A 57671-nucleotide genomic window follows, 5' to 3' on the forward strand; every position below is an offset into this window, starting at 1 on the left:
TCCGCGGCCGCGGCCCGCACCTCGTCCACCCCGTTCGCGTCGACGGCGATATCGGTGAGCTCTTCGGCGAACAGGGTGTGCACGATCCCGAAGAGCAGATAGGTATCGGCGCCCGGCCGGATGAAGAGATGTTCGTCGGCGACGGCGGCCGTCCGGGTGCGCCGCGGATCGACCACGACCAGCCGGCCGCCACGTTTCCGCAGCGCGCGCAGCCGGCCGGGGAAATCCGGGGCGGTGCAGACCGAACCGTTGGATTCGAGCGGATTGGCGCCGAGCATCAGCAGATAGCCGGTGCGATCGAGGTCGGGCACCGGCACGGCCAGCGGGTCGCCGAAGAGCAGACCGCAGGCCAGCTGTTTGGGCATCTGATCGGCGGTGCTGGCGGAGAACAGGTTCTTCGTGCCGAGCGCGCGGATCAGCGCCGGCGCGTACAGGGTGCCCGCGACGGTGTGGGCGTTCGGGTTGCCCAGGTACAGCGCGACCGCCTGGCTGCCGTGCGCGGACTTGATCGCGGGAATACGTTCGGCGATCAGATCGAAGGCATCGTCCCAGCTCGCGGTGCGCCAGGCGCCGCTCGCGCGGTCCCGGATCATCGGCTCGGTGAGCCGATCGGGGTCGCTGTCGAGGCGGCCGAAACTCGCCCCTTTCGGACAGAGGAAACCGGCGCTGAACGGATCGTGCCGATCGCCGCGGACCGCGGTCACCCGGTCGTCGGCGTCCAGGGTGAGTTCCAGACCGCATACCGCCTCGCACAGCGGGCAGGTGCGCAGCAGATTCCGGGAGCCGGTCGCCGAATCGATAGGAGACGTAGGTCGGGCCATGACTCCATCATGGCCCGGTAAGCCGACGCTCGAGTAGTGTTCGGCCGATTCCGCGGATACAACTGCGGCACCGTGCCCTCAGTCAACTCCGCCAGCTTGTCCAGGATGCACCACACTGCCCGAACCCGCCGACTCCCGGGCGGCCTCGAGGATTTGCAGACCGGCCAGAGCATCGCGCGGGTCGACCGGGACCGGCGCACCGTCGAGTATCGCATCGGCCAGGGCGCGGTAGAAGGCGAGATAATCGCCGGGCAAACTCGGATACACCGACTCCTCCGGATCCGCGCCGAGGATTCCGTACCGTTCGGGTTCCACGATTCCCCAGGGCTTTCCGTCATCGGGACGCCGGCCGCTGCGCAGTGCCGCTTCCTGCGGATCCATCCCGTAGACCTCGTAGCCGGCCTTCTCGCCGAGTACCCGGAAGCGCGGGCCGAGGCGCGGCGCCACCGCACTGGCCCACAGATGGGAGCGGACGCCGCCGGTGTGGGTCAACGCCAGGAAGACATCGTCGTCGGTGCTCACCCCGGGGCGCCGGGAGTCGAGCTCGCAGTAGACGGCGCCGACCGGACCGAAGAGGGTCAGTGCTTGATCGACGAGGTGGCTACCCAGGTCGAAGAGGGTACCGGCGGCATCGGCGGCACTACCGGTCTCCCGCCAGCCGCTCTTGGGCACCGGCCGCCAGCGTTCGAACCGGGATTCGAACCGGCGCACCCGGCCCAACCGGCCCGACCCGGCCAGTTCCCCGACCGTCCGGAAATCCCCGTCCCACCGCCGATTCTGGAACACCGTGAGCACGCGGCCGGTGTCCGCGGCGTACCGGACCACCTCGGCCGCCGCGGCGGCGGATACCGCGAACGGCTTGTCCACCACCACCGCGACACCTGCCGCGAGCGCTCGCAATGCCAGGTCGGCATGGGTGCGGTTGGGTGCGGCGACGACCACCACATCGATCCCGGACAGATCGGCGAACAGGGCATCGGCATCCGGCACAACCCGGACACCCGGATGCTCACGCCGGGCCTGCCGGCCCCGTTCCGGTGATCCCGTCACCACCGTGGCCACCCGCAACCGTGGTTCGGCGGCGATCAGCGGTGCGTGGAATACCGCACCGGCCAGGCCGTACCCGATGATCGCGACGCCGAGACTGCTCATACCCGCGACGTTACCCGGCGCTCCCGCTCACCCCGCGGAGGTCAGGAACGACAGCCGCACCTGCCGGTCGGGATTGTCGACGTTCACATCGACCAGGGCGATGGATTGCCAGGTGCCCAGGGCGAGTTCGCCGTCGAGCACCGGGACCGTCGCGTAGGGCGCGATAAGCGCCGGGAGGACATGGGAGCGACCGTGCCCGCGCGAACCGTGCGCATGCCGCCAGCGGTCATCGGCCGGCAACAGATCCCGCAAAGCGGCCAGCAGATCGTCGTCGCTGCGGGCGCCCAGTTCGATGATGGCGACGCCCGCGGTGGCGTGTGGAACGAAAACATGCAACAGCCCGTCACCGCCGGCCTGCCGGACGAATTCCGAGCATTCACCGGTGATATCCCGGACCGTCTCGGTGTTCCCCGTGTGTACCGCGATCAGTGTGCTCCGCATACCCGCAGGGTACGCGGCCCGGATTCAGCTCCGATCAGCGTGCACGCCGGCGACCGCCCGATCATCGGTTGCCGTATGGTGCGGCAGGGCGACGGTCGGCGAAGCGACCGGCCAGCCGGGCCAGGATCGGCGAGCAGCCGGCATCCACCGTGCGCGCGGCCACGCTGTCACCGCGGGTGGCGCCGCGGTTGACGATGAGTACGGTGCCGCCGCGGCGGGCGACGCGATGAACGAAACGCCGGCCGGACCATACCGTCAAACTCGAGCCCGCGACGAGGATCACCTCGGCCGCATCCACCAGTTCATTGGCTGCTGCCACCCGCTCCGGCGGCACATTCTCGCCGAAATAGACGATATCCGGCTTCAACAGTCCGCCGCAGCGGGCGCAATCGACCATGCGGAAACCGGCGATATCCTCGACCACCGCGTCCGCGTCGGGCGCGACCTCCAGACCGGTCACCGAGGAGACGCCGAAACCGGGATTGACGCGTTCCAGCCGGTCGGCGAGCGTCATCCGGGAGATCCGCTCACCGCAGGCCAGGCAGCGGACCTGTGCGTAACTACCGTGGAGGTCGATCACCCGCCTGCTGCCCGCTTTGGTGTGCAGCAGGTCGACATTCTGGGTGATCACTCCGGCCACCACATCGCGACGCTCGAGGGTGACCAGCGCACGGTGCCCGTCGTTCGGCCGGGCGGCGTCCATATACCGCCAGCCGACGTGATTACGGGCCCAGTACCGCCGGCGGAATTCCGGATCGCCCACGAACTGCTGGTAGGTCATCGGATTTCGCGGCGGCGAATCGGGCCCCCGGTAATCGGGGATACCGCTGTCGGTCGAGATCCCGGCACCGGTGAGCACGACCACGCGCCGGTCTCCGATCAGCGCGATGAGATCGTCGACTGCGTCCTCGTGGGGTACCGGGCGATCGTCATCGAGCAGCGCCGTATCGGACATGCTCCCGAGAGTACGGGGTTGCGCCATCACCGGCTCAACCCTGCGCCAGGAGAGTGCTGCGTCCCGGCGATGCGCCGATATTCCGGCCGGATCGGCCGGGATCAGGTCTGCAGACCGGCGAGTTTACCCGCCTCCGCATCGAGACCCAGCATCGCGAGCAGGTTGCGACAGTCCGCGGCGTCGGTGGAGTGTCCCGCGACGATCCGGGCGGCGATGGCGCTGCGGCGGGCGACCTCGGCCCGCTCGGCGCTGCGGATCTCGGCGAACTCGGCCAGTTCGGCCTCGGGTAGCTCGTGATCGACAGGGGTGGGACGGCTGGATGTGCCAGGCATGGGTCTCCTTCGAGGTTGCCCGCAGCCTACGCTGCCCGCCGGTGCGCCACAGCGCAACCGGAAAACATCCGGCCCGGCCCGATAGGCAATAATGGCCGCCGCGTGCGGGTCCGGGTTTCGCGACAGCGCTTCGGCGCCACCGGCGCCGCCCCCGACACCCGATTGTCTCCGATACGCCTGATGTCCCTTCTGCGGCCCTTGTTTTTTACGATATACCTCCTTTAAATTCTCTCCCTGCACGTTCACCGTTCCGGAAATGCCCGCATTCCGCCGTCGTGCGGTAGGGATTCCGTCCAGCGAGGAGGTCCCGGTGGAGATCGACCACTTCAGTCACGGCTGGCTCACCCCCGTGGTCGCTTACGTCATGTCGTTCACCGGGTCGTTGCTAGGACTACGGTGCATGAGCCGGGTACGCGGCAATTCGATTCTGGACGGCTGGCTCATCGCCGCCGCGGTCGCCATCGGCGGCACCGGAATCTGGGTTATGCATTTCATCGCGATGCTCGGATTCCGGATCGACGGTGGCGCCATCAAATACAACGTCCCCGTTACGCTGGCCAGCGCCCTGATCGCGATGGTCGTCGTCTGGCTCGGGCTGTGCCTGGCCCAGCAGCGCCGGCTGGGCACCCGAGGCTTGCTGATCGGCGGCGTGGTGACCGGACTCGGCGTGGGCGCCATGCACTACGCCGGCATGTACGCGATGAAAACCGATGTGGAGATCGGTTACGACGGACCGACCGTCATCCTGTCGCTGATCATCGCGGTACTCGCCGCGACCGCCGCACTGTGGTTCACGCTCAATGTGCGGGGCACGCCGGCCACTCTCGGCGCCGCTCTGGCTATGGGGGTGGCCGTGGCCGGTATGCACTACACCGGGATGTTCGCTATGCATATCGGCGATCAGCAGCACCAAATGCCGCCGGCGGGGGCGGGTGCCGCGCAACTGCTCACACCGCTCATCGTGAGTGTCAGCCTGGTTACCGTCGGCATGCTGTTCCATCTGGGCCTCACCGAGGTCGGCGATTCGGCACCGCTCCCCCGGCGGCCCGCGACCGAGAACTACTGGCCCACGCGGGACTGAACTTCTGTCGCCCACGCCCACATGGCCGAAATGCGTCACGTGACGTGACCGCGTCATGTTCTGCGAGCTGGTGGCACGTACGACCGGAGCCCGCGACGTGGAGGTCGCCACCCAGGGCCGGGCGGGCGACAAAGAGTTCTCACCCCGCCACACGGGCCCGGTAGCCAGGTTGCGGCCAGTCTGAATCGACCTGCACAGGGGCCGGCAAGGCCATCGCGCCACGTGCCGGCCGGGGCGCGGACTCGTACACCTGTCGACGCCCACTAGGCTCGGGGAGTGCGGCAGCGGATCATCATGGATGTGGATACCGGCGTGGACGATTCCCTCGCCCTGCTGTATCTGCTCGCCAGCCCGGATGCCGAGATCGCCGGAATCGCCGCCACCGCCGGGAATGTGCCCGCCGGGCAGGTCGCGATCAACAGCCTGGCCTGGCTGGACCTGGTCGGCGCACCCGACATCGAGGTAGCACTGGGCGCGGCCGACCCGCTGGAGGTACCGCTGCGCACCACCGAGGACACCCACGGTCCGCAGGGCGTCGGATATGCCGAACTCCCTGCCCCCGCCCGGCGGATCTCCGACCGCAGCGCGGCGCAGATGTGGGCCGACCTGGCGCGAGCGCACCCCGGTGAACTACTCGGCCTGTGCACCGGGCCGCTCACCAACCTCGCCCTCGCGCTGCGAATCGAACCCGAGCTCCCGCAGCTACTGCGCCGGCTGGTGATCATGGGCGGGGCGTTCAACCACCCGGGTAACACCACTCCCACCAACGAGTGGAACGTCCACGTCGACCCCGAAGCCGCGAAACTCGTTTTCGATGCCTTCTCCGCTGCGCCCGCGCACCGGCGTCCCGTGGTGTGCGCACTCGATATCACCGAAACCATCGAGATGCGGCCCGCACATCTCACCCGGTTGGCGAGCCGGGCCGCCAGCTTCCCGATCGAAACAGTATCGCCGGCGGACCCGCCGACGACGCGGTCGGCCGCGAGCAATCCGATCATCCGCCATGTCACCGACGCCGTCCGCTTCTATTTCGATTTCCACCACGGCTACGACCTCGGGTATCTGGCCCATATGCACGATCCGTTCGCGGCGGCCGTGGCCCTGGATCCCACCCTCGCCCGGACCCGGCCGGCGACGGTGGATGTGGAACTCGCCGGAACCCTCACCCGGGCCACCACCGTCGCCGACTGGGCGGGTATGTGGGGACGCCCACCCAACGCCGATATCGTCGTCGCCGCCGACCCCGACCGGTTCTTCGACCGGCTGATCACCCGGATCGGCGACTACGCCCGCGCGCGGTTCCCCGCGACCGCCGGCGAACAACGGCTCATCACCGAATCGAGCTGACCCGAGACCTGAGGAGAGCAAGCCAGTGACCACCCCCGGTGTCTCCGAGATCCCGGCCGACGAGGCGTACCTGACGCAGTTCCGGCAGGGTCTCGGCCTGCCCGGCCTGATCGACGTGCACACCCATTTCATGCCGCACCGGGTGCTGCGCAAGGTCTGGGCATACTTCGATTCGGCGGGGCCGCTCACCGGCCGTCCGTGGCCGATCACGTACCGGGACGAGGAACCGGTCCGGCTCGCGACCCTACGGCGGTTCGGGGTCCACGCGTTCACGGCGCTGGCGTACCCGCACCGCCCGGAGATGGCTGCCTGGCTCAACGACTGGACGGCGAAGTTCGCCGCCGACGTCCCGGAATGCCTGCATACGGCGACGTTCTATCCCGAACCGGCCGCGGCCGGATACGTACCGGACGCACTGGAGCGGGGTGCACAGGTCTTCAAGGCCCATATCCAGGTGGGTGCCTACGATCCCCGCGATCCCCTATTGGAACCCGTCTGGGGTGCGCTCACCGACGCACAGGTCCCGACGGTGATCCACTGCGGTTCCGGCCCGGCCCCCGGTGCGTTCACCGGCCCCGAACCGATCACCGAGGTACTTCGCCGATTCCCGCGGCTACGCCTGATCGTGGCGCATATGGGTATGCCCGAGTATCGCGAATTCCTCGATCTCGCCGACCGCTATCCCGGTGTCCACCTCGATACCACCATGGCCTTCACCGATTTCGCCGAGGACGGTAGCCCGTTCCCGCCCGACGCCCGGAAGCGACTGGCCGATTACGGTGACCGGATCATGTTCGGCAGCGATTTCCCGAATATCCCCTATCCCTATCGCCACGCCGTCCAGGCACTGGAACGCCTGGACCTCGGCGACGACTGGCTGCGCGCGGTCTGTTACCGAACAGCTGCAACGCTTTTTGCTCTCGATTGACCTCCGAGCCGAACTGCCCGCACCACCCCGTCAGAACGGTGCGGCACCGCCCGAGTACATATATTAGTGCGCATATCTACAGATCATCATTTATCGAAGGACGGGAGTCTCCGACAACGCGTGCACCGCCGGAGACCTCGATCAGCTGTCGAAGGCGTCCAGTAACCGTTCCGCGGCGAGCGCCGCAGTGAGCGCACCCGCCCGCACCTGCGACTCCACTTCCCCGCGAATCGATTTCACCTTCGGATTGTCGGCCAGCCGGCGCAGCAGTTGATCGTGCACCATGGTCCACGTCCAGTCGACCTGCTGGCGGCGCCGCTTCTCGGCGAACTCCCCCGCCTCGGTGAGCACCCGGCGGTGGTCCAGTACGGTCTGCCAGAACTTGTCCAGCCCGGTACCCTCGAGGCCGCTCATGGTGAGCACGGGCGGTTTCCACAGCGCATCGTGCGGATGGATGAGCCGTAGCGCGCCGGACAGTTCCCGGGCCGCGCCCTTGGCCTCGATCTCATGTTTACCGTCGGCCTTGTTGACCGCGACCAGATCGGCCAGTTCCAGCACGCCCTTCTTGATGCCCTGCAGCTGATCGCCGGTGCGAGCCAAGGTGAGAAAGCAGAACACGTCGACCATATTCGCCACCGTCACCTCGGACTGGCCGACGCCGACGGTTTCCACCAGGATCACGTCGTAACCGGCCGCTTCGAGCAGCGCGATGGTCTCACGGGTGGCCTTGGCGACACCGCCGAGCGTCCCGGCGGTCGGCGAGGGCCGGATGAAGGCGTTCGCCTCCACCGACAGCCGCGCCATCCGGGTCTTGTCACCGAGGATCGACCCGCCGGTCCGGGTGGACGAGGGATCCACCGCCAGTACCGCGACCCGATGCCCCTGCTGGATCAGGCTCATACCCAGCGCGTCGATGAAGGTGGACTTGCCCACCCCGGGTACGCCGGTGATCCCGACCCGGTTCGACAGGGACGCACCGGGTTCCGGGGTCAGTTTCAGCAGCAGCTGCTGGGCCTGCTCCCGATGGTCGGTCCGGGTGGATTCGACCAGGGTGATCGCCCGGGCAAGGGCGGCCCGCTCACCGGAGCGGACCGCCTGCGCGAGCGCGTCGACGTCGATGGCGCGCGCGTTCATTTCTGCGTATTCGCCTCGCCACCGGTTGCGCCGGAACCGAGCACGTGACCGAGCGCGGCGCCGAGCTTACGCAGCAGGTCGATCGCGGCGTCCGCGATCACCGTGCCCGGCGGGAAGATCGCCGCGGCGCCCGCCTCGTAGAGCTCGTCGAAGTCACCGGGCGGAATGACGCCGCCGACGATGACCATGATGTCGGGCCGGCCGACATCGGCCAATGCCTGCCGCAGGGCGGGCACCAGCGTGAGGTGACCGGCCGCCAGCGAGGACACACCGACGACGTGCACGTCGTTGTCCGCGGCCTGGCGGGCCACCTCTTCGGGGGTCTGGAACAGCGGGCCCACATCGACGTCGAAACCGAGGTCGGCGAAGGCCGTGGCGATCACCTTCTGGCCGCGGTCGTGGCCGTCTTGGCCCATCTTCGCGACCAGGATGCGCGGACGCCGCCCCTCGGCCTCGGCGAACTCCTCCACCAGATCCCCGGCGGTGGTGATATTGGTGACCTTGCCGGCCTCGTCGCGATACACACCGGACAGGGTACGGATCTCGGCCTGATGCCGGCCGTAGACCTTCTCCAGCGCGTCGGAGATCTCACCGACGGTCGCCTTCGCGCGCGCGGCGTCGATGGCCAGCGCCAGCAGGTTGTTCGCCATCCCGCCTTCGGAAGAGCCGGCGGCCCTCGTCAATTCGGCCAATGCCCGTTCCACCGCGTCCGGGTCGCGATCGGCGCGCAACTGTCGCAGCTTCTCGAGCTGTTCGGCACGCACCCGCGAATTCTCGACCTTGAGGACCTCGACCTCGTGATCCTCGGCGACCTGGTACTTGTTCACGCCGATCACCGGCTGCTGGCCGGTGTCGATGCGGGCCTGGGTCCGGGCCGCGGCTTCCTCGATCCGCAGCTTCGGGATGCCCTCACCGATGGCCTGCGCCATCCCGCCGTGCGCCTCCACCTCGGCGATATGCGCGCGAGCGCGTTCGGCGAGCTGATGGGTCAGCCATTCGACGTAGTAGGAACCGCCCCACGGGTCGATCGGGCGGGTCGTGTTGGACTCCTGCTGGATGAGCAACTGGGTGTTACGCGCGATCCGGGCCGAAAAATCGGTAGGCAGCGCGAGCGCCTCGTCGAGGGCGTTGGTGTGCAGCGACTGGGTGTGGCCCTGGGTCGCCGCCATCGCCTCGATACAGGTCCGCGCCACGTTGTTGTAGGCGTCCTGCGCGGTCAGCGACCAGCCCGAGGTCTGCGAATGGGTCCGCAGCGACAGCGATTTCGGATTCTTCGGATCGAACTTCGCGACCAGTTCGCTCCACAGCAACCGGCCCGCGCGCAGCTTGGCGACCTCCATGAAGAAATTCATGCCGATGGCCCAGAAGAACGACAGCCGGGGCGCGAACTTGTCGATCTCCATTCCGGCGTCGATTCCGGCGCGCAGGTATTCCACGCCGTCGGCGAGGGTGTAGGCAAGCTCGAGATCGGCGGTCGCACCGGCTTCCTGGATGTGGTAGCCGGAAATGGAGATGGAATTGAACTTCGGCATCTTCGCGCTGGTGTAGGCGAAGATATCGGAGATGATCCGCATCGACGGTTTCGGCGGATAGATATAGGTGTTGCGGACCATGAACTCTTTCAGAATATCGTTCTGAATCGTTCCGGCCAGCTGTTCCGGCGCCACACCTTGTTCTTCGGCCGCCACCACGTACAGCGCCAGGATCGGCAGCACCGCGCCGTTCATCGTCATCGAGACGCTGACCTGGTCGAGCGGGATCTGGTCGAAGAGCTGGCGCATATCGAGAATGGAATCGATGGCGACACCCGCCATTCCCACATCGCCCTGGACGCGCGGATGGTCGGAGTCGTATCCGCGGTGGGTGGCCAGGTCGAACGCCACCGACAGGCCCTTCTGACCGGCCTGCAGGTTACGGCGGTAGAAGGCGTTGGAATCGGCCGCGGTGGAGAAACCCGCGTACTGGCGGATCGTCCACGGCTGGTTCACGTACATGGTCGGATACGGTCCGCGCACGAACGGCGCGACACCGGGAACGCTGTCCAGCGGGAAACCCGCCGCGGCAACCGCGTCCCGGTCGGCCTTCGTGAACACCGGCGGTACATCGATCCCCTCGGGGGTCGACCACACCAGCTGTTCGGGGGCGTAGTTGTTGGCCGTGGCCGATTTCCGGACGAAGGCGTCACGTGCGCTCTCGTCGGATGCGGCGGGAGTGAAACCCGGTTCCGTGAGCGGCACCTCGGCGAAACTGCCGACCACCTGCTCGATTCGCTGTGTCGTCATCAGGCTCCCACCTTCTCCAGCAGGGCGGTCAGGGCGGCGACCGCGTCGATCCGGGCCGCCAGGAACCCGTCCGGACGGCGGGCCTCCTCGATACCGTTCACGACTTTTTCGGGCCCGGCCAGCAGTACCGTCTCGACACCGGCGCTGCGCAGTTGTTCCACCGCCGCCGCGGCATCGGTGCCGTACCGGGCGTCGGTGCCGCAGAGCACCGCGATCGTCGCGCCGGTTTCCTTTGCCGCCGCGGCGATCTCACCGTCGGCCAGGGGGCCCGGATTCACCGATTCGATACCGCCGGACGCCAGCAGGTTGGCAGTGAAGGTGACTCGCACATTGTGCTCGGCCACCGTGCCCAGCGGCACCAGCAGCGCCTGCGGCCGGGTGCCGTGCGCCGCCAGATAGGTATCCGAACGATCGCGCAGCGCTTCGAACGCGGCGCCGTACCGCTGTCCCGGCCCGGCCGTACGAGCGGCCTCCGACAAGGGGGCCTCCGCCAGGTTCGGGAATTCGTTGACACCGGTGACGGCGGTGCGGCGGTGCGCGATATCGCTGTCCCGCCGCGTTTTCGTCGCAGCTATCCGCGTGCCGAGCACGCCGGAGTCCAGCGCCGCGCGATAGCCACCGGCGGCCTCGAGGTCCTGCATGAACTGCCAGGCGGCACCGGCCAGGTCGGCGGTGTACTGCTCGACGTACCACGAACCCGCACCGGGGTCGTGCACATGCCCGAGGTGGGATTCCTCGAGCAGCAGCAGCTGGGTGTTACGGGCCATCCGTTCCGAGAACGATGCCGAGACGCCGAGTTCACCGGCGGGCAGCGCGGAATCGAACGGCAGAACGGTGACGGTATCCGCGCCGCCGACGCCGGCGCCGAAGGCGGCCAGGGTGGTACGCAACAGGTTCACCCAGGGGTCGCGCCGGCTCATCATCGCGGCAGAGGTCACCGCGTGCTGGGGAGCCGCGCCTTGCGACGGTGCGCCGAGGGCATGGGCGACCCGCGCCCACAGGCGGCGCGCGGCCCGGAACTTGGCGATGGTGGCGAACTGATCGTCGGTGGCGGCGAACCGGAACTCCACCTGGCGCAGCGCCTCGGCGACCGGCATCTCCCCGGAGAGCGCGCGCAGATATTCGAGTCCGGCGGCGACCGCGGCACCCAGCTCCTGGGCGTCGGATGCACCGGCATCGTGGAAGACGGTGCCGTCCACGGTGATCGCGCGGACGGTTTCGGGGCGCCGACCGGCGGCGACCGCCAGGGCTGTCGTCTCGGCGAGGCCGAGGTCATCGGTTCCGGCGAACGCGGCGGTGAGCGGAGCCGCGCCGAGGGAAATCCGGATCGCGGCACGGTCGGGCGTCGAATACCCGTCGACCACCTCGTAGACGGCCGCGGCAGCCTCGGCTGACTCGATACCCGCGCGCAGGGTCAGCGGTGCCAGTTCGAACAGCAGGCCGTCGAGCGCGGCAGCCAGATCCCCCACCGGCACCCCGTGCGTACCTACGGTGAGTTCCACGGCGCTCGCGCCGTTCTCCAGACCGGCGGTCAGCTCCCGGTTCGCGGTCACCGCCTCGGCGGCGTCGATACGGACATTGACGAACCAGCCACGATGGACATCGCGAGTGGCATCGCCGCCGCGGACGAACGGGTAGGCACCGGGCAGCGGCTGCTCGGGCAGTTCGTTCCGGCGCGTGTACAGCGGTGCGATATCCAGCCCGTCGTAGGTGGTCTGGTTCAGCAGCTTTTCGGGTTCCGCACCGAGTTCGGCCGCATCGACCTTGCGGGCCTTGGCCAGCACACCCGCCACACCCTTGCGCCAGGCGGGATATTCGGGCACCGCGGACGAGGACGGATCAGCCCCGGCCGCGGGCTCTGCAGCAATCGGCATACCCTGTTCCCTCTTGTCGTTCCAGTACAAGCGCACCAACTGCGTGCGCGGGTACCTTGGCATCCGCCCAGCTCAGCGAATACTTTGGTTAACGGGCATTCAGCCCGCCCCTTCGATGCTAGCGGGGGCGCCGCCGGCGAGCGTCCGTGGCCACCGCTACCAACGAGTAACCGGAACCGGCAGCGACGGCCCCCGCGCCGATCCGCTATTGTTCTCGCCCGCATCGGCCGAGGGCACAATCGCCGCGCGCCGTTACCGTGCCCGGCCACAGCGTCGGCACCGATTGCCGCAACGCAGACACCACTCGGTAATCTCGCCCGGTGCCCCGCATCCTCCGCGACCGCCGGCTGGTCCTCGTGCTGTGCCTCGCCGCGGTCGTCTGCACGGCGGCGCTGATCACCCCGCTCCCCGACCCCCGCCAGATCCAGGAATGGGCCCGAGACGCCGGGCCTTGGTTCCCGATAGCGTTCTTCGCGGCACATACCCTGATCATCATCGCGCCCGTCCCCCGCACCGTATTCACGGTGGCATCAGGACTGCTCTTCGGCCCGGTCCTCGGTCTCGGTGTGGCGGTCACCGCCTCGCTGCTGAGCGCCGCGGTGGCCTTCCTTCTCGTCCGCGCATTCGGCCGGGCCCGGGTCGCGCCCTATCTGAACCACCCCACGGTGCAGATCATCGACGATCGCCTCCATCGCCGCGGCTGGCTCGCGGTCGGCGCACTGCGGCTTATCGCCTTCGCGCCGTTCTCCGTCGTCAACTACTCCTGCGCGCTGTCCTCGATCCGGTTCTGGCCCTATCTCGGCGCCACTATCGTGGGCATCCTGCCCGGCACCGCGGCCACCGTGGTACTCGCCGATGCACTGACCGGCGGCACGCATCCGGTGATGATCGGTGTATCGATCGCCTGTATCGCCGCCGGCTGCCTCGGCCTGCTGATCGATCAGCGCTGGAAACCGGTCGCGAGCGATCCGGCCACGCTGCCCGGCGAAACCGGTGCCACAGCGCCGGACGAGAGCAGGGCCGTCCGGTAGCCATGCCGCCCGGTCACCGACGGGGATACGCCTACCCGCCGTCCGATTCCGGGCCGACTCCGCCGGTTTCGCCGCCGGCCCGCAGCGGGCGGCGGTCGACCCGTGGCAGCGGCCCGCCCGTCCGCCGCGCCGCGGCTTCGCCCAGCCAGTCCTGTGCGTTACGCGAGATATCACGGGCTGCCGGTAGCGGGTCGTCACCGAGCACCACGTCGGCGTGCTCGGGCACGACGAGCACCGCCGAACCGATATGGTGCAGGCACCTCGCGATACCACGATCATCGGCCAGATCCTCGTACAGGGTGAGCGCTCGCTGCCAATGCCGCAGCGCGCTGCGGGGCTCACCGCGCGCCCAGCACACCGCGCCGTCCAATTCGTGAACGAGCGCCCGGCCATCGTCGTCCTCTTCGCCGGCGGCGCGCACCGCGGCCAGCTCGAGCCGGTCCGCCGCCGCATCCAGCCGGCCCTGTTCGATATGCGCGACCGCCAGGTTCGCGAGCACACGCACCTGGTTGGTCGCATCCTCGCGCGGCAACCGCCACCATGCCGCCCGCAGAAGCTGGACGGCGGCCTCGAGCTCGCGTGCCGTTCCGGCTGTACTCAGTTGCTCCAGCGCCGCGCGGTGCTGCCACCGGGCAGCGAGACCGGTTGCCTGTCGTCGTACCCCGCAGGGTGGCCCGGCGGGGTGTTCCTGCGAGTCCCCCCGCCGGGGCGGCTCCGGATGGGCCGCCGGGTCGCCGGCGGTCTGCAGCCGATGCTCCTGTGCCCCGGCACCGGCTCCCGCAGGTCGCTGCCCGGGTCCGCGGGTTTGCGGCTGCCGTAACTCCATCGACCGCGTGTACCAGCTCATCGCCGACCGTTCGGTGAGCCGGCCGAGGGTCGCCGCAACCGCGGCGCTCTGGTCGTCCGACCTCCGGACCTGATGCGAGTACCAGATATCCAGTGCATCGGCGATCCGCACCAACTGTACGACCGTGGCCGGGGGAATCGACCGGACACCATCGGGGTGACCGGCCGACCGGCCGCCGGTTCCGGGCGGCGCGCACACCCGTTCCACGAGCGCCACCAGATATGCCTGCTCCACCGTGAACCAGCGCCGGGCGCCGGGCGCGAACGGGATCCTGGTCAAAGCGACTGCCCAGCTCGCCGCCTGCCCCGCACAGTGCGACAGCAAGGCGTACAGCGCCGCCGGCCAGATCGAACCGGCCCGCACCTGCGGCGCCCCCGGCGCTTCCGGCACCTTCACCAGCACATAGTGGTCAGCTCTGTGGTCCAGGACCCCGCAATGTTCCAACCGCTGCCGCAGGCCCGGCGCGGTGCACGGTAGGGCGAGCGGACCCGGTTCCGCGGATTCCGATGACGCGGATTCTGCGGGCCGGGGCAGCGGACCGGGCAGATCATCGTGCACAGCCGCCACCGCGGCCAGCACCGCGTGCAGGGTCGCGGTGTCGTAGCTGCGCACCGGCAGTTCTCGCAGCGCGGCGACCACGTCACTGCGCCAGCCGGGGATATGCGGGGAATCCGTCGGCGCGGCGATATCTCGGGTAACGGGCGGCCCCGCCGGACGTGTCCCGTCCAGCACCGCGAGCGTGTCCCGGCGAGCAACGAGCCGCAGACGCGCTCGCCGCTCCATCGCGAACCGGTAACCGGCGTACAGCACGGCCAGCACCACGATCAGCACGGCCAGCCACCGCAATCCGGACGAAAGCAGCCGGACCCCGTCGCTTTCGCCGAAGGAGTTCATCACCAGCGTGCGACCCAGTTCCAGCAGCAGAGTGGTGGCGAGAACAGACAGGCCGCCGAGTACTCCCGGTACCACCGCGGAACGCGGCAGCGGTTCGGTCATCGCAGTACCCCTCCGGTCAGGCCGGGGACGATCCAGCGCCGCCAGGTCGCCAGCACCAGCGCAACCGGCAGCACAGCCGAAATCAACGATCCGGCCGCGAGTTGGGCGGCGTTCTCCCCGAACTGACGCGCCTCGCCCCACAACAGCAGCGACCACGGCGACGCACCCGCACCGCTGATCAGCAGACCGACCACGAAATCGTTCCAGACCTGGACGAATTCGAGAACCGCCACCGCGACCAGAGCCGGTCCGGCCGCGGTGACCAGCCGGCGCGCGACAGTGCCCGGGGCGGCCATCCCGCGTAGCGCGTCCGCGGCCGGGCTGCCCCGCGGCGCGGCGATCGCACCGCGCAGGATCAGCACCGCGATCGGCAGACCGGCGGCCACATGGACGAGTACCAGCGGAATCCGGGTACCGGACAGGCCGTGCTCGTCGATGAACGTGTCGAGCGGACCCAGATACGCCTGCACAGGCAGCACGGCGAGCACCGCCAGCGCGGTGACCGTACCGCGTGCCAACCGGCCGTCCGGGGCGATGGCGAGCCGGTACGCCAGGGGCGCCGCGGCGGCCACCACGACGACCGTCGCGAGGAAGGCCACCCACAGTGTCGCCTGGATGGATTTGCGCAATGCCGGATCCGTCCACATATCGGTGAACGCGCGCAACGACCAACCGCCGGGACCCTGCAAAGCCACCACCAGCAGTGCGATCAGCGGCAGCAGCGCCACAGCCGCCACCAGTCCGAAGCCGGCCGTTCGGGCGTATCCGGCGAGGCCGCCACCGGATACGGCGGGCCCCGTATAGGCCACCGCCGGCACCGGGGACAGACCGGCCGGGCGATCACGGAGGTCGCTCTGCAATGTCCACGCCGCCACCGCGACCAGAACGGTGAGCGGTAGGGCGTACGCGGCGGCTTCGCCCGCGGTGGCCGGGTCGGCGGCCAGCCGCCACCAGTGCACCGTGGCGCTGTCGAGCCGGTACTGCACTGATCCGGGGACACCGATCAGCACCACATCGAAAACCCGGGCGGCGGCCACTCCGACGACGAGTCCGGCCACCAGCACCACCGGCCGCTGCAGTGCGAACAGCCGCCGATACAGCGCGAGACCGGAGAGATTGCTGATCCTGGTCCACTGGACCGGATCGGCGGTGAGCGCGCGGATACTCGCCCGGAACAGCGCAGTGAGGAAACCCAGCCACGTCCACAGGAATGCCGAACCGAGCATCACCACGAACCACGCGCGGTATCCGGGAAACCCGTCGAAGCCGACGTATGCGCCCGAGTACTGGAAGATGAGCCGGAACGCCACACCGGCGACGAACGCGGAGATCCCGAACGGCACGATCAGCGGCAGCAGCCACAATCCGCGGGTATCGCGGCTCCACCAGGCGAGCAGCATCGCCGTGACCAGCAGGACCGCCGCAAAACCCATCCAGTACAGACTGCGGGCATACGGCTGACCGATCAGGTACAGGGCGATTGCGGACACCACCAGGATCGACACCGCAAACCACCGGAACAACCGACGATCGGCGCCGGCCGGTGTGGCGTACCCATCCCGGCCGCCGGCATGACCCGAACGGGCGCGCATCACCACCGCCACGAACGCTGCGGCCAGGATCGCACAGCCCGCCACCGGCCACAATCGGGTCCGCACCGCCAGTACCACGGTCACAGCCGTCGGGATCAGCAACATCACCAGCAACAGCACCGCGGGTGTACAGGCGATTCTGGTGATTCCCCGGGGCGGTGGGCTGCCCGGTACGAGCGGGCCGCGCAGCCGGACGAGCGGCAGTTCCAGGTCCACCCCGTGCGCTCGATGGATTCGCGACAACCGGTCCCCGGGATGCCGCATCGCCGGCGCCCGGGTCATCGGCGATCCCGTCGGGCCCACAGTAGAGGCCCCGGGGCCGCCGCCGGCCGTTTCCTGCGCCGCCGGCCCGGCGATGTCCGGTGCCACTGCGTCCGCCGGCGAGTCCGTCCCGGCGGTATCCCTGCGATCGGATTCGGTCTCCTGAAATCCCGGCGCCGGCCACATCTCCACGGCCGCCGTGCGCCCCACAGATTCGGTGCCCGACACCGTCGGCCCCGGGGGATCGGTGTTCAGCCGCGTCTGTTCCGAACCCCCTGCTCCCGTAGCCGTGGGCCGCTCGGCTGCCGTTCGCGGCTCCGTCATCTCTGCCGCCGGCCCCGTCACCCCTACCGTCTCCGGGTGCGCCGCCGGTACCGACGGGTCCCGCCCACCGGGCTGCGCCGATGTCATCGCCACCCCCTTTCGAACCGGGTCAGCGTCGCCACCGCGGTATCGGTGGCGGCACGCACATCACCACCGGCGTCACCTACGGTGATCAGGAATTCGGTGAGCACCCGCCAGAGCCCCTCGCGGCCACCTACGGCACCGATCCGGTCGGACAGGTCGAAGGCGGACCGGTCCGAGAGCGCGGCGGCCGGAGCTGCCGTCCACGGCGAATACCGTGCCTGCGTCCGCAGGTTCGGGCCCAGGAATCCGCCGGCGCCCTCGATCCACGGCAACGGTGCGCGCGCGTCGGCCAGTGCGCGGACCACCGCATCGGCGCGGTCTCCCGCGGCGCGGGTGAGCACCATGACATCGCCGCCGACGATATTCGGTCCGTCCCGCCCCGCGGCCACGGCCGGAAACGGCACAACACCCACCGCGGATTCGGGGCGCCCCGCCGTGCGGAGTGCGTCACGCACCACCGTCTCGGCGAAATCGGGGGCGGCCACCGCCAGCGCCCGCCGGTGCTCGAAGACATCACGCACCGCGTCGGCGAACTGCCGGACCAATGCCGTGGCGACCCCGCCGGCCAAACCCTCCCGCACTCCCCACAGGTCCCCGAGCCGCGCGAATGTATCGCGGACCGCCGATGTGTCCCAGGACCGTTCCCCGGCCCCGAGGGATTCGTACACCTGCGGTGATTCGGCCAGCAGCACATTCTCGAACAGGTCCGTCAGGACCCAGCCGTCGGCCGCGCCGAGGGACAAGAACCGCCGTGCGGTACCCGCGAATCGCCGCACCCCGGCCGACCAGTCGCGCAAGGTCCATTCCGCCGGCTCACCGGCCCGGAGTTCGGCGACGGCTTCCCGGTCGTACCAGACCAGCGATTTGGCGGTCGCCTTGAAGGGCATGCCATAGAAGCGGTCGTTGTGCCGGCACAGCCGGCGCCAGTGCTCGGCGTACCGCGATCCCTGGGCATCGGACCAGAGATCCTGCGGCACCGGGCGTAACCGGCCGTCGGTGACCAGATCGCGTACCAGACCGGCCTGCGGGAGCATGACGATATCCGGTGCGGACCGCCCGCGTGCGGTGAGCGCGGTGTAGATCTCGTCGCCGAGTGGTACGACCTCCACCGGTTCCGGTAGCCGCGCGCCCGCGAGCACCGACCGGAAGGAGGACAGCTCCTGACCGCTCCACGACACCGCGATCCGCACCGCGCCCGGCGTCCCGAGCAGAACATCCGGCGAGCAGGCCGCCAGTAGCGGCAGCGCCACCGCGGCCCGGAGCACGGTACGACGTGTACTCACACTTCCCCCGATACCCGTGTCCAGCAGAGGGTTTCGATTATCACCCAACCGGAGGTACCGTGGCGCGCTTTCGCCGGATGGCCGATCGGCTATCCGCTCGACCGGAGCGGGCAGGCTACTGCTGCTGCGGCGGCCGCGGCTGCTGGTGGTGGTATTGCTGCGGGGGCATACCGGGCTGCTGCGGTTGCATCCCGTACGCGGGGCCGGGCTGCGGCGGCAGCACCGCCTGCGGCGGTTGCTGCCGCGGCGGAGACTGTGGTTCCGGTTTCCCGGGGTTCACGGGCGCCGCGGTATCCACCGGCGTGCGGGCCACGGATTCGGCGGCGCGAACCGCGCGCTCGACAGCGGGGTCGGTACTGGTATCGAACCAATCCGCGACCTCGTCGGCATCGTCGTCCGGCTTTCCCGCGACCTCGTCTCCGGCCGGGGGTTCGTACCGGAACACACCGTCCTCGCCCTTGGTCGCGAAATTCTTCGCGAAACCCTCCAGCGCCTTCCCGAAATCGCTCGGCACCAGCCATACCTTGTTCGCATCACCCCGGGCAACCATGGGCAGGGTCTGCATGTACTGGTAGGCCAGCAGCTCAGGGGTCGGCTTCCCCGATTTGATCGCGGCGAAAACCTTCTCGATCGCCTTGGCTTGCCCCTGCGCCTGCAGGTAGGAGGCGGCGCGCTCACCCTGGGCCCGCAGAATTCGGCTCTGCCGCTCGCCCTCGGCGGACAGGATCGCCGATTGTTTGGCGCCCTCGGCGGAGAGGATCTGTGCCTGTTTGGCGCCCTCGGCGGTCTTGATCTGCGATTCCCGAGTGCCCTCGGCAGTGAGGATCATGGCGCGTTTCTCGCGGTCCGCTTTCATCTGTTTTTCCATCGATTCCTGGATCGACGGCGGCGGATCGATGGCCTTGAGTTCCACCCGGGCCACCCGCAGGCCCCAGCGCCCGGTGGCTTCGTCGAGGACCCCGCGGAGTTGGTTGTTGATCTGATCGCGGGAGGTCAGCGTCTCCTCTAGGGTCATCCCGCCGACCACATTGCGCAGTGTGGTCACGGTGAGCTGTTCGACCGCGGCGATATAGTTCGAAATCTCGTAGACCGCCGCCTGCGGCTGCATGACCTGGAAGTACACCACCGAGTCGATCTGCAGGGTGAGGTTGTCCTGGGTGATCACCGGTTGCGGCGGGAAGGACACCACCCGTTCCCGCAGGTCGACCTTGGCGCGGATCCGGTCGACGAACGGCACCAGGAACGTCAGCTGTCCCGAAACCGTCCGCGAATACCGGCCCAGCCGCTCGATCACCGCGGCCTCGGCCTGTGGGACCAGCGCGATCGACTTGAAAACCACCACAGCCGCCAAGACCACCAGGGCGGCGACGAGTATCAATGCAGCCATTACGGGCCCTTCCAGACGACCGCGGTCGCCCCGTCGATCTTCATCACGTACACGGTCGCGCCCTCCGGGTACTCCTCCCCGGGGTCCAGGGACCGGGCGCTCCACACCTCGCCGCTCAGTTTCACCCGGCCGCCGTGTTCACCGACCGGCTCCAGCACCAGCGCTGTCTTACCGGTCAGGGCGTCCACATTGGTCGGTGTCGGCGGCGGAGTTCCGAAGCGCCGCAACAGGGCCGGCCGGACACCGAGCAGCAGCACCACCGCCGAGACCGCGAAGACCACCGCGTCCACGACGACGGGGGCGTCGGTCAGGAAGCTCACCCCCGCGGTCAGCAGCGCGGCGGAACCGAGCATCAGCAGCGTCAGTTCACCGACGAACATCTCGGCAGCCGCCAGCAGTACACCGGCGACCAGCCAGACAATAGCGGCCACGTCGACCAGCCTAGTGGGATATCCGCCCGCACGGGGCCGGACGGCAACACCCCGCCCCGGCAGCCGCCGCGGAATCCGCCGATGCGCTACTTTCGGCCCGGTGAGCGATCGATACGGCGATATCTTTTCCGGCCATCCGCGCACCGCGAAACGCACCGTTGCACAGGTCGTGGCCGAACCCGAACTCGTGGTGGAGGACGCGGCCAGTGGCTTCTGTGGCGCGGTGGTGGGTTTCGACCGCAGCTACGACGGCGATTTCGTGAAATTGGCCGATGCCCGCGGCGCCGTACGTCTTTTCGCGCTCCGGGAAGCCGCCTTCCTCATCGACGGCAAACCCGTGACACTGCTGCGGCCCGCGAAATCCGCACCCGCACGGCCGGTCCGTTCGGCCTCCGGCTCGACCCGCGTCGAGGGGCTACGCGCGAAAGTCGCTGCCCCCAGCCGAATCTGGGTGGAGGGCGTACACGATGCCGCGCTGGTGGAACGGGTCTGGGGCCACGATCTGCGGGTCGAGGGCGTCGTGGTGGAGCATCTGGAGGGGCTGGACAATCTCGCTGCCCGCCTGACCGAATTCGGTCCCGGACCGGATAGACGTGTCGGCGTGCTCGTGGACCATCTGGTGACCGGATCCAAGGAAACACATCTCACCACCGGGCTCGGCGAATTCGTCCTGGTCACCGGGCATCCCTTCGTGGATATCTGGCAGGCCGTGAAACCGGCGGCCGTCGGAATACCGGAATGGCCGCGGGTCCCGCGTGGCGAGGACTGGAAAACCGGTGTCTGCCGCCGACTGGGCTGGGGCACACCACAGGACGGCTGGCGACGGGTGTATTCGGCGGTGACTTCGTTCCGGGATCTGGAGGCGCCGCTATTGGGGGCGGTGGAGCGGCTGATCGATTTCGTCACCGAACCGGGGCAACAATTCTAACGCGTGCCGACAGCCTGCGCAGACGCCGCCCGCGGGCTGCCGGCACCCTTTATGCTCGATGATTATGTGCTCTCCCAGTGCCACCCTCACGCTGTGGGCCGGTTCGTGGCTCGCGGGTCGCAGCGCGCCCGACGACGTCCTGGAGGCCCTGCACGCCTGGGCTCCGCGGCATACGCTCGCCGCCGGTGATCCGGTGACCGGTGGGCGCACGGACTTGCCGTGGACCGCACTCGGGGAGAACGCCGGGACGGCGGTTATGCCGTTGCTCAAGATGATTCGGCAGGCGCTGGCCGCGCCCGGTGCGGAACTGCGGCTGGTGCTGCCGGTACCCGGCGATGTCCGCGGACTCCCGGTCGGCACCGCGTTCGCCGCCGATGCGATCGAGGCGGGCGAGGGAATTCTCATCGGGGTCCCGGGCGCGGAGGGCACCGGGCTCATTCCGTACCACGAGGACGAAACGACCCTGCAGTGGACGGTCTACGCCGTCCCGATGCCGGGGGCCGCGGGTCCCGATATGTCGCTGGGTGAGGCCGAGTACGCCATGCGTGAAGCCGTCCGCGACGCCGCCGATGCGCTCATGCGGCTCCACACCACCGGCCTCGGCGCCGGTGACGCCGATCCGCGCGAACTCATCGAGGCCGAACTGGCCGACTACTCCCGCCACACCTACCCCGAGTATGTACCGTTGCGGGCCAAACGCATACTCGACACCGCCGATCATGTGGCGGCGATCCTCACCGTCGCCCAGCGCGAACCCGCCTCCGCGCCCACCTCGGCCACCGCGGCCACGGCGCACGAATCCCTGCTCCGTCCCCTGTGGGACGCCATCCGCGCCGCTCGTCTCGTGGCCGTGCACACCGCGGCCCCGCAGTCTCGCTGAGCGGGCTCACGGCAACCGCAGCGTCTGCGCGCTCGCTTTCGCCCGGCACCGGCATCCCGGCATACCCGAACCGGGTCGCCACTCATCGCCGCCGCTCGAGGCGGAGGGCCCGCAGGCCACCGTGCGGCCCGGACCGCGCGGACGTTCGCCGGACGCGTAACCTCGCTAACGCCCGGAGGGACGCCGTACCGGTTCGCAGCAGCCGGCGGCGCAGAGCGCACCGTCGACCGTGCAACCGTAACCGGGTACGTCACCGAGGCGCCGCGCCGGTGTTCCGCGCAACTGCTCGGCGATCAACTCGACCACCATCTCGGCGAATCGGTTATCGGTACCCGGTGTCGCGGCACGGGCGAAGGCGATACCGAGTTCGGCGGCTTTTTCGGCGGCTTCGTTGTCGAGATCCCAGATCACCTCGAGGTGATCGGAGACAAAACCCACCGGGCAGACGATGACGGCGTCGAAACCCTTGCCGGGCAAGGTTTCCAGATGGTCGACGATATCCGGCTCCAGCCACGGCACTTGCGGTGGCCCCGACCGGGATTGCCACACCACGTCATAGTCGTCGAAACCTGCTTCCGCAGCGCACAAGCCGGCCGCCTCGGCGACCTGCCGGCTGTAGAGGCGGCCGCCGTCAGCGGGCGGCCCGGCCGCGTTGTCGGCAGCCACCGGCACCGAATGCGCTGTGAACACGAGCCGCGGGCGCCCGGCCCGGCCGGTCGGCAGCGACGCCGCGGCCTCGTTTATCGCCGCGGCGAAAGCGGCGATGAGCAACGGGTGATCGAAATAGTGCCGCAGTTTGGTGAGCTCCGGCGCTGCGGCTCCCACCGCCGTCCGGGCGCGGGCAATATCCTCGTCGTACTGCCGGCATCCCGAATAGCCACCCCAGGCCGAGGTGGGGAACACCAGGGCCGAACGCACCCCGTCGGCGGCCATCCGGGCCAGTGTGTCCTCCACCATGGGGTGCCAGTTGCGGTTGCCGAAGTAGACGGGCAAATCCAGCCCGGACCGCGCCAGCTCGTTCTCCACCGCGGTGATGATCGCGCGGTTACACGCGTTGATCGGTGAAATCCCGCCGAAGTGCAGATAATGCTCGGCGACCTCGGCGAGACGTTCTGGGGGGACACCGCGACCGCGGGTGACGTTCTCCAGAAACGGCAGCACATCCTCGGGACCCTCGGGTCCGCCGAAGGACAACAGCAGCAATGCGTCGGCCGCCCGGGCCACGGCGCCTCCTCCTCGGTCGGGGGTGATCAGTCCTGCGGCATGTTCTCGGGGAACCAGGTGTTGTGGCTGGCTCCGCCGTCGACGTAGATGATCGATCCGGTGGTTGCCGGCAGCCAATCCGACAGCAGCGCGACGATCGATTTGCCGACCACTTCGGCCCCCCCGTCCCAGCCGATCGGGGACGCGCCGTCCCAGTATGTATCCAGCTGTTTGAGCTGCTTCGCGTCATCGGTCGCCGTCCCGGCGATCGCCTTGGCCGCCAGGGTTTTCACCGGTCCGGCCGCGATGAGGTTGGACCGGATCTGCTTGGCGTATCCGACTTCCCGCGCCACGTACCGGTTCACCGATTCCAGTGCGGCCTTGGCCACGCCCATCCAGTTGTAGTACGGCATGGCGGTGCGGGGATCGAAATCCATTCCGACGATCGACCCGCGCTCGTTCATCACCGGCAGTACCGCCCGCGCGAGTGCCGCATAGCTCCACGCCGAGATCTCGAAGGATTTCGCGGCATCCGCGCTCGGCCCCTCGAGGAACGGCACCGCATCCGGACCCATCAGGGTCTTCGGGGCGAAGGCGATCGAATGCAGTACGCCGTCGATTCCCTCGGGCGCGAGGCGACGCAGCTCGTCGGGCAGTTTGTCCAGATCCTCCTGGTTGGTGACGTCGAGCCCGATGGCCGGCGGCACCTCCTCGGGCAGCCGCTTGGCGATCCGGTCGATCAGCCGCAGGCGCTCGGTGAGGCCGGTGATGATCACCCGGGCGCCCTCCTTCTGCGCGATCGCCGCCGCGTGGAACGCGATCGAGGCATCGGTGATGATGCCGGTGACGAGGATCGTCTTGCCTTCGAGCAATCCGCCCATGAGTTCTCGGTTCTCCCTGATGTGTGGTGTTGTATATCGCGCTCGACTGCCGGCGCCGACCGCGCTCACCGTACCGCCGGCGCGGCTGTCGAGATGTGCTCGGTGGCCTACGGAGTCAGTGCCCCATGCCCATACCACCGTCGACCGGGATCACCGCGCCGGAGACATACGCCGAATCCGGCGATGCAAGGAAGCTGACCACGGCCGCGACATCCTCGGGCTTGCCGACTCGTTGCAGCGGAATGAATTTCTCGGCCATATCCCGCATCTCCTGCGGCAGGTCCTTGGTCATATCCGTTTCGATGAAACCGGGCGCGACGACATTTGCGGTGATCGACCGCGAGCCGAGCTCACGGGTGATCGAGCGCGCGAGACCGACGACACCGGCCTTCGAGGCGGCGTAGTTGATCTGCCCGGCCTGACCCGCGAGCCCCACCACGGAACCGAGGAAGATCATCCGGCCCCAGCGGGCGCGCAGCATGGCCCGGTTGGCCCGTTTGGCGCAGCGGAAGGCGCCGGCCAGGTTGGCATCGACCACCTTGGTGAACTGGTCCTCGCTCATCCGCATGAGCAGCGTGTCGTCGGTGATCCCCGCGTTGGCGACCAGTACCTCCACCGGCCCCTGCTGCGCCTCGACCTCGGAAAACGCCCGATCCACCGATTCGCTGTCGGTGACATCGCATTTCACTGCGAGCAGTCCCTCGGGTGCGCCCGAACCGCGGTGGGTGACGGCGACCTTGTGGCCGTCGGCGTGCAGGCGCTGTGCCACCGCGAGCCCGATCCCGCGGTTGCCGCCGGTCACCAGAACCGAGCGTGCTGTGAAGTTCGACATGGGGACAAACCTACCTGGCGGCGTCGGCACTATTCGCATGGGACGTCCACCCATATTTCGCCGGTGGACTTGTGCGACTCGCACAAAACCGGGGAGACGCCGACGGGCCGGGTTCGGTAACGAACCCGGCCCGTCGGCCACGTACGCAGCGGCCCGCAGGAGGCCGGTGGTGTCCGGTTACGGCAGCCGCTGCCGCAGCAGCAAGGCCACCACCACACCGGCGAGGGTGGCCAGCAAACCGAGCAGCCACCACGGCCGGCTCGCGTCGCCGCGGGTGATCTCGTAGCCGATCTGTTCCTCGAGGGTGTCGTAGACGCTGGAGAGCTCCTCCAGACTGGAGGCCGTATAGAACTCACCGCCGGACAGTCGCGCGATTTCCTGCATCGCCTCGTCATCCACCGGAACCTCGACCTGATCGGCGCCGCCGTCGTCGCGCGGGATCTCGACAACGCCCCACTGCGTCCCGAACGAGATGGTCGAAACCGGGATGTTCTTGGTCTTGGCGAGCCGGGCGGCCACGAATTCATGGCGCGGATTGTCGAAATCCTCGAAATCCGGGACTGTCTGCTTACCGTCGGTCATCAGCACGATCCGCGCGGGCGGCGGGGTCTGCGAACCGCCCAGTACCGAGGCCAGGGTTTCGATCGACTGCAGGGCGGTGAAGATCCCCTCACCGGTGGCCGTCCGTTCGGCGAGCCGGATGTTGTCGATGGCGGCCTTCACCGATCCGCGGTCGGTGGTGGGCGAGACGAGTACCGAGGCGGTCCCCGCGAAGGTCACCAGACCCAGGTTGATCCCCGGGGTGAGACCTTCGGCGAAATCCTTGGCCGCCTCCTGGGCGACCTCGAGCCGGCTCGGTTCGACGTCGGTGGCTTCCATCGACAACGAGACGTCCATGACGAGGACGACGGTGGCCCGGTTCCGGGGGACCTTCTGCTCGGCCGTCGGCCCGGCCGCTCCGATAGTGGAGAACACCATGCCCACGATCACCAGGATGATCGGGATATGCCGCCAGAACGCCGGGCGGTTCGGGGCCACCTTCTCCAGCTGCTCCATATTGCTGAAGCGCAGCATATGGCGGTGCCTACTGCGCTGTACCAGCAGATATGCCAGCGCGAGCAGCAGGATGACGGCAAGGAACCCGAGCCAGATCGGGGCGGCGAAATTCGAAATACTCACTGGCGTGGCACCCGCGAAGTCGAGGCACCGAGACTGTGGCGCCGAGTGGACACGAACCGGACCACGTCGGCGATCCAGTCCCGGTCGGTCTGCAAGGTCATGACGGGTGCGCCGCAGCTGCGCAAGGTCTGTTCGACCTCCACCCGGTGCCGTTGCGCGGCCGCCGCGTAGTCGGCGCGCAACTGAGGCGTGACGCTGAACTCGCGGGTGCGCCCGGTTTCCGGGTCGTGCAATACGACATCACCGATATCGGGCAGGGCGATATCGCGCGGATCGAGTACCTCCACGGCAAGTAACTCGTGCCGCGCGGATATGGCCCGCAGCGACCGCTGCCAGGTGATATCCCCGAGGAAATCGCTGATCACCACCGCGAGACCCCGTTTACGCTGCGGCCGGCGCAACGATTCGATGGCGCCCTGAAGATCACCGCGGACCCCGTCACGCGGGTGCGGGGTGGTGGCGATGCTGCGCAGCAGCGATTGCGCGTGCACCCGGCCGCTGCGCGCCGGAATCCGCCGTAGCTGCTCACCGGTGGCCACCACGGCGCCGACCCGGTTCCCGCCGCCCATCGTCAGATGGGTGATCGCGGCCGCGGCGGCGACCACGAGATCGCGTTTCTGGCAGGCGCCGGTGCCGAAGTCCAGGCTGGCGGACAGATCCACCACCATCCAGGTTTCCAGTTCCCGATCGGCGATCATCTGCCGGACATGAGGGTGGGTGGTGCGGGCGGTCACCGACCAGTCCATCTGCCGGACATCGTCACCGGGCTGGTAGGCACGGGCCTCACCCGGTTCCGAGCCGGGGCCCGGGATCAGGCCGAGATGATCGCCGTGCAGTACGCCGTCCAACCGGCGGCGCACTGTGAGCTCCAGGGTTTTCAGGGCGGCCGCCAGATGCGGGTCGGTCAGTTCACCGGACCGGAACGAGGGGGGCGCGTGATCTGCCATGGGGACGCGGGCACGGGGGTCCGGCCGGGTCACTGGGACTGGTTCGTGCCGGCGGTCTGCGGCACCTGGGGCGCCTGCTGCGGCGGCGCGGGCGGCCGGCCGTTACCGTTCTCGGCGGCGGGTGGCGCACCGGGTCCAACCGCCTGCGGCGCCACCTGCGGCAGGCCGACGGTCTGCAGCACCCGTTGGATCACATCCTCGGGGCTGATCTCATCGGCGAGCGCATCGTAGGAGAGCACCAGGCGGTGCCGGAGCACATCCGGGATGACCTCGAGGACGTCCTGCGGAACGACATAATCGCGACCGCGGATCAGCGCGACCGCGCGGGCGGCGGCGATGATGCCGAGGCTGGCACGCGGCGAGGCGCCGTAGGAAATCCAGTTCGCCACATCATGCATACCGAATTCGGCCGGGACACGGGTGGCCGAGATCACCCGGACCACATAGTCCACCAGCGCATGGTGCACGAAGGTGTTCGCGGCCAGTTTCTGCAACCGCAGCAGTTCCGCCGGCTCCAGGATCTGTCCGGGTTCGGGCGGTGTGACCCCCATCCGGTAGATGATCTCGCGTTCCTCCTCGACGGAGGGGTAGTCCACGACCACTTTGAACAGGAAACGGTCGCGCTGCGCTTCCGGCAGCGGGTACACGCCTTCGCTCTCGATCGGGTTCTGGGTGGCCATCACCAGGAACGGGTCGGGCATGGGATAGGTTTTGCCGCCGATCGACACATGCCGTTCGGCCATCACCTCGAGCAGCGCCGACTGCACCTTCGCCGGGGCCCGGTTGATCTCGTCGGCCAGTACGAAGTTGGCCACGACGGGGCCGAGTTCGGTATCGAACTCTTCCCGGCCCTGGCGGTAGATGCGGGTACCGACGAGGTCGGTGGGCACCAGGTCGGGGGTGAACTGGACCCGGGAGAACGACCCGCCGACCACCTTGGCGAAGGTTTCCACCGCAAGCGTCTTGGCGATACCGGGGACACCTTCCAACAGCACGTGACCGCGGGCGAGCACCCCGACCAGCAACCGCTCGACCAGCCGGTCCTGCCCGACGATTACCCGCTTGACCTCGTAGATCGCTTTTTCCAGGGTCTGGACGTCACGTTCGAGGGTGCTCGAAGCAGGCGCCGGCGGTTCTTTCGCCAAATCCGCCCCTTTGACACCGTCCGTCGAAGTCACCAACATCCCCGCTTTCGCCTCGGTCCTGTGCGTGCTGTCACAACTATTCCAGGTGATGACCGTACCCGCCGCAACCGGCTTCCACTGTCACGGTTTTCGCCGCCTTCACCTGCGGTAGCCGGTCTCCGGATCGGTATCCGCCCGGCGGTCGGTCCGCCGGTATCGCCCGTCGCCCTCGACCATACGTACCGATAAGGCATGATGCCCGCCGTGACGCCCACCGAAACCTTGGTGACGCCGGTGGCCGGGCCGTGCTCCAAAGCCGTTTTCGCACACGAATGCGGCCCGTCATCAACTGGTTCTCCGACCACATCTCCGGCGTTCCGGTAGATCGCGCACGGACTGCTCCGGTGGGCCACCACGCGGACCCACGATCCCTGGCCGGACGATTCGCCCCATCGACGCCGACGAACGACCTACCGGTATTCCCGGCGGCTCGCGCGCACGGCGGCGCAGGCGGGTCGCGTGCCGGCCCGAACGGTCCTACCTGCGACCGGTTTCTATCGTGCGGCCGGTTCCCGCACGGGTTCTTCGGTGAGCGCGGACGGAATCTGGGTGCCCTCCGGGGGCGGCGCGGTATCCGGGGCCGCCGGATCCTCGCGGCGGCGGGCCTTGACCCAGTACAGCCCGCCGACCACCAGGACCAGCCCGGCGAGTAGTACCGACGTGATCTCGGTCCAGGTCACCGTCGGGGTCTGTTCGAGGCGTTGCACCAGGATCTGCGCGGCTTCCTCGCTGTCACCACCTTTGAACTTCGCCGTGTCCTCGGCCCATTCGAGCCGCACCCGGCTGATCGAATCGCTGGTGGTGCCGATCCAGTCGTCGCTGAAGACCGCGATCGTGCCGTGCTGGAATCCGGCGACCTCGGTGGCCAGATCCCGCAGTTCCGAATCGTGGCCGGGGTTGCCGTGCAGTACCACGATGCTCAACTCGATGCCGTGCGCCCGCGCATCGGCCACGATTGCGGCCAGTTCGCTCTGGTCGTCTCCGTCGGGTGCGGCCACCCCGTTGTCGGCGAGATCGGACCGGACCTCCTGCATGGTGTCCGCGTCGAATCCGGCCGGCAGCTTGGTGGCCTCGAGGGAGAAGGCCGAAGTGTGGGTGACGGTCATCTTCCATCCGGTCTGTGGTCGTGGCCGCATCGTCGGACGAGGCGACAGGGGTAGCGATACTGGGCACGAAATCCGGGAGTACCCGACGGTACGCCCCGGCAACCCGGTCCAGCTCGAGAGCAGATTACGCGACAACGGAGCGGCCGGTGCACACCCGCCGCGCCGAATGGTTGCCGCGCCACGCCTCGGTGACCGGGCGCCGCCCCGGAAATTTCACAGGACAAGCGTACTGTTAGGGTTGGGAACCGCGGGGAACCGGCGCCATCCCGGGCCGGCACCTCATGCCAGAGACGTAACGCCGCCGGCACAGCCCCGCCGACGGCGCCCACACCCGACAAGTGGAGCTGACGTGACCAAAAGTATCGATACTTTCGGCGCCAAGGGCAACCTCGAGGTCGGAAGCAACTCCTACGAGATCTTCCGCCTCTCGGCCGTGCCCGGCACCGAGAAACTCCCGTACGCACTGAAGGTCCTCGCCGAGAATTTGCTGCGCACCGAGGACGGCGCGAATATCACCGCCGACCATATCCGCGCCCTGGCGAACTGGGACCCCAGCGCCCAGCCCAGCATCGAAATCCAGTTCACCCCCGCCCGCGTGGTGATGCAGGACTTCACCGGCGTGCCCTGCGTGGTCGACCTGGCCACCATGCGCGAGGCCGTCGCCGCGCTCGGCGGTGACCCGGAGAAGGTCAACCCCCTCTCCCCCGCCGAAATGGTCATCGACCATTCGGTCATCCTCGATGTATTCGGCCGCGCCGACGCCTTCGAGCGCAATGTCGAACTCGAATACGAGCGCAACGGTGAGCGCTACCAATTCCTGCGCTGGGGCCAGGGCGCGTTCGACGATTTCAAGGTCGTCCCCCCGGGCACCGGTATCGTGCACCAGGTCAACATCGAGTACCTGGCCCGCACCGTCATGGTCCGCAACGGCCAGGCCTACCCGGACACCTGCGTCGGCACCGACTCGCACACCACCATGGTCAACGGCCTGGGCGTGCTGGGCTGGGGCGTCGGCGGTATCGAGGCCGAGGCCGCCATGCTCGGCCAGCCGGTGTCCATGCTGATCCCGCGCGTGGTCGGCTTCAAGCTGACCGGTGAGATCCAACCGGGTGTCACCGCCACCGACGTGGTGCTGACCGTCACCGAAATGCTGCGCAAGCATGGTGTGGTCGGCAAGTTCGTCGAGTTCTACGGCCGCGGCGTGGCCGAGGTCCCGCTGGCCAACCGCGCAACGCTGGGCAATATGAGCCCTGAGTTCGGCTCTACCGCGGCGATCTTCCCGATCGACGAGGAAACCATCAACTACCTGCGCCTCACCGGCCGCAGCGACGAACAGCTGGCGCTCGTCGAGGCCTACGCCAAAGAGCAGGGCATGTGGCACGACCCGGCGTCGGAGCCGACCTACTCGGAGTACCTGGAACTCGATCTGGGTACCGTGGTGCCCTCCATCGCCGGCCCGAAGCGCCCGCAGGACCGCATCCTGCTCAGCGACTCGAAGGTCGCGTTCCGCAAGGACATCCACCAGTACGTGGAGGAGGACTACCCGACTCCGCACAGCAAGCTGGACGAGGCCGTCGAGGAGACCTTCCCGGCCTCCGATCCCGCGCCGATGCTCAGCTTCGCCGACGACGGTGCCGTGGATGTCAACTCCGCCGCCGACGGCGCGGAGGGGCGGCCGTCCAAGCCCATCCGCGTGGTCTCCGAGGAGCGTGGCGAGTTCGTCCTCGACCACGGCGCGGTCGCGGTCGCGGGTATCACCTCCTGCACCAACACCTCGAATCCGTCGGTCATGATCGGTGCCGCGCTGCTCGCCCGTAACGCGGTGGAGAAGGGCCTGTCCAGCAAGCCGTGGGTCAAGACCAATATGGCCCCGGGTTCGCAGGTCGTCACCGACTACTACGAGAAGGCCGGTCTGTGGCCGTACCTGGAGAAGCTCGGTTTCCACCTGGGCGGCTACGGCTGCACCACCTGCATCGGCAACACCGGTCCGCTGCCGGAGGAGATCTCCAAGGCGGTCAACGACAACGACCTCACCGTCACCGCGGTGCTGTCGGGCAACCGTAACTTCGAGGGCCGTATCTCCCCCGATGTGAAGATGAACTATCTGGCCTCGCCGCCGCTGGTCATCGCCTACGCGCTCGCGGGCACCATGGATTTCGATTTCGAGAACGATCCGCTGGGCAAGGACCCCCAGGGCAATCCGGTGTTCCTGAAGGACATCTGGCCCTCGGCGCAGGAGATCGACGACACCATCAAGTCGGCGATCAACCAGGAGATGTTCACCAAGTCCTACGCCGATGTCTTCAAGGGCGACGAGCGGTGGCGCAGCCTGCCCACCCCGGAGGGCAACACCTTCGAGTGGAGCGACGATTCCACCTACGTCCGCAAGGCCCCGTATTTCGACGGTATGGGCATGGAGCCGGAGCCCGTCGCCGATATCAAGGGCGCGCGGGTCCTGGCCCTGCTGGGCGATTCGGTCACCACCGACCACATCTCCCCCGCCGGTGCCATCAAACCGGGCACCCCGGCCGCCGACTACCTCGACTCGCACGGCGTGGCGCGCAAGGACTACAACTCGCTGGGCTCGCGCCGCGGTAACCACGAGGTGATGATTCGCGGTACCTTCGCCAATATCCGGCTGCGCAACCAACTCCTCGACGATGTCTCGGGCGGTTACACCCGCGACTTCACCCAGGACGGCGGCCCGCAGGCGTTCATCTACGACGCCTCGCAGAACTACCAGAAGGCCGGTATCCCGCTGGTCGTGCTGGGCGGCAAGGAGTACGGCTCCGGTTCGTCGCGCGACTGGGCCGCCAAGGGCACCCGCCTGCTGGGCGTGAAGGCCGTGATCACCGAATCGTTCGAGCGTATCCACCGGTCGAACCTGATCGGTATGGGCGTGATCCCGCTGCAGTTCCCGCATGGCGAATCGGCGAAATCCCTGGGCCTGACCGGTACCGAGGTCTTCGATATCGAAGGGATCGAGGAGCTCAACTCCGGCACTACCCCGGCCACCGTCCATGTCACGGCGACCAAGGACGACGGGTCGAAGGTGGAGTTCGACGCGGTGGTCCGTATCGACACCCCCGGTGAAGCGGATTACTACCGCAACGGCGGCATCCTGCAGTACGTGCTGCGGAATATGATCCGGAACTGATCGCAGGTACCGCGAGTTCGGGCGTTACCGAGTTCGCGTACCGGACTTCGTGACCCGGGCCGGCCGGCTCATCCGGTCCCGCGGTCCGGTACGCGGGCCGGCGCCCGGAGACTCCGGGTCACCCGATGGGCGGCGAACGGCCGGCCGAGCAGGCCGTGCCGGACCCGGATGCCACACGGTCTGCACGAGAACGCATAGTAGACACCGGGATTCCCCGCCTCGGTCTCGGCCGCGGCGGGGAATCGCGTATCTGTGACCACCACCTGTCATTTCGTGTCCACCCCGCTGTGGAGGAGAGTCCATGCCCAAGGTCAGCGACGATCATCTGGCCGCCCGGCGCACACAGATACTCGACGGCGCGCGCCGCTGTTTCGCCGAGTTCGGCTATGACGGCGCCACCGTGCGCCGTCTGGAGGATGCCATCGGCCTGTCCCGAGGCGCGATCTTCCATCATTTCCGCGATAAGGACGCGCTCTTTCTGGCTCTGGCCCAGGAGGATGCCGAGCGGATGGCCGAAGTCGCGGCCAATCAGGGCATCGTGCAGGTGATGCGGGATATGCTCGCCGATCCGCAGGAGTACAACTGGTTGGGGACCCGGCTCGAAATCGCCCGGCGCCTGCGCACCGATCCGGAGTTCCGGGCCGGCTGGACGCAGCGTTCGGCCGAGTTGCACGCGGCCACTCTGGCCCGGCTCGAACGCCGCAAAGCGGCCGGAGCGTTGCGCGACGATGTGCCCACCGATGTCCTGCTGGGCTACCTCGACCTGGTGCTGGACGGCCTCATCGCCCGTATCGCCTCCGGGCATACGAACGAAAACCTCACCGCCGTGCTGGATCTGGTGGAAGCTTCGGTACGACGCCGTCCCTGAGCGCGATGCGGTACCACGCACTGACCCGTTGTCACGCGGCGGATCAGCGTTATAGTTAAATATCTAACTATAAGCCGCCGAATAATCAGGAGTCCTCGTGCCGACACCCCGCCCTCCCGCGATCCAGCAGGCCGACGACGCCGAAACCCTGCACACGGAATCGGTCACCATGCGGCTGCTCATCGACGCCGAACAGGCCGGCGGCGCGGTGAGCACCCTCGAGGTGACCATGGCCCGCGGGGCCGACGGCGCCGCACCACATTTCCACACACGCTCCGACGAACTGTTCTACGTCGCCGAAGGCGAACTCCAACTCCTGGCCGGCGAACGCCTCGTCACCGTCGGCGCGGGCGGCACGGCCGTGGTCCCGAAGAACACCACCCACGCCTTCGGCGCCACCCCGGACAGCGGCGCCCGTATCCTGATCGCGCTCATGCCCGGTGTCCAACGCTTCGGCTACTTCCGGCTGCTCGAACGCATCGCCCGCGGTGAGGCAACTTTCGACGAACTGGCGGCGTCACAGGACGAATACGACAACCACTTCGTCGACGCGCCCCGGTGGTGGCAGGAACGCACCGCCCAGCGTCGCTGACCGGGAACAACCGCGGTCCGCAGCGAGTTCGCACGGTTATGACCTTCTCCGTCCCCGTGGCCGTCCGCGGTTACGAACTCGATGTCCAGGGCCATGTCAATCAGGCGGTCTACCTCCAATACGCCGAACACGCCCGCTGGGAATGCTTGGTCGCCGCTGGCCTGCAGGCGGACAAACTGGTCGCGGCCCGGCTGGGACCAGTAATCCTGGAAACCACCATCAAGTATCGACGTGAACTGCGCGGTGGCGACCAGATCCGGGTGACCTGCGAATTCGAATGGGGTACAGGTAAGAGTTATCGCATCCGGCAGGAGATGATCCGCGCCGACGGCACCCTCTCGGCCGAAGTGCTGGGTGTCGGCGGAGTGCTGGACCTGGATGCCCGCCGGCTGGTCGAGGATCCGGCGGGCCGTTTGCGTGCACTGGCGGAGAAACCCGAACTACTCGGCGGGTGAACCGTGCGGACAGCGTCCGGCAAACATCGGGTTGCCCGGCCGTCCCGCCCCGTTTCCGGAAAACTTCCGTCACGGTGATTTCACCGGTCTCGAGATCCGCTTTCAGCGGACGCAAATCCGGCGATATCGGCCGCCGCCGTCCGCCGGCGGCGTTATGATCCGGACGCGCTCGGATCGTGGCACATTGCGAGCTAGATCGGAGAAAATCAGATGACCGATGTCCTGCCTCCCGTCGGCACAACGCAATCCGATGCGGTGGCCACCCTCGCCGGTGTGCTCCTGAACGAAGGCGGCGGGGATACCGTCCGGATCCGGGTTGCGGACGGGACGTGGACGTTCGACCGCGGCGATGTGCTCGGCATCCGCGAACACGACGGCCGCCCCGACGCCCCCGCAGGCGCGGTACTGGTCGATATCCGCCCCGGCGCGACCGCCGATTTCACGCGCCGGCTTCGCATCGATGTGGGGGAACGTCCGTTGACGCTGGCGGCGCCATCGTCGCCGGCGTTCGGCGATATCCAGCTACGCAAGCTCACCGAATCCTGGGCACGGCGGCTGCACCTAGCCGATCCCCCGCACCATCCGGCCACCTTCACCTGCACGCAGACCCGGTCGCACAACGGCAGTGACGACGCTATCCACTGCGACAGTCTCGACTGAGCGGCCACCGGCATGACCACCCGGCAGGGGTCGGTCCTCATCGTCTCCGAATCCGATGATCTGCACGCCGCGGCCATGCAGGCCACGCTGCGAGAACAGCACGGGGTCAACACATTACGGCTCGATCTCCGCGATTTTCCCCGGGCCCAGGGCAGCTTCCGGATCGACCGGTCTGCGAGTACCCGCTCCCTGGCCGGTCTCGACGGCCTCGACGACGTCCGGGCGGTCTGGTGGCGACGGCCGCATCCCAGCCGGGTTCCAGCCGGCGTCCGGGCCGACGACGATGCCTATCGGCAGGCCGAATGCGATGCGTTCGCGCAGGGCCTGCTGTGGTCGCTGCCGGCCCGGTGGGTCAACGATCCCGGCCACGATCGGCTCGCTCATCGCAAGATCGTCCAGTTGGATATCGCCCGTCGGGCCGGCTGCGCGATCCCGGAGACGCTGATCACCAATGATCCCCGGGAGGCCCGCGAGTTCATCGAAAATTGCGCGGGTCGAGTCGTTTTCAAACGCACCGGCACCTCCCGGGCGGAATTCGCCGAGACCCGGCTGGTCGCCTCCACGGATCTGGACCGGCTCGGTGCGATCCGCTGGGCCCCGACGATCTTCCAGCGGTATATCGATCCGGAATGCGATCTACGGGTGGTCTGGGTGGACGGTCAGGAGTGGGTGGTCCGGATCGATTCCCGCGCGGGTGCGGGCCGCGTCGACTCCCGGCTCGACGTCTCGGTCGATTTCACCCCGGCCCGACTGCCGGCCCCGGTCAGCAAATCGCTGGCCACACTGATGGGCGCGCTCGGTCTCGGCTTCGGTGTGCTGGACCTGCGGGTGGGTCTCGACGGCGAGCATTATTTCCTCGAGGTCAACCCGCAGGGGCAGTTCGCCTATCTCGAGATCAAGACGGGATTGCCGATCTTCGCCAGCCTGGCCGGTCTCCTGGCCCACGGCGACAGTGCCGTACCCGGCTGGTGACCGGCACAGCGGGCTTCGCCCCGGCGCACTCCACCTCGCGCCGCCGGGTCCGATGCCCGGCGGCGAACCTGCGGATACGGTGCGGCTAGCGGGCTTTACGGCGGTTCGCCCCACCACGGCTGCGGAGTTGCACATGCGACTCCGTCAGCACGTTGTGGATGAACCCGTAGGAACGCCCGGTCGCGCGGGCCAGCGACCTGATGCTCGCCCCTGCCTCGTATTGCTTCTTCAACTGGGATTGCAGGCGGTCGCGTGACTTTCCCGTGACGCGAGTGCCCTTGCCCAATGTGCTCTTGCTCTGTACCGGCCTGTCGCCCATGGCTTCCTCCGAGTCGCCGAGCAGCGTCACTCTCAGGCTAAGCATTCGGCGAGCATCCGGCAATGAGTTCGTGTGATGAAACTCACGCGAGCTGAATCAATTCCAGGTACTCGGCCGACCAGTGGTCCTCGGTGCCGTCCGGAAGCAGGATCACCCGCTCCGGATTCAGGGCTTCGGCGGCGCCGGGATCGTGGGTGACCAGGACGACCGCCCCCGCGTAGGTGCGCAGCGCGTCGAGGACCTGTTCGCGGGAGACGGGATCCAGGTTGTTGGTCGGTTCGTCGAGCAACAGCACATTGGCTGCCGACGAGACCAGCCCGGCCAGCGCCAGCCGGGTCTTCTCACCGCCGGACAGCGTGCCCGCGGGCTGGTCGAGCTGCGGGCCGCTGAACATGAAGGCGCCCAGCAGACCGCGCAATTCCTGCTCACCCGCATCGGGTGCCGCGTGCCGGATGTTCTCCCATACGCTGGCCGAATCGTCGAGGGTATCGTGCTCCTGAGCGAAATACCCGACCTTGAGCCCGTGACCGGGTACCAGCGCACCGCCGGTCGGCTCCTCGGTACCTGCGAGCAGCCGCAGCAGGGTGGTCTTACCGGCACCGTTGAGGCCCAGGACCACCACGCGGCTGCCGCGGTCGATCGCCAGGTCCACCCCCGTGAAGATCTCCAGCGAGCCGTAGACCTTGGTGAGGTTCTCCGCCATCAACGGGGTCTTACCGCAGGCCGCCGGTTCGGGGAATTTGATCCGCGCGACCTTGTCCGCGACGCGCACCTCGTCCAGTTCGGCGAGCAGCCGATCGGCCCGCTTGGCCATGTTCTGGGCGGCAACCGCTTTCGTGGCCTTGGCGCCCAGCTTGGCGGCCTGAGCCTTCAGCGCCGAAGCCTTCTTCTCGGCGTTGGCGCGTTCCCGGCGGCGCCGCTGTTCGTCGGTGGCGCGGGCGTCGAGGTATTTCGTCCAGCCCATGTTGTAGACATCGGCTTCGCCGCGGACGGCGTCGAGGAACCACACCTTGTTCACGACATCGGCTAGTAGATCGACATCGTGGCTGATCACGATGAGTCCCCCGTCGTGGTTCTGCAGGAAACCACGCAGCCAGGTGATCGAATCGGCGTCCAGGTGGTTGGTGGGCTCGTCGAGCAGCAACATGGTGTCGGACCGCCCGCCACTGCCGTCGGAGGCCGCGAACAGGATGCGAGCCAGTTCGATTCGCCGCCGCTGACCGCCCGACAACGTCCGCAGCGGCTGGTCCAGCACCCGGTCCGGCAAGCCCAGGCTGTGGCAGATGCGGGCCGCCTCACTTTCGGCGACATAGCCACCGAGCGCGGAGAACCGGTCCTCGAGCCGTCCGTACTTGCGCACGGCCCGTTCACGTTCGGTTTCGTCGGCCAGTTCGGCCATGAGCGCCTGCTGCTTCTCCATATCCCGGATCAACGCGTCCAGACCGCGCGCCGACAGCACCCGGTCTCGGGCCAGGACATCGAGGTTGCCCTCACGCGGATCCTGCGGCAGGTAACCGATATCACTCGACCGCATGATCGTGCCGGCGTACGGTTCGCCTTCTCCGGCCAGAATGCGCAGAGTGGTGGTCTTACCGGCGCCGTTACGGCCGACCAGGCCGATCCGGTCGCCGGCCTGCACCCGCAGCGCCGGCCCGGGCGCGGACAGCAGGGTACGGACGCCGGCCCGGACCTCGAGGTCGGTCGCGGTGATCACAGATATCTCCTCGGCAGCAAGTTGGGGGCGATGGTCCGGCTGTTCGGCAGGAGGAACTTTCCACCCATGATCGGCCGTGTCCGGACACGGAACCATCGATTTTACCCGCCCGCACAGTAGCCCCGCCCGCTGCGGCCTCCGGCCGCTCCGCTGCCGACCGGCAGCCGGATCGGACACGGTAACGTGCCCGGCTATGAGCACCGATCTGTTGGGTAAGAGCGCGCTGGTCTCCGGGGCCAGCCGGGGTATCGGCTATGCGGTGGCCGCAGAACTGCTGAGCCGGGGCGCGAATGTGCTGATCACCGCGCGCAAGCCCGAACCGCTGGAGCAGGCGGCCGCCGAACTGCGCGGGTCGGGGCATCAGGGTGAGGTCGTCGCGCTGGCCGGCAATTCCGGTGACGCCGAGGCCCGGGCGGCCGCGGTGCAGCGGGCGGTCACCGAATTCGGGTCGCTGGACATCCTGATCAACAACACCGGAATCAACCCGGTGTACGGCTCCTTGATGGAGGCCGATCTCGACGCGGTCCGCAAGATCTTCGATGTGAACGTGGTCGCCGCCCTGGGCTATATCCAGGAGGCGTACAAGGCATGGATGGGCGAGCACGGCGGTGCGGTGGTGAATGTGGCCAGCGTCGCGGGCCTGCGTTCCACCGGGGTGATCGCCGCCTACGGTGCGTCCAAGGCGGCGTTGATCCGGCTCACCGACGAACTCGCCTGGCAGCTCGGCCCGAAGATCCGGGTCAACGCGGTCGCCCCCGGAGTGGTGAAGACCAGTTTCGCGGATGCGCTGTACTCGGCCGACGAGGACGCGGCCGCGCAGGTCTATCCGATGAAGAGGCTCGGGGCACCCGAGGACGTGGCCCGGCTGATCGCTTTCCTGGCCTCGGATCAGGCGCAGTGGATCACCGGCGAAACGGTGCGCGTCGACGGTGGCCTGCTGTCGACCGGCGGTATTTGAGTTCCTCCACCGCGGGCCGCGACGATGCCGGTGCACCGTCGCGGCCCGCGTGCTCTCCGGCGGTTCGGCCGCCGGACTCAGGACCGGTGCGGCAGATTCTGCAGGCGCACCTGCCCGCGGGCGACCAGCCGTCCGTCCTCGTCGGTGACCAGAACCTGCCACAGCTGCTGCATCCCGCCCCGGTGGATCGGGGTGGCCTCGGCGGTGAGCTTGCCCTCGCGAACGGCCCGGAGGAAATCGGTGGAGTTGTTGACCCCGACGACCACTCCCCGCTCGCCGTACCAGGCGGCGCCGCCGGTGCTGGCGAGCGTTTCCACGGCGGTGCACAGGACACCACCGTTCTGAATACCCGCAGGCTGGTGGTGCTGCGGGGTGACGATCCATTCGCCGCGCACCCGGTCCGGCCCCAGTTCGGTCACCCGCAGGCCCATCAGGTCCGCGAACGTGCCTTTGCTGATCTCGTTCAGTTCCTCGGGGCCGAGATCGGCCATCGACTGCGGGAGCGGGGTCTGCTGTTCCGTCATGCCTCAACAATCGCACGATGACCGCGATCGGGGCGGACCGGTCGCCCCGGGAACGAATAAAGCGGCGGACCCCACCGCCGGTGGGGTCCGCCGCGCGTTTGGATCGGGGGTCACCGCAGCCCTCGGGACTCTCGCGCGATCCGTACGCCACCTTCAACTATAGGGCAGGCTTACCTAACTAGGCAACACGTTGTGCGCGCCGGATCGCCAGCCCGCGATCTTCCAGCGCCGTCAGCAAGCCCTCACCACGCCGCGCCCCCGCCACGGCATCACTGCCCGCCAGCGCGGGCACATAGGTCGTAGCACCGCACACGGATTCGGCGACCAACGTCCAGAAACGCCGCGGATTCAATCCGGCACACCGGGCCAGCGCCCCCTGCACCAGCAGGAGCGAGGGTTCGCAGCGATAGGCGAGCCACACCCACATCGCCCGCTCACACGGCAGCGCCACCACTCCCGGCGAATCGGCCATCGGATCCCCGGCCACCACGCGAATCGTCGTATCGGCCAGGCCGGCCCAGTCGATACCACCGTCGTTGTCGGTATGGATCCAGATATTCTCCAGCCCGGGATCCCAGGCCCGGCCGTCGGCGACCCACAAGGCCGCCACCCGGCCGACCACCGCATGGATGAGGGCGGTGGCAACCACCTCGGCGGCTGCGGTGGCGCTGATCATTTCGGCGGCGTGCCGCCGGTACATCAGGTCGATCCGCCCCTCACGCAGACCCGTGGACAACGCCCACCAGCGCCGTTTGCCCTGGTCTGCCATGGCCGCGGCCGCATAGACACGCGGATGCTCCGGCTGCAACGCCCGCAACCGGGAACATGCCGAACCGAACGCCGCCTCATAAGGACGGGGGATACGCACAGTGGCCAGTTCGGACATTCGAACCTCCTCGGGATCGGCGTTGCAGCAACGACTTGATCGAAAGATAGGTTAGCCTTACCAGACCTGACAAGTGTTTCACGCAAACGGATCGCACGGGCGGAATCGCACAACTGCACCACTCCCCGAATCATCGCCCCCACCGGGCGATGTGCGGGCTATGACCAATCCCACGCGGTTACGACACCCTGTAGTACCACCAAGTGTCGTTGAGGTCGTAAAATCGAGAGATGGCTGGACTTGGTGAACTCGAGAAAGCGGTTATGGACCAGTTGTGGTCGACCGATGAACCACAAACGGTCCGGCAGGTGCACGAAGCCCTGTCGGCACGCCGCGAACTCGCGTACACCACGGTGATGACGGTGCTGCAGCGACTGGCCAAGAAGAATCTCGTGGTGCAGCGGCGCGACGACCGCGCGCACCGGTACGCTCCGGTACACAGCCGCGACGAACTGGTTGCCGGACTCATGATGGATGCGCTGCAGCAAGCCGACGAGGCCGGCAGCCGAGCGGCCGCGCTGGTGCATTTCGTGGAGCAGGTCGGGAAGGACGAGGCCGCGGCCCTGCGGGATGCGCTCGCTAAGCTCGAAGCAACCGAGGACACCGCACCACCGCAGTGAACTCGGACCCTGGCCCCACAACGCAGTGAGCAGAGTCGATGAACGCAGCAGCACCGGCCTTCGCCGTACTTGCCTTGCTTCTCGCCGGTCCCGTCCCGGAAGCGCTCAGCCGTGCGACCTGGACCTACCGGGTGCCCCGGGCCGCGCTCGTACTCTGGCAGGCCATCGCGCTTGCGGCCGTGCTCAGCGCCTTCAGTTCGGGGCTCGCCATCGCCGCGGAACTCCTGGTGCCCGGCCCCGACGGCCGGCCCACCACCAAGCCCACCGATGAGATCGATGCGCTCGGGCTGCCGCTGTGGCTGGCCTACGTCTCCGTCTTCATGCTGACCCTGCTGGTCGGTGCACGGCTGGTCTACGCGTCGATCAGGGTCGGGATCCACACCCGGCGGCGCCGGGCCCGGCACCGCATGCTGGTGGATCTGCTCGATCAGAGCGGACCGGTCCGTCGCGCCGCCGATATCCGGGTGCTGTCGGCCACCGAACCGATCGCATACTGCCTGCCCGGTCTCCGGCGCCGGGTCGTGGTGAGCGCGGGCACCCTGGACAACCTCACCGAACAGGAACTGACCGCCATCCTCAGCCATGAACGGTCACATCTGCGGGCCCGCCACGATCTGGTACTCGAGGCATTCACCGCGGCACACGAGGCCTTTCCCCGGTTCGTCCGCAGCAAATCGGCACTGGATTCGGTGAAATTGCTGATCGAACTGCTCGCCGACGATTCCGCGGTGAAGGTGACCGGCCCCAAACCGCTGGCCCGGGCGCTGGTCGCCTGTTCGAAGTCCACCGCCCCGCAGGGCGCTCTCGCGGTCGGCGGCCCGAGCACCCTCATCCGGATCCAGCGGCTGGCCGGGCCGCTCGGCGATGTACGCATCGCCGGCGCCGCCTATCTCGCCTCGCTCGCCATCCTGGTAGTGCCGACCCTGGCCGTCGCGATTCCCTGGCTCGTCGAGCTGAGCCGGCTCTTCCGTGCCTGATCCGGTATCCGCCCCGCAGCGGCAGTCACCCGAATCCCGGTCTTCGACCGCACCCCCTCCGTTCGCCCGGTTGGGCCTGCCCGTGCTCACGGTCCAGGCGCTGCGCCGGGAAGGTCTCACCGATCCCCTGCCCATCCAGGAGGTGGCCGTTCCCGATGTACTGGCCGGCCGCGACGTCCTGGGCCGGGCACCGACGGGGTCGGGCAAAACCCTCGCTTTCGGGTTACCCATGCTGGCCCGACTCGCCGGACGGCCCGCGATCCCCCGCGCCCCGCGCGGGCTGATCCTGGCGCCGACGCGCGAACTGGCCTTACAGATCGAGCGCGCGCTGGAACCCTTCGCGCTGGGACTTCGGCTGGGCACCGCCGTCGGTGGGATGCCTACCCGCCGGCAGGCCGACACACTGCAGCGCGGTGTCGATCTGCTGATCGCCACGCCCGGCCGGCTCACCGACCTGGTCGAGCAGGGCGCTGCCGTCCTGGACGCGGTACAGGTCACCGCCGTGGACGAGGCCGACCATATGGCCGATTTCGGATTTCTGCCGCAGATCCGCCGGCTGCTGGACGCCACCCCCGCCGACGGGCAGCGGCTACTGTTCTCGGCGACCCTCGACGACGAATCCGTCCGCGACCTCGTTCGCCGCTACCTGCGGAACCCGGTCACCCACAGTGTCGCTCCCGAACCCACCGCTGCCGTCGCGGTTCACCACCTGCTCTATGTGGAGACGGCCGACAAACCCGACGTCCTCGCGCGCATCGCGGCCCGCGAAGGCCGCACGCTTCTGTTCGTGCGCACGCAGTACGGTGCCGAGAAACTCACCCGCCGGCTGCGCGACCAAGGGGTAGCGGTGGCCGCCCTGCACGGCGGTAAGGCACAGAACCGCCGGCTGCGCACGCTGGCCCAATTCGCGGACGGCGCGGTGCCGGCCCTGGTCGCCACCGATATCGCCGCCCGCGGTATCCACGTCGACGCGGTATCCCTGGTCGTCCACGCCGATCCGCCCACCGACCCGAAGGACTACGTCCACCGCGCCGGCCGCACCGCGCGCGGTGGTGCCACCGGCACGGTCGTCACCGTGGTGACCCCCGATCAGCGCGCCGAGGTCGCCGCCCTCACCGAGGCAGCGGGCGTCGAGGTGGTGACCCACACCGTCGGGCCCCAGGATTCCGAACTCCGGCAGCTCACCGGCGCCCGCTCCCCCGCGGGTCCGCCGCCAGCCCCCGCACCGGCCGCCCCCGACCGCGCCCCGTCCCGGCGCGGAGCAGCACGCGGATACCGGGCGGCCGATGCCTCCGGCCCGCGCCGCCCCCATCGACGCCGGAAGAAATGAGCGCCCGATCCGTCCGGCTACGTCCGGCGTCTCCGCGACAGGCACTGCCGCATCGGCCCCCGGGCGCGCCGGTCCTGCGCTCCCGGCGTAGACCCGCAACGACGCAGGCCAGGAGTCACAACCGGACGCGAATGTGTTCTCCGGGCGATAGGGACGCCAGAACGGACCGGCCGAGTACGGGAGGGGCCGGGGACGGCGGCAGCCGTCCGACAGATGGCGGCCGTGGACAGCCGAGCTGAGGGCTGCCCACGCCCGGGCGAGGCGCTACCCGCCCCCTTTCGGTGAGGACCAGGTCGGATAGTTACGGTCCCCCGGCCGCAGCGAGCCCCCCCCCCCGGGGAATGTCCTGATTCGCCGCCGAAGGCGATGGCGCCCGCCGCGGTCGGCTCCCGATTACCATGGGTGCAGTGCAGTTTCTCCCCGGACACACCCCGCCGTACGATCTGACCTACAACGACGTCTTCCTGGTCCCGAACCGCACCGATATCGCGTCGCGGTTCGATGTCGACCTCACCACATCCGATGGCTCCGGCACCACCATTCCGCTGGTGGTCGCGAATATGACCGCCGTCGCCGGGCGGCGGATGGCCGAAACGGTGGCCCGGCGCGGCGGGATCGTGGTCCTGCCGCAGGACCTGCCCAACAGCGCGGTCGCCGAGACGATCGCGTTCGTCAAGAGCCGCTCGCTCATCGCGGACACTCCGGTCACGCTCACCCGCGACGATTCGGTCTCCGACGCAATGGCGCTGATCCACAAGCGGGCGCACGGCGCCGTCATCGTGGTCGACCGGGATCGGCCGGTCGGTGTGGTCACCGAAGCGGCCTGCGCCGATGTGGACCGGTTCGCCCGGTTGCACGAGATCGCCACCACCGATTTCGTCACCGCCCCGGCCACGGCCGAACCGTCCGATATCTTCGACCGGCTCGAAGCCGCGCATGCCGATCTGGCAGTGCTGCTCGCCCCGGACGGCACCCTCGCGGGTGTACTGACCCGTACCGGCGCGGTACGGCACGGCATCTACGCCCCGGCCGTGGACGGGGACGGGAAGTTGCGGATCGCGGCCGCCGTCGGGATCAACGGTGACGTCCCGGCGAAGGCCAAGGCGCTGGTAGATGCGGGTGCCGACCTCCTGGTGGTCGATACCGCCCACGGGCATCAGCGAAAAATGCTGGAAACCCTGCGCGCCATCCGCGACCTGGGCCTGGGAGTGCCGCTGGTGGCGGGAAACACGGTCTCGGCCGAAGGCACCCGGGATCTGATCGCCGCGGGCGCCGATATCGTGAAGGTCGGCGTCGGCCCCGGCGCTATGTGCACCACCCGGATGATGACCGGGGTCGGCCGGCCGCAGTTCTCCGCGGTGGCCGAATGCGCTGCCGCGGCCGCCGATCTCGGGGCGCATATCTGGGCCGACGGCGGTGTCCGCCATCCGCGTGATGTCGCGCTGGCGCTCGCGGCGGGAGCCGCCAATGTCATGATCGGTTCCTGGTTCGCCGGTACCTACGAATCGCCCGGTGATCTGCGCGTGGACCGGGAAGGCAACGCCTACAAGGAGAGCTTCGGAATGGCCTCCAAACGGGCTGTTGCCGCCCGCACCGCCGCCGACCGCGGTTACGACCGCGCGCGCAAGGCCCTGTTCGAGGAAGGTATCTCCAGTTCCCGGATGCTGCTGGACCCCGAACGGCCCGGGGTCGAGGATCTGATCGACCATATCTGTTCCGGCGTCCGCAGTGCCTGCACGTATGCCGGGGCCCGCACGCTCGCCGAGTTCCGGGACCGCGCCGTGCTGGGGGTCCAGTCGGCCGCCGGATTCGCCGAGGGAAGGCCGCTGCCCGGCGGGTGGTGAGCGGGCGGGCACGCCGACCGGCCCGTGCACCCGGGGGTACGGGCCGGTACGATGAGTTCCGTCGGCGGCTGCCGGCCGTGAATTCACCAGGACGAAAGGAACCAGTTGTCACCCGCGTCCGAGGGCGCCACTCAGGAGGGCTCATCTATCGAGCCGGGTGACAGACCCGGCGTCCCCCTCCGTACGACCCTCCACCGACCACCTGTTCGTCCGGCCGTTGCTGCCGAAGCCCGCCGGGCGGTGGCGATATGACCGTCGTTCTCACCATTGCGAGCCTGATCGGGTTCGTGGCGCTCACCGTGGGCACCGCCCTGTTCGTGGCCGCCGAATTCTCTCTCACCGCGTTGGAGCGCAGTACCGTCGAAGCGCATGCGCGCGACGGTGACGTCCGGGCGCGCGCGGTCCGGCAGGCGCACCGCACCTTGTCGTTCCAATTGTCCGGGGCCCAGCTCGGCATCACCATCACGACTCTGATCACCGGCTATATCGCCGAGCCGGTGCTGGCGCGCTTACTGGCACCGCTGTTCGGCCTGACCGGCATCCCGGATTCCGCAGCCACCGGTATCTCGCTGGTCCTCGCCCTGATCCTGGCGACCTCGTTGTCGATGATCTACGGCGAACTGGTGCCGAAGAACATCGCGATCGCGGCGCCGCTGTCCGCCGCGCGCACCACCGCGGGGCCGATGGTGGCCTTCTCGACGGTGTTCAAACCGATGATCCAGTTCCTCAACGGCACCGCGAACTGGGTGGTTCGCCGGCTCGGGGTGGAACCGGCCGAGGAACTGCGCTCGGCCCGCTCACCGCAGGAACTCGGTTCGCTGGTGCGCACCTCGGCCCAGCACGGCGCGCTCGATCAGCGCACCGCGCAGATCCTGGACCGTTCGCTGCAGTTCGGGGCCCGCAGCGCCGAGGAACTGATGACGCCTCGCGTCAAGATCGAGGCGCTCGAACGCACCGACACCATCGGCGACCTGCTGGCCGCGGCCGCCCGCACCGGATTCTCGCGGTTCCCCGTGATCGACGGCGATCTGGACAACACGCTCGGCGTGGTCCACGTCAAACAGGCTTTCACTCATCCGGCGCGCACGCGCGCCGGAGTGGGGCTGGCGCAGATCGCGCAACCCGTACCCGTCGTCCCCGCCAGCCTGGACGGAGACGAGGTTCTGGAACGGGTCCGCGCCGACGGTATGCAGGTCGCGCTGGTGGTCGACGAGTACGGCGGCACCGCCGGCCTGGTGACCATGGAGGACATCATCGAAGAGATCCTCGGCGATGTCCGCGACGAACACGACGAGGAGGAACGCGACGTCCGCCGCGTCTCCGACGGCTGGGACTGTTCCGGACTGCTCCGAATCGACGAGGTATCCCGCGCAACCGGCTACCAGGCGCCGGAGGGCGAATACGAAACCCTCGGCGGTCTCGTGCTGACCAGGCTCGGGCGTATCCCGGCGGCCGGCGATATCGTGATCCTGCCGCAACGCCGTGGCCACGACCGGCGCCATATCGACGGACCGGGCGGCTGGCTGGCCCGCGTGGAGCGGATGGACGGACGCCGGGTAGACCGGGTCCGGCTGGTGCCGGTCGACGACCGGTCGCTCGACCGCGAACAGCAGCCGGCCGGACGGGAGTACCACCATGGGTGATCTGCTGGCCGTCGCGTTGACCGTTGTACTGCTCGCCGGGAACGCCTTCTTCGTCGCTGCGGAGTTCGCGCTGATCTCGGCCCGGCGCGACCGGCTCGAGGCACTCGCCGCACAAGGGAAACGCAATGCCGATACCGTTATCCGGGCGGGTCAGAATCTGTCGATGATGCTGGCGGCGGCGCAGCTCGGAATCACGATCTGCTCGATTCTGCTGGGCCGGGTCGGCGAACCCGCGGTCGCGCATCTGCTCGAATACCCCTTCGAGCTGGTCGGGCTGCCGGAGGCGCTGCTGCATCCGGTGTCGTTCGTGGTGGCGCTGACCATCGTGGTGATCCTGCACATCCTGCTGGGCGAGATGATCCCGAAGAACATCGCGCTCGCCGGTCCGGAACGCAGCGCACTGCTGCTGGTGCCGCTGCATCTGGCCTGGTTGCGGATCGCCCGGCCACTGATCGCGCTCTACAACTTCGCGGCCAACGCGACCCTGCGCATGTTGCGTATCGAACCGAAGGACGAACTCGAATCCGCGGTGTCCAGCGATGAACTCGCCGAGATGATCGGCGAATCGCGGTCCGAGGGGTTGCTGGACGAGGAAGAGCATCGCCGCCTCACCCAGGCGCTGGGCACCGGGGAGCGGTTCGTCGCCGAGGTCATGATCCCGCTGCACCGGATGCGAACCGTACCGTTGCGGGGCGCAGGCGGTACCACGCTCGGCGATATCGAAACCGCTGTCGCCGAAACCGGGTTCTCCCGGTACCCGGTGCGGGCCGCGGACGGCTCGCTGGTCGGGTACCTGCACGTGAAGGATGTCCTGGACAAGGTCTCCGACGAAGCGGCCGGACCGAGTACCGAGATCCCGCGCACCGATATCCGGCCGCTGCCGACCGTACTGCTGGGCACCACGTTGTACGAGGCGCTGGCCCGGCTGCGCCGGACCAGCAGTCACTTGGGCCGGGTAGTCGATGCCCGCGGCAATACGGTGGGGATCGTGGCACTCGAGGATCTGGTGGAACAGTTCGTCGGCACGGTGCGCGATGCCACGCACCGGGTGGCCGAATGACGGTCGGTACGGATGTGGTGGTCCTCGCCGAATCCGAGTGGCGGCCCCGCGCCGCGGCGCACAACGCCCGCGCCGGCGAGCTCGCCGGTGACTATCTGCGCCGGCGGGCCACCGGGACGAAACATCCGGTCCTCGACTTCCTGTGGACCTACTACGGTCACCGGCCGGCGCAACTTCGACGCTGGCATCCGGGGTACGGCGTCGCATTACGTGGCGCCGGCGAGTACACCGGTCTCCGCGGTTATCACCGGCTCGACGACACCACATCCGCCCCGGTGGTGACCGCAGATCCGCATTTTCTGCGCAGCCGCGGCGAGACCCTGTCCTATATCGCCGACCTGCTCCGGGCGACCGCATCCCGGCCGGCCCAGCTGTCCTGTTTCGGTCTGCACGAATGGGCGATGGTGTACCGGGCCGGGGAAATCCGCCACGACGGGGTCCCGCTGCGGCTGGGCGCGGCGGGTACCGATGCCGTGCTGGAGTCGATGCCGGTGCGCTGCACCCATTTCGATGCCTTCCGCTTCTTCACTCCACCCGCCGTAGGCCGCAACAACCAGCACCTCACCCGCGCCGATCAGCGGCACACCGAACAGCCGGGCTGCCTGCACGCGAATATGGACCTGTACAAGTGGTGCTTTCACACGAGTCCGCTCACCACTTCCGAACTGCAGCTGGACTGCTTCGAACTGGCTCGTGACGCCCGGATCCTCGATATGCGGGCCTCCCCCTACGATCTGCGCGATTACGGGTACGAACCGATCGAAATCGAAACCCCCGCCGGCCGGGCGGCCTATGTGCGACAGCAATCGGCCATCGCCGACCGCGCTGCCGGGCTCAGGGCCCGGCTGCTCGCCGAATGCGAACACCTCCTGGAGCACCTGAACCCCAAATTGAGCGCCTGACCGCCGGTAAGGTCACTTTTCTGGCGGCTATCGGCGGTTGGACCGCGCTCGGGCCATACAGACCAGGTGCCCGCTCATCCGAACCCCTGATCGAGAGACCGACTTCTTCCCGGAACCTTTTCCGCCGGCGTCCTTCGCTGCGCTGGACTGCGCGCGGGAGGGAAATCCCGATTTCGCCGAACTGCCGCTCGGATTATTCGCTGAGGCGGACTGGATACGCGAGGACGCGGCGGTCATAAATTGATGCATTCCTGAACGCTGATCGCCAGATCATCGCTGGTCAACGACGATTCTTCCGAACGCTTGTCCATCAAGCGCCCATTTGTAGACACAGCCGCACGGGTGAGCGGTTCAGCGCATCATGGTGGTGGTGAGGTAGTCATGCCCGCCCACGAGGAAGGTGTGCCCGTTGGCCGCGGGGGCGTCGATCGCGGCGACGATGGCCGCAGCGAAATCGTCGACAGTGGGCAGCGGCCCGTGAGTTCGGCGGGCGGCGACCGCGCCGGGGTCGCGGCGTTCCAGCAGCCGGATGATGATCGTCCCGTCGATCATGTCGCCGGAGACCACGACGAACCCGACACCGCGGTCGGTGAATTCGGGAATGAGGGCGCGCAAGGCGTCCTCGCCAGCGCGTTTGCTGGCGGCGATCGGCTCGTACCCATCGGGCAGCGGACCGCCGTCGGCATGAAAGTGCGCCTGGTGGCTGGTGACGAACACGATTCGCCCGCCGGGCGGTATGAGTGGCAGGGCGAGGGTAGCGAGCCGGACCTGGGCGTCACGGTTGAGGCGCAGGGCGTAGCCTGGATCGGCACCGCGTTCGAGTCCGCCCGAGGCGTTGAGCACGAGCGCGTCGAGTCGGCCGTGCCGGTCGCGGATGTGGTCGATCATCTCGGTGACCGCGGTGTCGTCGGACAGGTCCGCCCCGACCGCCGAGGCGCTGCCGCCGGCGTTGGTGATCGTATCAACCACCGTCTGTGCTCGTTTGGTCTTCTCGCGGTAGTTGACCAGGACGTGGATGTCCGGGCCTGCCAACTGCTGGGCGGTGACGGCGCCGATACCCCGTGATGCGCCTGTCACCAGCACGATTCGTCGCAAAGACGGTTCCGCTCTGTCCATCAGATGTTCTCCTCGCTCGGCCCGGTTGCTTCTGATTGAGAAGCAACTATGGTGCTTCGAAATGAGAAGCGCAAATGATGGCGGTCCGGCCGGGTCGGCCGATGAGTCCGGCAACGCACCGGTTCTGGCGGCGATCGACCTGTTGGGGCAGCGGTGGATGCTGCGGGTGGTGTGGGAACTCGAACCCGGGCCGCTGGGGTTCCTGGAACTGCGCCGGCGGATGGGCAACTGTTCGTCGAGCATGTTGTCGAACCGACTCCAGCAACTTCAGGCAGCCGGGCTGCTGCACAAGCACGGCCCGAAGGGTTCTTACGAACTGACCATCGCCGGTGTCCGCCTCGGACAAGCCCTTCAACCGCTGTGGGACTGGTCGGAAATCTGGACCGATCGAACCCAGGACTTCCGCTGGCCTTGAACCAACTCGGCGAGCGTCCCCGGTGAGTTTTGCCCCCGAGAGGTCTAATCGCGAATTCCGACAGCGCCGGATACCTTCACAGTCATGATCGAGCTCCGCGCCTTCCGCCAAGCGTGCTACGAAGCCGCCGAGCGCACCGGGGGCAAACTGATCGAGTTCCGCCTCACTGAGGGTGTGACGCCGAACTTCCACCAAGGAATCATCGCCTACCGCGACCGGCACCTTGCGGTGGTTGCGTTGCGCGATTCTGCGGTGCTCGCGATCGCCGAGCCACGGGTGATCGCGTCCGAGAACGGTGCGCGAGAGGCTGGTCCCCTGACCTTTGTCGAGGCTCCCGATCTAGTGACTGCCCTGTCCGAGCGTGCCGAGCGAGCAGGAGTCGAAGTACTTACTGGGACCGAACTCGCTCGGCCTTTCGATGCCGCGGCCTGGCCTGAGCTGGACCGAGCCGAAATCCGGTTCTGGCAACCAGAGACTGTCGGTGACGCTCTCTTCAACTACTGGGACTGAAGCCCGTCGACCGCAAAGCTGCGCTTCCGTCGGAGAAACTCGGCCACACCAAGACCTCGAGTGGCCTCGGGTCACCCCGGACATACCCAAGGATGCAGCCGCCTTTGGCGCCGGAGGCCCCGGATGGCGACTGTGCGCCGTAAGCTGCCGGACACCTGCGAATCCGGCCGGGCACTGCGCAGGCCACCGTCATTCGGTGAAACCGCTCCGTGCCGGACACCCGAATGGCTACTATCACTGAACAATTCCGGGTTATGTCCCAAACATCTCCCGGACGGGTCGGACGAGACAGCTCGGGAAGCGCGAGGATGCAATGGGGCGTCCCTTCGGAGAACTCCATCGGGTCAGAGCGATTGCGCTCGGCGCGGTCGCCGTGATCACTGCCGTACTGCTGCCGGGTAGTGCCACGGCCGATCTGCAGGCCGATATCCACAACGAGGTCCGGGAATTCCTCGACGTGGGCCGTACCGCCGTACCGCGCGCCGAATGCGGACCGGGGGCCATGCCCGAAACCGGTCTGCAGGGCGATGTTCCGGCGGCCGATCGCGACAGCGGGCGCAGCACCCAGGGGTACCGCTGCAATATGTCACTGGTCGGCCAGTTCGCCGGCCGCGGCGCCGGTATCACCTCCACCAGTTTCGAACACTGCGCCTATATGGGCACCTTCTTTCCCGGTAACCTGCTGCACCAGAACGGCGGAGTGCAGGTCCTCGACGTCTCGGATCCGGCGAATCCGCGCCCCACCGTCACGCTGAACGAACCGGCCATGGTGGCCGGTACCTGGGAAAGCTTGAAGGTGAACGCCCGCCGGAAACTGCTCGTGGGCACCGGGGTCCCGATGCTCGTCGGGGCCGGATATCTCTCGGTCTACGATATTTCCGATTGCGCGCATCCGCGGTTGCTGAACCCGGGCCCGGGAACGAATCTGGGTATGCCGCTACCGATCACCACGCACGAGGGCGGATTCTCCCCCGACGGCAACACTTACTGGGCCTCCGGCATCACGCCCGGATTCCTCAGCGCGGTCGACCTCACCGATCCCGCCCACCCCCGGGTGGTCTGGCAGGGGCTCACCGGTATCACCGCGCACGGTTTCGGGGTCAGCCCGGACGGTAACCGGCTGTATCTGTCGGCACTCAGCGGTATCACGGTTCTCGACGTGAGCGCCGTGCAGCGGCGCGATCCGAATCCGCAGGTTCATCACATCGGGCGCATGTTCTGGTCCGACGGCTGGGCCACCCAGCACAGTATCCCGGTGACCTACGACGGCAAACCTCATATCTACACCGTCGACGAAGGCGGTTCCGGCGGCGTGAAACTGATCGACGTCTCCGAGGACGCCGACCCGCGAGTCGTCGCGAAGGTGAAACTCGAGATCAACCTGCCGCAGCATCTGGACAGCAGTATCGCCTCCTCCATGGGAGGTTCGATATTCGCCTACGAATCCCATTACTGCGCCGCCGACCGGCCGGCGGATCCCACCGCACTGGCCTGTGGCTGGATATCGTCCGGGATCCGGGTATTCGATATCCGCGATCCGCACGCGATCCGGGAGATCGCCTACTTCAATCCGCCGGCGCGCACCGGCCGCAACCTCGAACTGACAAACTCGCCCCATGCGCTGGCCTCGTTGCTGGGTATTCCGGCGATGACGGCGCCCAGTGCGGCCCGTGCGGTGCTCGAGGGGCAGTTCGACCCGTCGCAGGCGCTGTCGTCGCGGACCGGCAAGCTCGCCTTCGGCGATGTCTCGACCGACTGGTGCCTGTCACCGCCGGAATGGCGGGGCAACGATCTCTACGTGACCTGTTCCGACAACGGTTTCATGGTCCTGCACGTCGACGAATCAGTGTACACCCCGCCGGCCGATCAGCAGTCGGTGGTCGGTTCCTGAGCGGCACCCGATACAACGGAGCCCGGGCCCATTCGGCACCCGGGCTCCACGTCGGCGGTCAGCGACTCACAGCGGCGGGAACCCCGCCGAGCCGGTGGCCATCCAGTTCCAGAAATCCCCCACTCGCATCACGATCAGCGCGGCGATATCGAGCACGGTACTACCCATCGAGTATTCCTCACATCAGCTTGCAGATACGGCGGCCCAGGATAGGACCGTCGGCCCGTCGAGACAACCGGGCCCCGCCCACGGTGTCACGACTGCGATATCCGAGGCTAATCGTGGGTGGGCAGTCGTGGCCACTGACGGCCACTATGGGCCAAGGTGGCGGGGTCCGTGGTGAGCAGGGTGCCGGCTTCGCCCGTTTCCGACGCGGGGCTCGCCGCCGCGACACTGCGCACTTCGAGTTCGGCCACACCGACCAGCACCACCAGCCCCACGACGACCAGCGCGACCGTGGTGAGCAGCGGGGTGAGCAGTTCGACGGGCGCGATCCCCTCGGGTAACACGTCGTGTTCACCGTGGTGTGCGCTCATCGACGCCATACCGGTGTAGTGCATACCGCAGACCGCGACACCCATGATCAGCGCCGCGCCGATGGTGTTGCCCCAGCCCTGTACGTGCAGCATGAACCACAGCGCGGCGGTGGCGGCGACCACCGCGATCGCGATCGACAGCAGGACCAGGCCGGTGCCGTACTCCATCGCGACGCCGGTGTTCATCGCGGCCATCCCCAGGTAGTGCATGGCCACCACACCGAGACCGGTGATGGCGCCCCCGAGCGGAAGTGCGACCGCCTCCCGCTGCCCGCGGACGACGATCACCAGCCCGATCAGGACCACCACGATCGCTATCACGGCGCTGAGCAGGGTCATCGGCATGTTGTACCGGATACTCGTACCGTCGATGGCGAAGCCGAGCATCGCCGTGAAATGCATCACCCAGATCCCGGCCCCACCGAGCGCGACCGCGGCCGCGACCAGCCAGCCGTAGGCGGGCTGCGCCGTGCGCGCGCGAACGGCGCAGCGCAGGCCCAGTACCGAGCCGATGAAGGAGATCACATAGGCAAGGACAGGAGTCACCCAGCCGCTGCTGAAGTGCTCGAGATGTAGCACGTCTCTACTCCGCTTGTATTCAGTCGATTTCCGAACCACAGCCCCACCGGCAGGAGTTCGATGCACCCGAAGCCGGGTACAAAGCAAAAATTTCACCTCAGACGGCTCGACCTCGCCACTTGATGTCACAACTGGGCTAACCGGACCGGACCGGTCAACCCAGCAGATACGCCGGGGTGGCCGGGGGCTCGACGTTGTAGACGAAATTTTTCCGCAGCCGGTGGTACGGCTCGCCCTCGGCGAAGAAGTTCCGACGCATATGCGCCAGCTCCTCGGCCCGGTAATCGGCCAGTGGTTTGACCGCTTCGTCCGCTTCCCGCTGCCGTTTCTTCGCCGTCAGACGCCCCTCCAGTTCCGGCGAATCGGCGAGCAGGAGCGCCTCCCGGCGCACCCATTCGCGGAATTCGGCGGTACCGCCCGCCGCTACCCGGTCCACCAGACCGATCGCCGCGGCCTCGCCGGCGCCGACCGGCAGGGTTTCCCTGGTCAACCGCGCGGCCTCGGTCGCTCCCACACGGCGCGGCAGCGAATACGTCCAGTATTCCGAGCCGTAGAGGCCCATGAGCCGGTAGTGCGGATTCAGCACGACCGATTCGCGGCACCACACCTCGTCCGCGGCGAGCGCGAACATCACCCCGCCGGCCGCCGCGTTCCCGGCCAGCGCCGAGATCACCAGTTTGTCCGTCGTGGTGAGGATCGCCTCCACCAGATCGTTCATCGCGGTGATATTGCGCCACGATTCCTCGGCCGGATCATCGGCCGCCTCGATCACGCCGAGATGGATACCGTTGGAGAAGAAGTCGCGAGCCGGGCCCAGTACCAGCGCACGGATGGGCCGCGCGCAGGCCTGCCGGTAGGCATCGAGCAGGCGACGGCACTGCCCGGTGCTCATGGCACCGCCGGCGAAGGCGAATTCCAGGTAGCCCACGGAGCCCTGCTCGTAGTAGCACAGCTCCGACCAGGTATCGCGGACCGCCGCCTCGGCCGGGGTGACCGGCACCTCGGGAGTATCCGCGGGGAGATCGGCGCCGAGCGCGTCGACGGCGGGACGTTTGAAGGTGGCCGGGCCGCCCGGCGCCCGGCGCCGCCGCAGCTGCGGTAACCACACCGCGCCGTCGACGGTGGCGCGGCAGATCGCGCCGTCGCGAGTGGCGACCACGGCCCCGGGCGTGCCCCGCAACCGGTCCTCGCGATGGCCGCCGTGGATGAAGTACTCCCGGCCGTACAGTTCGTCGAGCACACCCGGCTGCGAATCGGCGGCGCGTAGTTTACGCAGCACCGAGTCGGTATCTTCACCGGCCCAGTCGATCCGGCGATATTGCTGGGAATGGTAGGGGCGCAGCTGCCCGGACACATCTGCCCGACTGTAATCCAAAGGCTCGGGCTCGAATTCGCCCCCGGCGAACCGGTCGACGGCAAGCAGCACCGCAACCACGGCGGCGTCCGAGACCTCATTGCGGTACAGCTCGCTCTTCCCGCACGCAGCCACCGGGAAACGCACCGAAGCCCAGATCGGACCCGCATCCATTTCCGCGACGGCCTGGAGTACGGTCACCCCCCATTCCCGGGCGCCGGTGCTGATCGCCCAGTCGAGCGAGGAGGGCCCCCGGTCCCCCTTCGGGCCCGGATGCACGATGAGCACGGTGCAGGCGGTCCAGATGTCCTCCGGGATCGCCGTCGTCAGCATCGGCGCCACGATGAGGTCCGGGCGGAAATGCCCCACCCGCGCCCGCAGCAGATCGTCGCCGAGCGCCAGTTCGACCCCCACCTCGTGCCCACGACCACGTAACTCGGTGTGCACGCGCTGGCTGAGACTGTTGAATGCGCTGGCGACGAGCAGGACGCGCAAGGTTTCCTCCATCGGGTGAGATCTGTTCGATCCCAACGTATTGTTTCGGTTCCCGACAAAGCTAATCCGTCAGCGGGGTACCCGCAGTCCGGGTGATCCCGGCAATAGTTATCTGCCGCGATGTAATTGCCGGTCGACCAGTACATTCCGTTCTCTCGCGGCACGACGAGTCGCTGGTGGCGCGTCTACCCCACCGCACCGGACTCGTCACCGGCCCTTACCGGGCGTATCCGCAGTCCGGCCGGCAACGCTCGGATCACGTCGCACAGTGGTCGCCTCCGGCGGTGTCATCTGCGGTGCCGCCACAGTCTGGGATCTGTCGGCCGGGCGGACAGGTCGCCGGCCCGGCCCCCGCCGGGCACCCGGGTTTGCACGGTCCCATCATGAAAAATGACGCCGCCCCCGACCGGGCGCGGTCGAGGGCGGCGTATACGGCGACAGGCAGGCAGCTAGGACCCGTTCTTCCCCGCCAGTGCCTTCGCCTCACGGCGGCGGCGGTGCAGGATCGGTTCCGTGTAGCCGTTGGGCTGGGTGGTGCCCTCCAGGATCAGCTCCTTCGCGGCCTGGAAGGCGACGCTTCCGGCGAAGTCCGCAGCCATCGGCCGGTAGTCCGGGTCACCGGCGTTCTGCCGGTCCACCACCGGGGCCATCCGTTCCAGGCTGGCGATCACCTGGTCGGTGGTGACCACGCCGTGCCGCAGCCAGTTGGCCATCAGCTGGCTGGAGATGCGCAGCGTGGCGCGGTCCTCCATGAGCGCGATATCGGAGATATCGGGAACCTTGGAGCAGCCGACACCCTGGTCGATCCAGCGGACCACGTAACCGAGGATCGACTGCGAGTTGTTGTCCAGCTCCTGCTGCTTGTCCTCCTCGCTCCAGTTCGTATCGGCCGCCAGCGGGATCTCCAGGATCTCGTCGACGCTCGCGCGGGCACCGCCCTTGGCGATTTCGGCCTGCCGCTTGAACACATCCACCAGGTGGTAGTGGGTGGCGTGCAGGGTGGCCGCTGTCGGCGACGGCACCCAGGCGGTGGTCGCGCCGGCCTTCGGATGGCCGAGCTTCTGTTCCAGCATCCCCGCCATCAGGTCCGGCATGGCCCACATACCCTTGCCGATCTGTGCCTTACCGGGCAGGCCCGCGGCGATACCGGTATCGACGTTCCAGTCTTCGTAGGCGAGGATCCAGCGCTGGGTTTTCATCTCGGCCTTGCGGATCATCGGGCCCGCCAGCATCGAGGTGTGGATTTCGTCGCCGGTGCGGTCCAGGAAGCCGGTGTTGATGAACACCACCCGGTCGGCGGCGGCGTTGATGCACGCCTTCAGGTTCACCGTGGTGCGGCGTTCCTCGTCCATGATGCCGACCTTGAGTGTGTTACGCGGCAGGTCCAGGACATCTTCGACGGCGGCGAACAGATCGTTGGTGAACGCGACCTCGTCCGGGCCGTGCATCTTCGGCTTCACGATGTACACCGACCCGGTGCGGCTGTTGGTCAGCGTCACATCGTCGCGCAGCGAATGTTTGGCGACGAGGGAGGTGATGATGCCATCCAGGATGCCCTCGGGCACCTCGTT

At 68.1% G+C, this 57671-nt stretch carries 51 protein-coding genes (2 of these 51 running past the window's edge); 23 read left to right on the forward strand and 28 right to left on the reverse strand.

Going from position 1 to position 57671, the window contains the following annotated elements:
• The 5 genes from IU448_RS03155 to IU448_RS03175 all read right to left on the reverse strand — a co-directional run.
• Positions 1 to 821, reverse strand: the 5' portion of a protein-coding gene (locus IU448_RS03155) for a molybdopterin oxidoreductase family protein (protein WP_195053960.1). Its footprint begins 1387 nt before the window's first position; the window shows 821 of its 2208 coding nt (coding positions 1-821); the start codon lies at positions 819 to 821; its stop codon lies off the left edge, out of view.
• Positions 822 to 899: 78 nt separating this feature from the next.
• A complete protein-coding gene (locus tag IU448_RS03160; protein WP_195053961.1) occupies positions 900 to 1973 on the reverse strand; it encodes a Gfo/Idh/MocA family oxidoreductase in 1074 nt (357 codons plus the stop codon).
• 27 nt (positions 1974 to 2000) lie between these two features.
• Entirely contained in the window at positions 2001 to 2414 is a 414-nt protein-coding gene (locus IU448_RS03165) for a YjbQ family protein (protein WP_195053962.1), read from the reverse strand.
• A gap of 61 nt (positions 2415 to 2475) precedes the next feature.
• Positions 2476 to 3369: a Sir2 family NAD-dependent protein deacetylase gene (locus tag IU448_RS03170; protein WP_195053963.1), complete on the reverse strand. Its 894-nt coding sequence runs from the start codon at positions 3367 to 3369 to the stop codon at positions 2476 to 2478.
• 101 nt (positions 3370 to 3470) lie between these two features.
• Positions 3471 to 3701, reverse strand: coding sequence for a hypothetical protein (locus IU448_RS03175; RefSeq protein WP_195055143.1), 231 nt, complete (start codon positions 3699 to 3701; stop codon positions 3471 to 3473).
• Positions 3702 to 3957: 256 nt separating this feature from the next.
• Between IU448_RS03175 and IU448_RS03180 the strand changes: the two genes are divergently transcribed.
• The 3 genes from IU448_RS03180 (at position 3958) to IU448_RS03190 (ending at position 7057) form a co-directional block, all read left to right on the forward strand.
• Positions 3958 to 4782, forward strand: a complete 825-nt coding sequence (locus tag IU448_RS03180) for an MHYT domain-containing protein (protein WP_228812004.1) — start codon at positions 3958 to 3960, stop codon at positions 4780 to 4782.
• Between the two features lie 294 nt (positions 4783 to 5076).
• Complete coding sequence (locus IU448_RS03185) at positions 5077 to 6129, forward strand: nucleoside hydrolase (protein WP_195054998.1); 1053 nt, start codon at positions 5077 to 5079, stop codon at positions 6127 to 6129.
• A 25-nt stretch (positions 6130 to 6154) separates the two neighbouring features.
• Positions 6155 to 7057: an amidohydrolase family protein gene (locus tag IU448_RS03190; protein ID WP_416382953.1), complete on the forward strand. Its 903-nt coding sequence runs from the start codon at positions 6155 to 6157 to the stop codon at positions 7055 to 7057.
• Positions 7058 to 7198: 141 nt separating this feature from the next.
• Here the strand turns inward: IU448_RS03190 and meaB are convergent, their stop codons facing one another.
• From meaB to IU448_RS03205, 3 genes are read right to left on the reverse strand one after another with little or no spacing between them, the layout of a single operon-like run.
• Positions 7199 to 8191 carry a methylmalonyl Co-A mutase-associated GTPase MeaB gene (meaB, locus tag IU448_RS03195; RefSeq protein WP_195053964.1) on the reverse strand — a complete coding sequence of 331 codons (993 nt, stop codon included), beginning with the start codon at positions 8189 to 8191 and terminating at the stop codon, positions 7199 to 7201.
• Complete coding sequence (gene scpA / locus IU448_RS03200; protein WP_195053965.1) at positions 8188 to 10473, reverse strand: methylmalonyl-CoA mutase; 2286 nt, start codon at positions 10471 to 10473, stop codon at positions 8188 to 8190. The genes meaB and scpA overlap by 4 nt, the downstream gene beginning before the upstream one ends.
• Positions 10473 to 12347 (reverse strand): methylmalonyl-CoA mutase family protein, encoded by a 1875-nt coding sequence (locus tag IU448_RS03205; protein WP_195053966.1) that lies wholly within the window; start codon positions 12345 to 12347, stop codon positions 10473 to 10475. The genes scpA and IU448_RS03205 overlap by 1 nt, the downstream gene beginning before the upstream one ends.
• A gap of 320 nt (positions 12348 to 12667) precedes the next feature.
• Between IU448_RS03205 and IU448_RS03210 the strand changes: the two genes are divergently transcribed.
• The gene (locus IU448_RS03210) at positions 12668 to 13378 is read left to right on the forward strand and encodes a TVP38/TMEM64 family protein (protein WP_195053967.1); all 711 of its coding nucleotides are present in this window, start codon (positions 12668 to 12670) and stop codon (positions 13376 to 13378) included.
• A gap of 31 nt (positions 13379 to 13409) precedes the next feature.
• Here IU448_RS03210 and IU448_RS03215 read toward each other — a convergent pair whose 3' ends face one another.
• The 5 genes from IU448_RS03215 to IU448_RS03235 form a co-directional block, all read right to left on the reverse strand.
• Positions 13410 to 15221: a tetratricopeptide repeat protein gene (locus IU448_RS03215; protein WP_195053968.1), complete on the reverse strand. Its 1812-nt coding sequence runs from the start codon at positions 15219 to 15221 to the stop codon at positions 13410 to 13412.
• Positions 15218 to 17095, reverse strand: a complete 1878-nt coding sequence (locus tag IU448_RS03220) for a hypothetical protein (RefSeq protein WP_195053969.1) — start codon at positions 17093 to 17095, stop codon at positions 15218 to 15220. The genes IU448_RS03215 and IU448_RS03220 overlap by 4 nt, the downstream gene beginning before the upstream one ends.
• A gap of 386 nt (positions 17096 to 17481) precedes the next feature.
• Positions 17482 to 18765 carry an ABC transporter substrate-binding protein gene (locus tag IU448_RS03225; protein ID WP_324188492.1) on the reverse strand — a complete coding sequence of 428 codons (1284 nt, stop codon included), beginning with the start codon at positions 18763 to 18765 and terminating at the stop codon, positions 17482 to 17484.
• 115 nt (positions 18766 to 18880) lie between these two features.
• On the reverse strand, positions 18881 to 20152 hold the full coding sequence (locus IU448_RS03230) for an SPFH domain-containing protein (RefSeq protein ID WP_228812005.1): 1272 nt from the start codon (positions 20150 to 20152) through the stop codon (positions 18881 to 18883).
• Positions 20152 to 20583 (reverse strand): NfeD family protein, encoded by a 432-nt coding sequence (locus IU448_RS03235; protein ID WP_195053970.1) that lies wholly within the window; start codon positions 20581 to 20583, stop codon positions 20152 to 20154. Before IU448_RS03235 ends, IU448_RS03230 begins: the two co-directional genes overlap by 1 nt.
• A 100-nt stretch (positions 20584 to 20683) precedes the next feature.
• Between IU448_RS03235 and IU448_RS03240 the strand changes: the two genes are divergently transcribed.
• Both IU448_RS03240 and IU448_RS03245 read left to right on the forward strand, forming a co-directional pair.
• The gene (locus tag IU448_RS03240; RefSeq protein WP_195053971.1) at positions 20684 to 21511 is read left to right on the forward strand and encodes a DUF3097 domain-containing protein; all 828 of its coding nucleotides are present in this window, start codon (positions 20684 to 20686) and stop codon (positions 21509 to 21511) included.
• A 64-nt stretch (positions 21512 to 21575) separates the two neighbouring features.
• Positions 21576 to 22391 carry a hypothetical protein gene (locus tag IU448_RS03245; protein ID WP_195053972.1) on the forward strand — a complete coding sequence of 272 codons (816 nt, stop codon included), beginning with the start codon at positions 21576 to 21578 and terminating at the stop codon, positions 22389 to 22391.
• 165 nt (positions 22392 to 22556) lie between these two features.
• Here IU448_RS03245 and IU448_RS03250 read toward each other — a convergent pair whose 3' ends face one another.
• The 7 genes from IU448_RS03250 to IU448_RS03280 all read right to left on the reverse strand — a co-directional run bounded on the left by IU448_RS03250 (position 22557) and on the right by IU448_RS03280 (position 29723).
• Positions 22557 to 23615, reverse strand: coding sequence for a ferrochelatase (locus IU448_RS03250; protein ID WP_195053973.1), 1059 nt, complete (start codon positions 23613 to 23615; stop codon positions 22557 to 22559).
• 26 nt (positions 23616 to 23641) lie between these two features.
• Entirely contained in the window at positions 23642 to 24475 is an 834-nt protein-coding gene (inhA, locus tag IU448_RS03255; protein WP_195053974.1) for an NADH-dependent enoyl-ACP reductase InhA, read from the reverse strand.
• A gap of 115 nt (positions 24476 to 24590) precedes the next feature.
• On the reverse strand, positions 24591 to 25307 hold the full coding sequence (fabG1, locus tag IU448_RS03260) for a 3-oxoacyl-ACP reductase FabG1 (protein ID WP_195053975.1): 717 nt from the start codon (positions 25305 to 25307) through the stop codon (positions 24591 to 24593).
• A gap of 177 nt (positions 25308 to 25484) precedes the next feature.
• A complete protein-coding gene (locus IU448_RS03265; RefSeq protein WP_195053976.1) occupies positions 25485 to 26486 on the reverse strand; it encodes a VWA domain-containing protein in 1002 nt (333 codons plus the stop codon).
• Positions 26483 to 27433 carry a DUF58 domain-containing protein gene (locus IU448_RS03270; protein ID WP_195053977.1) on the reverse strand — a complete coding sequence of 317 codons (951 nt, stop codon included), beginning with the start codon at positions 27431 to 27433 and terminating at the stop codon, positions 26483 to 26485. The genes IU448_RS03265 and IU448_RS03270 overlap by 4 nt, the downstream gene beginning before the upstream one ends.
• A gap of 29 nt (positions 27434 to 27462) precedes the next feature.
• Positions 27463 to 28617 (reverse strand): AAA family ATPase, encoded by a 1155-nt coding sequence (locus IU448_RS03275; RefSeq protein WP_228812006.1) that lies wholly within the window; start codon positions 28615 to 28617, stop codon positions 27463 to 27465.
• A 494-nt stretch (positions 28618 to 29111) separates the two neighbouring features.
• On the reverse strand, positions 29112 to 29723 hold the full coding sequence (locus IU448_RS03280; protein ID WP_228812007.1) for a DUF6676 family protein: 612 nt from the start codon (positions 29721 to 29723) through the stop codon (positions 29112 to 29114).
• A gap of 349 nt (positions 29724 to 30072) precedes the next feature.
• Between IU448_RS03280 and IU448_RS03285 the strand changes: the two genes are divergently transcribed.
• From IU448_RS03285 to IU448_RS03310, 6 genes are all read left to right on the forward strand, one after another.
• Positions 30073 to 32880, forward strand: coding sequence for an aconitate hydratase (locus tag IU448_RS03285; RefSeq protein WP_195053978.1), 2808 nt, complete (start codon positions 30073 to 30075; stop codon positions 32878 to 32880).
• 301 nt (positions 32881 to 33181) lie between these two features.
• The gene (locus IU448_RS03290; RefSeq protein WP_195053979.1) at positions 33182 to 33748 is read left to right on the forward strand and encodes a TetR/AcrR family transcriptional regulator; all 567 of its coding nucleotides are present in this window, start codon (positions 33182 to 33184) and stop codon (positions 33746 to 33748) included.
• A 97-nt stretch (positions 33749 to 33845) separates the two neighbouring features.
• Complete coding sequence (locus IU448_RS03295; protein WP_324188493.1) at positions 33846 to 34340, forward strand: cupin domain-containing protein; 495 nt, start codon at positions 33846 to 33848, stop codon at positions 34338 to 34340.
• A gap of 38 nt (positions 34341 to 34378) precedes the next feature.
• Complete coding sequence (locus IU448_RS03300; RefSeq protein ID WP_195053980.1) at positions 34379 to 34795, forward strand: acyl-CoA thioesterase; 417 nt, start codon at positions 34379 to 34381, stop codon at positions 34793 to 34795.
• A 210-nt stretch (positions 34796 to 35005) separates the two neighbouring features.
• Positions 35006 to 35455 (forward strand): hypothetical protein, encoded by a 450-nt coding sequence (locus tag IU448_RS03305; RefSeq protein ID WP_195053981.1) that lies wholly within the window; start codon positions 35006 to 35008, stop codon positions 35453 to 35455.
• 12 nt (positions 35456 to 35467) lie between these two features.
• Positions 35468 to 36427, forward strand: coding sequence for an MvdC/MvdD family ATP grasp protein (locus IU448_RS03310; protein WP_195053982.1), 960 nt, complete (start codon positions 35468 to 35470; stop codon positions 36425 to 36427).
• An 85-nt stretch (positions 36428 to 36512) separates the two neighbouring features.
• On the opposite strand, the gene IU448_RS03315 is transcribed toward IU448_RS03310, so the two are convergent.
• Together IU448_RS03315 and IU448_RS03320 are read right to left on the reverse strand one after the other, a co-directional pair.
• Positions 36513 to 36746 (reverse strand): helix-turn-helix domain-containing protein, encoded by a 234-nt coding sequence (locus IU448_RS03315; protein ID WP_033246289.1) that lies wholly within the window; start codon positions 36744 to 36746, stop codon positions 36513 to 36515.
• Positions 36747 to 36828: 82 nt separating this feature from the next.
• On the reverse strand, positions 36829 to 38460 hold the full coding sequence (locus IU448_RS03320) for an ABC-F family ATP-binding cassette domain-containing protein (RefSeq protein ID WP_195053983.1): 1632 nt from the start codon (positions 38458 to 38460) through the stop codon (positions 36829 to 36831).
• A 193-nt stretch (positions 38461 to 38653) separates the two neighbouring features.
• Between IU448_RS03320 and IU448_RS03325 the strand changes: the two genes are divergently transcribed.
• A complete protein-coding gene (locus IU448_RS03325) occupies positions 38654 to 39418 on the forward strand; it encodes an SDR family oxidoreductase (RefSeq protein ID WP_195053984.1) in 765 nt (254 codons plus the stop codon).
• A gap of 77 nt (positions 39419 to 39495) precedes the next feature.
• On the opposite strand, the gene IU448_RS03330 is transcribed toward IU448_RS03325, so the two are convergent.
• Positions 39496 to 39942, reverse strand: coding sequence for a PaaI family thioesterase (locus tag IU448_RS03330; RefSeq protein WP_195053985.1), 447 nt, complete (start codon positions 39940 to 39942; stop codon positions 39496 to 39498).
• A 178-nt stretch (positions 39943 to 40120) separates the two neighbouring features.
• Entirely contained in the window at positions 40121 to 40828 is a 708-nt protein-coding gene (locus IU448_RS03335; protein WP_195053986.1) for a hypothetical protein, read from the reverse strand.
• 230 nt (positions 40829 to 41058) lie between these two features.
• Here IU448_RS03335 and IU448_RS03340 point away from each other — a divergent pair, with 230 nt between their 5' ends.
• From IU448_RS03340 to IU448_RS03370, 7 genes are all read left to right on the forward strand, one after another.
• Positions 41059 to 41448 carry a BlaI/MecI/CopY family transcriptional regulator gene (locus IU448_RS03340; RefSeq protein ID WP_195053987.1) on the forward strand — a complete coding sequence of 130 codons (390 nt, stop codon included), beginning with the start codon at positions 41059 to 41061 and terminating at the stop codon, positions 41446 to 41448.
• Between the two features lie 38 nt (positions 41449 to 41486).
• The gene (locus IU448_RS03345; RefSeq protein WP_195053988.1) at positions 41487 to 42425 is read left to right on the forward strand and encodes a M56 family metallopeptidase; all 939 of its coding nucleotides are present in this window, start codon (positions 41487 to 41489) and stop codon (positions 42423 to 42425) included.
• A 70-nt stretch (positions 42426 to 42495) separates the two neighbouring features.
• The gene (locus IU448_RS03350) at positions 42496 to 43755 is read left to right on the forward strand and encodes a DEAD/DEAH box helicase (protein ID WP_228812008.1); all 1260 of its coding nucleotides are present in this window, start codon (positions 42496 to 42498) and stop codon (positions 43753 to 43755) included.
• 407 nt (positions 43756 to 44162) lie between these two features.
• Positions 44163 to 45599 carry a GuaB1 family IMP dehydrogenase-related protein gene (locus IU448_RS03355; RefSeq protein WP_195053990.1) on the forward strand — a complete coding sequence of 479 codons (1437 nt, stop codon included), beginning with the start codon at positions 44163 to 44165 and terminating at the stop codon, positions 45597 to 45599.
• A gap of 248 nt (positions 45600 to 45847) precedes the next feature.
• The gene (locus IU448_RS03360) at positions 45848 to 47242 is read left to right on the forward strand and encodes a hemolysin family protein (RefSeq protein WP_195053991.1); all 1395 of its coding nucleotides are present in this window, start codon (positions 45848 to 45850) and stop codon (positions 47240 to 47242) included.
• Positions 47235 to 48302 (forward strand): hemolysin family protein, encoded by a 1068-nt coding sequence (locus IU448_RS03365; RefSeq protein ID WP_195053992.1) that lies wholly within the window; start codon positions 47235 to 47237, stop codon positions 48300 to 48302. The genes IU448_RS03360 and IU448_RS03365 overlap by 8 nt, the downstream gene beginning before the upstream one ends.
• A complete protein-coding gene (locus tag IU448_RS03370) occupies positions 48299 to 49204 on the forward strand; it encodes a 3-methyladenine DNA glycosylase (protein WP_228812010.1) in 906 nt (301 codons plus the stop codon). Before IU448_RS03365 ends, IU448_RS03370 begins: the two co-directional genes overlap by 4 nt.
• A gap of 351 nt (positions 49205 to 49555) precedes the next feature.
• Here IU448_RS03370 and IU448_RS03375 read toward each other — a convergent pair whose 3' ends face one another.
• Complete coding sequence (locus tag IU448_RS03375) at positions 49556 to 50320, reverse strand: SDR family oxidoreductase (protein WP_195053993.1); 765 nt, start codon at positions 50318 to 50320, stop codon at positions 49556 to 49558.
• A 61-nt stretch (positions 50321 to 50381) separates the two neighbouring features.
• Here IU448_RS03375 and IU448_RS03380 point away from each other — a divergent pair, with 61 nt between their 5' ends.
• From IU448_RS03380 to IU448_RS03390, 3 genes are all read left to right on the forward strand, one after another.
• Complete coding sequence (locus tag IU448_RS03380; RefSeq protein WP_195053994.1) at positions 50382 to 50735, forward strand: winged helix-turn-helix transcriptional regulator; 354 nt, start codon at positions 50382 to 50384, stop codon at positions 50733 to 50735.
• An 84-nt stretch (positions 50736 to 50819) separates the two neighbouring features.
• Positions 50820 to 51245 carry a hypothetical protein gene (locus IU448_RS03385; RefSeq protein WP_195053995.1) on the forward strand — a complete coding sequence of 142 codons (426 nt, stop codon included), beginning with the start codon at positions 50820 to 50822 and terminating at the stop codon, positions 51243 to 51245.
• 313 nt (positions 51246 to 51558) lie between these two features.
• Complete coding sequence (locus tag IU448_RS03390) at positions 51559 to 53136, forward strand: LVIVD repeat-containing protein (RefSeq protein ID WP_195053996.1); 1578 nt, start codon at positions 51559 to 51561, stop codon at positions 53134 to 53136.
• Between the two features lie 275 nt (positions 53137 to 53411).
• On the opposite strand, the gene IU448_RS03395 is transcribed toward IU448_RS03390, so the two are convergent.
• From IU448_RS03395 to IU448_RS03405, 3 genes are all read right to left on the reverse strand, one after another.
• Positions 53412 to 54218 (reverse strand): MHYT domain-containing protein, encoded by an 807-nt coding sequence (locus IU448_RS03395; protein WP_324188494.1) that lies wholly within the window; start codon positions 54216 to 54218, stop codon positions 53412 to 53414.
• A 187-nt stretch (positions 54219 to 54405) separates the two neighbouring features.
• Complete coding sequence (locus IU448_RS03400) at positions 54406 to 56112, reverse strand: hydrogenase maturation protein (protein WP_228812011.1); 1707 nt, start codon at positions 56110 to 56112, stop codon at positions 54406 to 54408.
• Positions 56113 to 56549: 437 nt separating this feature from the next.
• On the reverse strand, positions 56550 to 57671 hold the 3' portion of the coding sequence (locus IU448_RS03405) for a malate synthase G (RefSeq protein ID WP_195053998.1). The gene runs 1068 nt beyond the window's last position; only the last 1122 of its 2190 coding nucleotides appear in the window; its start codon lies off the right edge, out of view; it ends in the stop codon at positions 56550 to 56552.

This window comes from Nocardia flavorosea, from assembly GCF_015477805.1.
GTDB lineage: Bacteria > Actinomycetota > Actinomycetes > Mycobacteriales > Mycobacteriaceae > Nocardia > Nocardia flavorosea_A.

What these genes read in the sequence shown, in the direction of transcription:
- IU448_RS03215 (WP_195053968.1), bottom strand. Translation starts at nt 15,221, where the DNA reads ATGACCGAACCGCTGCCGCGTTCCGCGGTGGTACCGGGAGTACTCGGC.
- IU448_RS03270 (WP_195053977.1), bottom strand. Translation starts at nt 27,433, where the DNA reads ATGGCAGATCACGCGCCCCCCTCGTTCCGGTCCGGTGAACTGACCGAC.
- IU448_RS03280 (WP_228812007.1), bottom strand. Translation starts at nt 29,723, where the DNA reads ATGACCGTCACCCACACTTCGGCCTTCTCCCTCGAGGCCACCAAGCTG.
- IU448_RS03340 (WP_195053987.1), top strand. Translation starts at nt 41,059, where the DNA reads ATGGCTGGACTTGGTGAACTCGAGAAAGCGGTTATGGACCAGTTGTGG.
- IU448_RS03380 (WP_195053994.1), top strand. Translation starts at nt 50,382, where the DNA reads ATGAGAAGCGCAAATGATGGCGGTCCGGCCGGGTCGGCCGATGAGTCC.
- IU448_RS03345 (WP_195053988.1), top strand. Translation starts at nt 41,487, where the DNA reads ATGAACGCAGCAGCACCGGCCTTCGCCGTACTTGCCTTGCTTCTCGCC.
- IU448_RS03375 (WP_195053993.1), bottom strand. Translation starts at nt 50,320, where the DNA reads ATGGACAGAGCGGAACCGTCTTTGCGACGAATCGTGCTGGTGACAGGC.
- IU448_RS03300 (WP_195053980.1), top strand. Translation starts at nt 34,379, where the DNA reads ATGACCTTCTCCGTCCCCGTGGCCGTCCGCGGTTACGAACTCGATGTC.
- IU448_RS03310 (WP_195053982.1), top strand. Translation starts at nt 35,468, where the DNA reads ATGACCACCCGGCAGGGGTCGGTCCTCATCGTCTCCGAATCCGATGAT.
- inhA (WP_195053974.1), bottom strand. Translation starts at nt 24,475, where the DNA reads ATGGGCGGATTGCTCGAAGGCAAGACGATCCTCGTCACCGGCATCATC.
- IU448_RS03360 (WP_195053991.1), top strand. Translation starts at nt 45,848, where the DNA reads ATGACCGTCGTTCTCACCATTGCGAGCCTGATCGGGTTCGTGGCGCTC.
- IU448_RS03205 (WP_195053966.1), bottom strand. Translation starts at nt 12,347, where the DNA reads ATGCCGATTGCTGCAGAGCCCGCGGCCGGGGCTGATCCGTCCTCGTCC.
- IU448_RS03370 (WP_228812010.1), top strand. Translation starts at nt 48,299, where the DNA reads ATGACGGTCGGTACGGATGTGGTGGTCCTCGCCGAATCCGAGTGGCGG.
- IU448_RS03305 (WP_195053981.1), top strand. Translation starts at nt 35,006, where the DNA reads ATGACCGATGTCCTGCCTCCCGTCGGCACAACGCAATCCGATGCGGTG.
- IU448_RS03315 (WP_033246289.1), bottom strand. Translation starts at nt 36,746, where the DNA reads ATGGGCGACAGGCCGGTACAGAGCAAGAGCACATTGGGCAAGGGCACT.
- IU448_RS03400 (WP_228812011.1), bottom strand. Translation starts at nt 56,112, where the DNA reads ATGGAGGAAACCTTGCGCGTCCTGCTCGTCGCCAGCGCATTCAACAGT.
- IU448_RS03390 (WP_195053996.1), top strand. Translation starts at nt 51,559, where the DNA reads ATGGGGCGTCCCTTCGGAGAACTCCATCGGGTCAGAGCGATTGCGCTC.
- IU448_RS03160 (WP_195053961.1), bottom strand. Translation starts at nt 1,973, where the DNA reads ATGAGCAGTCTCGGCGTCGCGATCATCGGGTACGGCCTGGCCGGTGCG.
- IU448_RS03185 (WP_195054998.1), top strand. Translation starts at nt 5,077, where the DNA reads ATGGATGTGGATACCGGCGTGGACGATTCCCTCGCCCTGCTGTATCTG.
- fabG1 (WP_195053975.1), bottom strand. Translation starts at nt 25,307, where the DNA reads ATGTCGAACTTCACAGCACGCTCGGTTCTGGTGACCGGCGGCAACCGC.
- IU448_RS03180 (WP_228812004.1), top strand. Translation starts at nt 3,958, where the DNA reads ATGCCCGCATTCCGCCGTCGTGCGGTAGGGATTCCGTCCAGCGAGGAG.
- IU448_RS03245 (WP_195053972.1), top strand. Translation starts at nt 21,576, where the DNA reads ATGTGCTCTCCCAGTGCCACCCTCACGCTGTGGGCCGGTTCGTGGCTC.
- IU448_RS03330 (WP_195053985.1), bottom strand. Translation starts at nt 39,942, where the DNA reads ATGACGGAACAGCAGACCCCGCTCCCGCAGTCGATGGCCGATCTCGGC.
- IU448_RS03220 (WP_195053969.1), bottom strand. Translation starts at nt 17,095, where the DNA reads ATGACCCGGGCGCCGGCGATGCGGCATCCCGGGGACCGGTTGTCGCGA.
- IU448_RS03175 (WP_195055143.1), bottom strand. Translation starts at nt 3,701, where the DNA reads ATGCCTGGCACATCCAGCCGTCCCACCCCTGTCGATCACGAGCTACCC.
- IU448_RS03275 (WP_228812006.1), bottom strand. Translation starts at nt 28,617, where the DNA reads ATGTTGGTGACTTCGACGGACGGTGTCAAAGGGGCGGATTTGGCGAAA.
- IU448_RS03365 (WP_195053992.1), top strand. Translation starts at nt 47,235, where the DNA reads ATGGGTGATCTGCTGGCCGTCGCGTTGACCGTTGTACTGCTCGCCGGG.
- IU448_RS03385 (WP_195053995.1), top strand. Translation starts at nt 50,820, where the DNA reads ATGATCGAGCTCCGCGCCTTCCGCCAAGCGTGCTACGAAGCCGCCGAG.
- IU448_RS03170 (WP_195053963.1), bottom strand. Translation starts at nt 3,369, where the DNA reads ATGTCCGATACGGCGCTGCTCGATGACGATCGCCCGGTACCCCACGAG.
- meaB (WP_195053964.1), bottom strand. Translation starts at nt 8,191, where the DNA reads ATGAACGCGCGCGCCATCGACGTCGACGCGCTCGCGCAGGCGGTCCGC.
- IU448_RS03230 (WP_228812005.1), bottom strand. Translation starts at nt 20,152, where the DNA reads ATGGCTGCATTGATACTCGTCGCCGCCCTGGTGGTCTTGGCGGCTGTG.
- scpA (WP_195053965.1), bottom strand. Translation starts at nt 10,473, where the DNA reads ATGACGACACAGCGAATCGAGCAGGTGGTCGGCAGTTTCGCCGAGGTG.
- IU448_RS03335 (WP_195053986.1), bottom strand. Translation starts at nt 40,828, where the DNA reads ATGTCCGAACTGGCCACTGTGCGTATCCCCCGTCCTTATGAGGCGGCG.
- IU448_RS03290 (WP_195053979.1), top strand. Translation starts at nt 33,182, where the DNA reads ATGCCCAAGGTCAGCGACGATCATCTGGCCGCCCGGCGCACACAGATA.
- IU448_RS03165 (WP_195053962.1), bottom strand. Translation starts at nt 2,414, where the DNA reads ATGCGGAGCACACTGATCGCGGTACACACGGGGAACACCGAGACGGTC.
- IU448_RS03325 (WP_195053984.1), top strand. Translation starts at nt 38,654, where the DNA reads ATGAGCACCGATCTGTTGGGTAAGAGCGCGCTGGTCTCCGGGGCCAGC.